The organism is Nocardiopsis sp. NPDC006139, from assembly GCF_040614155.1.
Taxonomy (GTDB): domain Bacteria; phylum Actinomycetota; class Actinomycetes; order Streptosporangiales; family Streptosporangiaceae; genus Nocardiopsis; species Nocardiopsis changdeensis.
The window spans coordinates 54,189-109,451 of record NZ_JBEXTT010000008.1 but is presented as its reverse complement, the minus strand read 5'-3'; the positions used below and the strand labels follow the sequence as shown (position 1 = coordinate 109,451).

Annotated in this window: 58 protein-coding genes (2 of these 58 running past the window's edge); 31 read left to right on the top strand and 27 right to left on the bottom strand. The window is 75.2% G+C overall.

Annotated elements, in window-relative coordinates; genetic code table 11:
• A protein-coding gene (locus ABZ249_RS12855; protein WP_220560993.1) for a DUF2804 domain-containing protein crosses the window boundary here: on the bottom strand, positions 1-252 show its beginning. 753 nt of this gene lie to the left of the window's left edge; the window shows 252 of its 1,005 coding nt (coding positions 1-252); it begins with the start codon at positions 250-252; its stop codon lies beyond the left edge, outside the window.
• Positions 253-427: 175 nt separating this feature from the next.
• Here ABZ249_RS12855 and ABZ249_RS12850 point away from each other — a divergent pair, with 175 nt between their 5' ends.
• Positions 428-856, top strand: coding sequence for an HIT family protein (locus ABZ249_RS12850; protein WP_355261342.1), 429 nt, complete (start codon positions 428-430; stop codon positions 854-856).
• A gap of 7 nt (positions 857-863) precedes the next feature.
• Here the strand turns inward: ABZ249_RS12850 and ABZ249_RS12845 are convergent, their stop codons facing one another.
• On the bottom strand, positions 864-1,697 hold the full coding sequence (locus ABZ249_RS12845; RefSeq protein ID WP_355261339.1) for a sugar nucleotide-binding protein: 834 nt from the start codon (positions 1,695-1,697) through the stop codon (positions 864-866).
• A gap of 129 nt (positions 1,698-1,826) precedes the next feature.
• Between ABZ249_RS12845 and ABZ249_RS12840 the strand changes: the two genes are divergently transcribed.
• Positions 1,827-2,228, top strand: coding sequence for a DUF2784 domain-containing protein (locus ABZ249_RS12840; RefSeq protein ID WP_355261336.1), 402 nt, complete (start codon positions 1,827-1,829; stop codon positions 2,226-2,228).
• A 19-nt stretch (positions 2,229-2,247) separates the two neighbouring features.
• Here the strand turns inward: ABZ249_RS12840 and ABZ249_RS12835 are convergent, their stop codons facing one another.
• Both ABZ249_RS12835 and ABZ249_RS12830 read right to left on the bottom strand, forming a co-directional pair.
• Positions 2,248-3,213, bottom strand: coding sequence for an EamA family transporter (locus ABZ249_RS12835; RefSeq protein WP_355261333.1), 966 nt, complete (start codon positions 3,211-3,213; stop codon positions 2,248-2,250).
• Positions 3,214-3,311: 98 nt separating this feature from the next.
• On the bottom strand, positions 3,312-3,836 hold the full coding sequence (locus ABZ249_RS12830) for an N-acetyltransferase family protein (RefSeq protein WP_355261330.1): 525 nt from the start codon (positions 3,834-3,836) through the stop codon (positions 3,312-3,314).
• A gap of 41 nt (positions 3,837-3,877) precedes the next feature.
• On the opposite strand from ABZ249_RS12830, the gene ABZ249_RS12825 reads away from it, so the two are divergent.
• Positions 3,878-4,441 carry an XRE family transcriptional regulator gene (locus tag ABZ249_RS12825; RefSeq protein WP_355261327.1) on the top strand — a complete coding sequence of 188 codons (564 nt, stop codon included), beginning with the start codon at positions 3,878-3,880 and terminating at the stop codon, positions 4,439-4,441.
• Between the two features lie 13 nt (positions 4,442-4,454).
• Here ABZ249_RS12825 and ABZ249_RS12820 read toward each other — a convergent pair whose 3' ends face one another.
• Positions 4,455-5,213 carry a phosphotransferase gene (locus tag ABZ249_RS12820; RefSeq protein ID WP_355261824.1) on the bottom strand — a complete coding sequence of 253 codons (759 nt, stop codon included), beginning with the start codon at positions 5,211-5,213 and terminating at the stop codon, positions 4,455-4,457.
• A gap of 130 nt (positions 5,214-5,343) precedes the next feature.
• On the opposite strand from ABZ249_RS12820, the gene ABZ249_RS12815 reads away from it, so the two are divergent.
• The gene (locus ABZ249_RS12815; protein ID WP_355261324.1) at positions 5,344-5,721 is read left to right on the top strand and encodes a hypothetical protein; all 378 of its coding nucleotides are present in this window, start codon (positions 5,344-5,346) and stop codon (positions 5,719-5,721) included.
• A gap of 129 nt (positions 5,722-5,850) precedes the next feature.
• Here the strand turns inward: ABZ249_RS12815 and ABZ249_RS12810 are convergent, their stop codons facing one another.
• Both ABZ249_RS12810 and ABZ249_RS12805 read right to left on the bottom strand, forming a co-directional pair.
• Positions 5,851-6,972 carry a Gfo/Idh/MocA family oxidoreductase gene (locus ABZ249_RS12810; RefSeq protein ID WP_355261321.1) on the bottom strand — a complete coding sequence of 374 codons (1,122 nt, stop codon included), beginning with the start codon at positions 6,970-6,972 and terminating at the stop codon, positions 5,851-5,853.
• Complete coding sequence (locus ABZ249_RS12805; RefSeq protein ID WP_355261318.1) at positions 6,969-7,688, bottom strand: GNAT family N-acetyltransferase; 720 nt, start codon at positions 7,686-7,688, stop codon at positions 6,969-6,971. Before ABZ249_RS12805 ends, ABZ249_RS12810 begins: the two co-directional genes overlap by 4 nt.
• A 232-nt stretch (positions 7,689-7,920) precedes the next feature.
• Here ABZ249_RS12805 and gdhA point away from each other — a divergent pair, with 232 nt between their 5' ends.
• The 7 genes from gdhA to ABZ249_RS12770 all read left to right on the top strand — a co-directional run bounded on the left by gdhA (position 7,921) and on the right by ABZ249_RS12770 (position 14,763).
• Positions 7,921-9,294, top strand: a complete 1,374-nt coding sequence (gene gdhA / locus ABZ249_RS12800; RefSeq protein ID WP_355261315.1) for an NADP-specific glutamate dehydrogenase — start codon at positions 7,921-7,923, stop codon at positions 9,292-9,294.
• A 189-nt stretch (positions 9,295-9,483) separates the two neighbouring features.
• The gene (locus ABZ249_RS12795; protein WP_220561004.1) at positions 9,484-9,990 is read left to right on the top strand and encodes a DinB family protein; all 507 of its coding nucleotides are present in this window, start codon (positions 9,484-9,486) and stop codon (positions 9,988-9,990) included.
• Positions 9,991-10,055: 65 nt separating this feature from the next.
• A complete protein-coding gene (locus ABZ249_RS12790) occupies positions 10,056-10,946 on the top strand; it encodes a DUF2268 domain-containing putative Zn-dependent protease (protein ID WP_355261312.1) in 891 nt (296 codons plus the stop codon).
• 17 nt (positions 10,947-10,963) lie between these two features.
• On the top strand, positions 10,964-11,719 hold the full coding sequence (locus ABZ249_RS12785) for a MerR family transcriptional regulator (protein WP_355261309.1): 756 nt from the start codon (positions 10,964-10,966) through the stop codon (positions 11,717-11,719).
• A gap of 99 nt (positions 11,720-11,818) precedes the next feature.
• Positions 11,819-13,015, top strand: a complete 1,197-nt coding sequence (locus ABZ249_RS12780; RefSeq protein WP_355261306.1) for an erythromycin esterase family protein — start codon at positions 11,819-11,821, stop codon at positions 13,013-13,015.
• Between the two features lie 100 nt (positions 13,016-13,115).
• On the top strand, positions 13,116-13,985 hold the full coding sequence (locus tag ABZ249_RS12775) for a GNAT family N-acetyltransferase (protein ID WP_355261303.1): 870 nt from the start codon (positions 13,116-13,118) through the stop codon (positions 13,983-13,985).
• A 250-nt stretch (positions 13,986-14,235) separates the two neighbouring features.
• Positions 14,236-14,763 (top strand): DUF1062 domain-containing protein, encoded by a 528-nt coding sequence (locus ABZ249_RS12770; RefSeq protein ID WP_220561009.1) that lies wholly within the window; start codon positions 14,236-14,238, stop codon positions 14,761-14,763.
• A gap of 80 nt (positions 14,764-14,843) precedes the next feature.
• On the opposite strand, the gene ABZ249_RS12765 is transcribed toward ABZ249_RS12770, so the two are convergent.
• From ABZ249_RS12765 to ABZ249_RS12735, 7 genes are all read right to left on the bottom strand, one after another.
• Complete coding sequence (locus tag ABZ249_RS12765) at positions 14,844-15,599, bottom strand: DUF899 family protein (protein WP_355261299.1); 756 nt, start codon at positions 15,597-15,599, stop codon at positions 14,844-14,846.
• A 90-nt stretch (positions 15,600-15,689) separates the two neighbouring features.
• Positions 15,690-16,517, bottom strand: coding sequence for an aminoglycoside phosphotransferase family protein (locus ABZ249_RS12760; RefSeq protein WP_355261296.1), 828 nt, complete (start codon positions 16,515-16,517; stop codon positions 15,690-15,692).
• Between the two features lie 23 nt (positions 16,518-16,540).
• A complete protein-coding gene (locus ABZ249_RS12755) occupies positions 16,541-17,287 on the bottom strand; it encodes a phosphotransferase (protein ID WP_355261293.1) in 747 nt (248 codons plus the stop codon).
• 109 nt (positions 17,288-17,396) lie between these two features.
• Complete coding sequence (locus tag ABZ249_RS12750) at positions 17,397-17,786, bottom strand: VOC family protein (protein WP_355261290.1); 390 nt, start codon at positions 17,784-17,786, stop codon at positions 17,397-17,399.
• 235 nt (positions 17,787-18,021) lie between these two features.
• Positions 18,022-18,582 (bottom strand): DUF4291 domain-containing protein, encoded by a 561-nt coding sequence (locus tag ABZ249_RS12745; protein ID WP_355261287.1) that lies wholly within the window; start codon positions 18,580-18,582, stop codon positions 18,022-18,024.
• 68 nt (positions 18,583-18,650) lie between these two features.
• Positions 18,651-19,217, bottom strand: a complete 567-nt coding sequence (locus ABZ249_RS12740; protein ID WP_355261284.1) for a YciI family protein — start codon at positions 19,215-19,217, stop codon at positions 18,651-18,653.
• A 72-nt stretch (positions 19,218-19,289) separates the two neighbouring features.
• Positions 19,290-20,183 carry an alpha/beta hydrolase gene (locus ABZ249_RS12735; RefSeq protein ID WP_355261281.1) on the bottom strand — a complete coding sequence of 298 codons (894 nt, stop codon included), beginning with the start codon at positions 20,181-20,183 and terminating at the stop codon, positions 19,290-19,292.
• A gap of 84 nt (positions 20,184-20,267) precedes the next feature.
• On the opposite strand from ABZ249_RS12735, the gene ABZ249_RS12730 reads away from it, so the two are divergent.
• From ABZ249_RS12730 to ABZ249_RS12715, 4 genes are all read left to right on the top strand, one after another.
• Positions 20,268-20,861: a CGNR zinc finger domain-containing protein gene (locus ABZ249_RS12730; protein WP_355261278.1), complete on the top strand. Its 594-nt coding sequence runs from the start codon at positions 20,268-20,270 to the stop codon at positions 20,859-20,861.
• Between the two features lie 220 nt (positions 20,862-21,081).
• Positions 21,082-21,675: a hypothetical protein gene (locus ABZ249_RS12725; RefSeq protein WP_355261275.1), complete on the top strand. Its 594-nt coding sequence runs from the start codon at positions 21,082-21,084 to the stop codon at positions 21,673-21,675.
• Positions 21,672-22,250, top strand: coding sequence for a GNAT family protein (locus ABZ249_RS12720; protein ID WP_355261272.1), 579 nt, complete (start codon positions 21,672-21,674; stop codon positions 22,248-22,250). Before ABZ249_RS12725 ends, ABZ249_RS12720 begins: the two co-directional genes overlap by 4 nt.
• Positions 22,251-22,350: 100 nt before the next feature.
• Positions 22,351-22,995 (top strand): LysE family translocator, encoded by a 645-nt coding sequence (locus tag ABZ249_RS12715; RefSeq protein ID WP_355261269.1) that lies wholly within the window; start codon positions 22,351-22,353, stop codon positions 22,993-22,995.
• A 47-nt stretch (positions 22,996-23,042) separates the two neighbouring features.
• On the opposite strand, the gene ABZ249_RS12710 is transcribed toward ABZ249_RS12715, so the two are convergent.
• The 3 genes from ABZ249_RS12710 to ABZ249_RS12700 form a co-directional block, all read right to left on the bottom strand.
• Positions 23,043-24,164, bottom strand: a complete 1,122-nt coding sequence (locus ABZ249_RS12710) for a hypothetical protein (protein WP_355261266.1) — start codon at positions 24,162-24,164, stop codon at positions 23,043-23,045.
• A gap of 172 nt (positions 24,165-24,336) precedes the next feature.
• Complete coding sequence (locus ABZ249_RS12705; RefSeq protein WP_355261263.1) at positions 24,337-24,978, bottom strand: DsbA family oxidoreductase; 642 nt, start codon at positions 24,976-24,978, stop codon at positions 24,337-24,339.
• Between the two features lie 16 nt (positions 24,979-24,994).
• Positions 24,995-25,171, bottom strand: a complete 177-nt coding sequence (locus ABZ249_RS12700) for a hypothetical protein (RefSeq protein ID WP_355261260.1) — start codon at positions 25,169-25,171, stop codon at positions 24,995-24,997.
• 85 nt (positions 25,172-25,256) lie between these two features.
• Between ABZ249_RS12700 and ABZ249_RS12695 the strand changes: the two genes are divergently transcribed.
• A complete protein-coding gene (locus ABZ249_RS12695; protein WP_220561025.1) occupies positions 25,257-25,661 on the top strand; it encodes a helix-turn-helix domain-containing protein in 405 nt (134 codons plus the stop codon).
• Positions 25,662-25,858: 197 nt separating this feature from the next.
• On the opposite strand, the gene ABZ249_RS12690 is transcribed toward ABZ249_RS12695, so the two are convergent.
• Positions 25,859-26,341, bottom strand: coding sequence for a DUF6194 family protein (locus tag ABZ249_RS12690; RefSeq protein WP_355261256.1), 483 nt, complete (start codon positions 26,339-26,341; stop codon positions 25,859-25,861).
• Between the two features lie 155 nt (positions 26,342-26,496).
• Positions 26,497-27,399 (bottom strand): ADP-ribosylglycohydrolase family protein, encoded by a 903-nt coding sequence (locus ABZ249_RS12685; RefSeq protein ID WP_355261253.1) that lies wholly within the window; start codon positions 27,397-27,399, stop codon positions 26,497-26,499.
• A gap of 215 nt (positions 27,400-27,614) precedes the next feature.
• On the opposite strand from ABZ249_RS12685, the gene nirB reads away from it, so the two are divergent.
• From nirB to ABZ249_RS12630, 11 genes are all read left to right on the top strand, one after another.
• Positions 27,615-30,119 carry a nitrite reductase large subunit NirB gene (gene nirB / locus ABZ249_RS12680; RefSeq protein WP_355261250.1) on the top strand — a complete coding sequence of 835 codons (2,505 nt, stop codon included), beginning with the start codon at positions 27,615-27,617 and terminating at the stop codon, positions 30,117-30,119.
• Positions 30,116-30,514 carry a nitrite reductase small subunit NirD gene (gene nirD, locus ABZ249_RS12675; RefSeq protein ID WP_355261247.1) on the top strand — a complete coding sequence of 133 codons (399 nt, stop codon included), beginning with the start codon at positions 30,116-30,118 and terminating at the stop codon, positions 30,512-30,514. Before nirB ends, nirD begins: the two co-directional genes overlap by 4 nt.
• Positions 30,511-31,674: a uroporphyrinogen-III synthase gene (locus tag ABZ249_RS12670; protein WP_220561031.1), complete on the top strand. Its 1,164-nt coding sequence runs from the start codon at positions 30,511-30,513 to the stop codon at positions 31,672-31,674. Before nirD ends, ABZ249_RS12670 begins: the two co-directional genes overlap by 4 nt.
• Before the next feature lie 5 nt (positions 31,675-31,679).
• Positions 31,680-32,372, top strand: coding sequence for a CbiX/SirB N-terminal domain-containing protein (locus ABZ249_RS12665; protein WP_355261243.1), 693 nt, complete (start codon positions 31,680-31,682; stop codon positions 32,370-32,372).
• A gap of 101 nt (positions 32,373-32,473) precedes the next feature.
• Positions 32,474-33,619 (top strand): protein phosphatase, encoded by a 1,146-nt coding sequence (locus ABZ249_RS12660; RefSeq protein ID WP_355261240.1) that lies wholly within the window; start codon positions 32,474-32,476, stop codon positions 33,617-33,619.
• Positions 33,620-33,907: 288 nt separating this feature from the next.
• Positions 33,908-34,639, top strand: coding sequence for a septal ring lytic transglycosylase RlpA family protein (locus ABZ249_RS12655; protein ID WP_355261237.1), 732 nt, complete (start codon positions 33,908-33,910; stop codon positions 34,637-34,639).
• A 165-nt stretch (positions 34,640-34,804) separates the two neighbouring features.
• Positions 34,805-38,401: a TM0106 family RecB-like putative nuclease gene (locus ABZ249_RS12650; protein ID WP_355261234.1), complete on the top strand. Its 3,597-nt coding sequence runs from the start codon at positions 34,805-34,807 to the stop codon at positions 38,399-38,401.
• A 154-nt stretch (positions 38,402-38,555) separates the two neighbouring features.
• Positions 38,556-38,879, top strand: a complete 324-nt coding sequence (locus tag ABZ249_RS12645; protein WP_355261231.1) for a hypothetical protein — start codon at positions 38,556-38,558, stop codon at positions 38,877-38,879.
• A gap of 10 nt (positions 38,880-38,889) precedes the next feature.
• Positions 38,890-39,384, top strand: a complete 495-nt coding sequence (locus ABZ249_RS12640; RefSeq protein ID WP_355261228.1) for a hypothetical protein — start codon at positions 38,890-38,892, stop codon at positions 39,382-39,384.
• A 17-nt stretch (positions 39,385-39,401) separates the two neighbouring features.
• Positions 39,402-40,622: an integrase gene (locus ABZ249_RS12635; protein WP_355261225.1), complete on the top strand. Its 1,221-nt coding sequence runs from the start codon at positions 39,402-39,404 to the stop codon at positions 40,620-40,622.
• A 127-nt stretch (positions 40,623-40,749) separates the two neighbouring features.
• The gene (locus ABZ249_RS12630; RefSeq protein ID WP_355261222.1) at positions 40,750-42,129 is read left to right on the top strand and encodes a hypothetical protein; all 1,380 of its coding nucleotides are present in this window, start codon (positions 40,750-40,752) and stop codon (positions 42,127-42,129) included.
• Between the two features lie 80 nt (positions 42,130-42,209).
• Here the strand turns inward: ABZ249_RS12630 and ABZ249_RS12625 are convergent, their stop codons facing one another.
• Both ABZ249_RS12625 and ABZ249_RS12620 read right to left on the bottom strand, forming a co-directional pair.
• Positions 42,210-42,728 carry a hypothetical protein gene (locus ABZ249_RS12625; protein WP_355261219.1) on the bottom strand — a complete coding sequence of 173 codons (519 nt, stop codon included), beginning with the start codon at positions 42,726-42,728 and terminating at the stop codon, positions 42,210-42,212.
• Positions 42,729-42,902: 174 nt separating this feature from the next.
• Complete coding sequence (locus tag ABZ249_RS12620) at positions 42,903-44,285, bottom strand: amino acid permease (RefSeq protein WP_355261821.1); 1,383 nt, start codon at positions 44,283-44,285, stop codon at positions 42,903-42,905.
• A 342-nt stretch (positions 44,286-44,627) separates the two neighbouring features.
• On the opposite strand from ABZ249_RS12620, the gene ABZ249_RS12615 reads away from it, so the two are divergent.
• The 3 genes from ABZ249_RS12615 to ABZ249_RS12605 all read left to right on the top strand — a co-directional run bounded on the left by ABZ249_RS12615 (position 44,628) and on the right by ABZ249_RS12605 (position 47,497).
• Positions 44,628-45,920: a histidine kinase gene (locus ABZ249_RS12615; RefSeq protein ID WP_355261216.1), complete on the top strand. Its 1,293-nt coding sequence runs from the start codon at positions 44,628-44,630 to the stop codon at positions 45,918-45,920.
• A complete protein-coding gene (locus tag ABZ249_RS12610; protein WP_355261213.1) occupies positions 45,917-46,564 on the top strand; it encodes a response regulator transcription factor in 648 nt (215 codons plus the stop codon). Before ABZ249_RS12615 ends, ABZ249_RS12610 begins: the two co-directional genes overlap by 4 nt.
• A gap of 183 nt (positions 46,565-46,747) precedes the next feature.
• Positions 46,748-47,497, top strand: a complete 750-nt coding sequence (locus ABZ249_RS12605) for a class I SAM-dependent methyltransferase (RefSeq protein ID WP_355261210.1) — start codon at positions 46,748-46,750, stop codon at positions 47,495-47,497.
• A gap of 53 nt (positions 47,498-47,550) precedes the next feature.
• Here ABZ249_RS12605 and ABZ249_RS12600 read toward each other — a convergent pair whose 3' ends face one another.
• On the bottom strand, positions 47,551-48,309 hold the full coding sequence (locus ABZ249_RS12600) for an alpha/beta fold hydrolase (RefSeq protein ID WP_355261818.1): 759 nt from the start codon (positions 48,307-48,309) through the stop codon (positions 47,551-47,553).
• Between the two features lie 178 nt (positions 48,310-48,487).
• Between ABZ249_RS12600 and ABZ249_RS12595 the strand changes: the two genes are divergently transcribed.
• A complete protein-coding gene (locus ABZ249_RS12595; RefSeq protein ID WP_355261207.1) occupies positions 48,488-50,059 on the top strand; it encodes a recombinase family protein in 1,572 nt (523 codons plus the stop codon).
• Positions 50,060-50,173: 114 nt separating this feature from the next.
• On the opposite strand, the gene ABZ249_RS12590 is transcribed toward ABZ249_RS12595, so the two are convergent.
• From ABZ249_RS12590 to ABZ249_RS12570, 5 genes are all read right to left on the bottom strand, one after another.
• Entirely contained in the window at positions 50,174-50,974 is an 801-nt protein-coding gene (locus ABZ249_RS12590) for an exodeoxyribonuclease III (protein WP_355261815.1), read from the bottom strand.
• A gap of 21 nt (positions 50,975-50,995) precedes the next feature.
• Positions 50,996-51,994: a tyrosine-type recombinase/integrase gene (locus tag ABZ249_RS12585; protein ID WP_220561043.1), complete on the bottom strand. Its 999-nt coding sequence runs from the start codon at positions 51,992-51,994 to the stop codon at positions 50,996-50,998.
• Between the two features lie 145 nt (positions 51,995-52,139).
• Positions 52,140-52,445: a hypothetical protein gene (locus ABZ249_RS12580; protein ID WP_355261203.1), complete on the bottom strand. Its 306-nt coding sequence runs from the start codon at positions 52,443-52,445 to the stop codon at positions 52,140-52,142.
• 219 nt (positions 52,446-52,664) lie between these two features.
• Positions 52,665-53,747 carry an acetate/propionate family kinase gene (locus ABZ249_RS12575; RefSeq protein ID WP_355261812.1) on the bottom strand — a complete coding sequence of 361 codons (1,083 nt, stop codon included), beginning with the start codon at positions 53,745-53,747 and terminating at the stop codon, positions 52,665-52,667.
• Positions 53,747-55,263, bottom strand: partial view of a phosphoketolase family protein gene (locus tag ABZ249_RS12570; protein WP_355261200.1) — the 3' portion only. The gene runs 832 nt beyond the window's last position; 1,517 of the gene's 2,349 nt are visible here — the last part of the coding sequence; its start codon lies beyond the right edge, outside the window — the gene reads right to left on this strand; its stop codon occupies positions 53,747-53,749. The genes ABZ249_RS12575 and ABZ249_RS12570 overlap by 1 nt, the downstream gene beginning before the upstream one ends.

Genomic DNA, 55,263 nt, shown 5'->3' with positions numbered 1-55,263 from the left:
CTCCACTCCCCCGTATTCCAGCAGGTAGACGGAGGTGAGCGACAGGTAGTCGAGGTCGGCGACGGTGAGGGCGACCAGGTGCGTGGGGGTCAGGACGCACCAGTACTCCCATTTCTTGCGGCGTCCGCGGCCGCGGGGCAGGGCGGTGGTGTGCAGTGGGGTGCGGGACCAGCCCACGGCCCGGGGGTCGAGGCGGCCCCGGGGTGTGCACAGGTCGACGGGGGCGGTGATCTCCCGCTCGTGCGTTGGCATGACCGGCAGCATAGGCGGCACCGGCCGCCGGCGGTAGGAGCCATGGGGCCCGTGGCGCCCGGGGCCGGTGCGGCGCGGTGGAGCCGAAAAGGCGTGGTGCCCGGCGGGGGGCGCGTGCGACGGTGGTGGTGCCGCGGCGCCCCCGCCGCGGGTCTTCGGCCCACGAGGAGGTCCTTTGACGGACGACGAGTGCAAGTTCTGCGGTATCGCGGCCGGCCGGCTGACGTCCAGCCCCGTCTACGAGGACGACCTGGTGGTGGCGTTCATGGACCTGTACCCGGTGACGCCGGGGCACGTGCAGGTGGTGCCGCGCGCCCACGTGGCGGAGCTGGGCGAACTGGACGACGCGGTCGGGGCGCGGTTGTGGAGCGTGGCCCGCCGGGTGGGGACGGCCCTGCGCGGCGGCGCGGTGCGGTGCGAGGGGGTGAACCTGTTCCTGGCCGACGGTGAGGCGGCCGGGCAGGAGATCTTCCATGTGCACCTGCACGTCTTCCCCCGGTTCGCGGGGGACCCCTTCTCGATCCACGCGGTGTGGGAGGAGGCCGACCGGGCGGTGCTGGACGGGCAGGCGGCCCGGCTGCGCGCCCTGGTGCCCCGGGAGTGAGGGCGGGTCAGCGCGGGGCCAGGAAGGCGCGGGCCCCGCGCAGCCGCGTGCGCAGCACGGCGCGGGTGGCGGTGCAGTCCAGGCGCACGTCCAGCGGGCCGGGCGGGCCGGAGACGGCGCGGCGGCCGCGGGGCAGCCGGTCGGGGTCCAGGCCGTCGCGGCGGGCGATGAGCACGCCCAGGGCGTGGCGGCTGAGCGCGTCGGGTCCGGCCAGGTGGTGGACGCCGGTGCGGTCGGAGGCGGCCAGTTCCAGCAGGGCGTCGGCCAGGTCGCCGACGTGGACGGGGCAGCGGACGTCGTCGGTGAACAGGGCTCCGGGGCCGCCCGCGGCCAGGTGGTGGACGCGCTGTTCGTGGGCGGAGCCGTTGCCGCCGATGATCAGCGAGGTGCGGGCGATGACCGCCTCGGGGTGCAGGGCTTTGACGGCGGTCTCGGCGGCGGCCTTGGCGGCCCCGTAGGGGTTGACGGGGTCGGGGAGGGCGGTCTCGGGGTAGGCGGGGGCGGTGCCGGAGAACACGGCGTCGCTGGAGACGTGGACCAGGCGGGCGCCGGCCGCGGCGGCGGCCAGGGCCGCGTGGGCGGCGCCGTCGGCGGTGACGGCCCAGTCGCCCTGCCGGTAGGCGGTGTTGACGACGGCTTCGGGGCGCACCCGTCGGACCAGGTCGGTGACGGCGTCGCGGTCGCGCAGGTCCAGGGCGTGCCAGGCGATGTCCGGGGCGGCGGGGGCGCCGGTGGTGGAGGTGGCGCTCACCCGGTGGCCGGCGGCCAGGGCCCGGCGGGCGACCTCGCCGCCCAGGTGGCCGCTGGCGCCCAGGACGAGGAGGGAGGGTGCGGTGGTCATGGACGCACACGCTACCGGGGGGCGGCCGGGCCGCAGGGCGGGCGCGCGGGTGCGGATGAGTACGGGTGCTCAGGCGGGGTGAGTACGCGTGCGGATGGCGGGGGGCCGACGGCTGCGTAGCTTCGGGGCATGACCTCCCTCGTCCTCGCGGCCGGGTACGCCGCCGCGGCCCTGCACTTCGTGTTCTTCGCCTGTGTCGTCCTGGGCGGTTTCGCCGCCTGGTGGCGTCCCCGCCTGTTCTGGGTCCACCTGGGGGTGGCCGCCTACGCGCTGGGGATCGTCATCGTGGACTGGCCGTGTTTTCTGACCGAGATCGAGAACTGGTCGCGGGCGACGACCGGGCGAGCGGTGATGGAGTCGGGGTTCATCGACTTCTACCTGACCGGGACCCTGTACCCGCGCGAGCACCTGATGACGTCGCGGGTGGTGATCGCGGCGGTGGTCGCCTGCTCGTGGGCGGGCGCCTGGTGGTCGGCGCGGCGCCGTGCGGCCCGGGGGCGGGAGACGTTCGCGGTGGGCGGGGGCGGCTGAGGGCTGCCGGCCCGGCCGGTCAGGCCAGGGCGGCGGGCCGGTCGGGGTCGGCGGGCTCCGCGGGGGCGGGGGGTTCGGGGGTGCCCGGGACGGCGGTCTGGGCGATGAACGCCCCGGCGACGATGACGGCCGCCCCGAGGATCTGCACGGGTGCCAGGGCCTCGCCCAGCAGGATCCAGGCGAGCACGATGGCGGTGACGACCTCCAGGTAGGCGACGCCTCCGGCGATCTGCGGGGACAGCAGGCGTACGGCGGCGATGCCGGTGAAGTAGGCGATCACGGTGGAGACCAGGCCCAGCCACAGGGCCAGGGACCAGCCGGGCAGCGGCAGCGGGCCCAGGGCGGTGGTGGTGGCGAGCAGTTCCCAGTCCATGGACCAGGGGCGGGCCAGGGGCAGCAGCAGGACGGTGGCGGTGAGGGAGCCGAAGGCGATGACGGCCAGGGGGTCGGCGTCCTGGCCGGTGCGGTCCGACAGCAGGAAGTAGGCGGCCTGGGCGGCGGCCGCGCCCAGGGCCAGGCCGACGCCCACGGCGTCCAGGCGCATGCCCGCCCATACCTCCAGCAGCAGGACCAGGCCGGTGACGGCCATGATCACGCCGACGACGGCGGCCGGGGGGACCTTGGTGCGGCGTACCAGGCGCAGCCAGACCAGGACCAGGACGGGGCCGAGGAATTCGATGAGCAGGGCGATGCCGACGGGGATGCGGGCGATCGCGGCGAAGTACAGGGCCTGGACCCCGGCCATGGGGAACACGCCGTAGGCGAGGATGAGCAGGGGGCGGCGGGTCAGCAGGCGGCGGTGGCGCACGGCGACGGGCAGCAGCAGGAGGGCGGCCCCGGCCAGGCGCAGCCAGGTGACGTGGACCGAGTCCAGGCCGGCGTCCAGGAGGGGGCGGGCGAAGACGCCCGAGCCGCCGAACGCCAGGGCCGAGGCGAGGGCGAAGGCCAGGCCGGTGGGGCGGTGGCGGGCGGGTGCTGGGGGCACGGGCTCTCCCGGGGCGGCGCGGAAAAGGTGGGATCTTTCGAGGATAGAGGGAGGGGGGAGCGGCCCGTGTCGCCGGGGCGGCCGGTGGGGCGGGCCGGTCAGGTGTTCGGGGAGGTGAGGTCGAGTTCGGCCCAGGCGACGTCGTGCCAGGCGTCGTGCTTGCGGCCGACCCGGTGCATGACGCCGACGTCGGTGAACCCCAGGGCGCGGTGCAGGCCCAGGCTGGCGTCGTTGGGCAGGGTCATGCAGGCGATGGCGCGGGTCATGCCGCGTTCGGCCAGGCGGGGCAGCAGCGCCGAGTACAGGGTGCGCCCGGCGCCGGTGCGGCGCAGGCCGCGGCGGAGGTAGACGCTGACCTCGCAGCAGCGGTCGTAGGCGGCGCGGGTGCGGAAGGTGCCGCCGTAGGCGTAGCCCAGCAGGGTGCCCTCGGCGTCCTCCAGGACGAGCCAGGCGTGGCGGTCCTGGGCGGTGGCGATGCGGGCGGCCATCTCCCGGGCGGTGGGGGGTTCCAGTTCGAAGGTGATGGCGGTGTCGGTGACGTAGGGCGCGTAGATGTCGGCGCAGGCGGCGGCGTCGGCCGGGGTGGCGTCACGGACGGTGTGGAGGGCGGGCATCGCGTTCATAGTGAGGATGCTAAACGAATATGTTCACTATAGTGAACACCATGAGCGATGACCTCTCTGTGGCCCTCGCCACCACCCTCCAGCGCCTGCGCTCGGACCGGGGCCTGACCGGCGCCGCCCTGGCCGATTTGTCCGGGGTCTCCCGGACCATGATCAGCCGGATCGAGAACGGCGACGTCCAGCCCACCGCCTCCCTGCTGGGGCGGCTGTCGGCGGCCCTGGGCATCACCCTGTCGGAGCTGATCGCCGACGCCGAGCGCGGCGAGCGCCGGCTGGTCCGGCGCGCCGACCAGCCGGTGTGGACCGACCCCGACACCGGCTACACCCGCCGGGCCGTCTCGCCCGCCTCGGGCGGGCGCCTGGAACTGGTGGAGGTGCACCTGCCGCCGGGCGCGCGGGTGGCCTTCCCCGCCGAGGCCTACGCCTTCACCCACCACCAGATCTGGGTCCTGGAGGGGACCCTGGAGTTCACCGAGGGGGAGACCGTGCACGGGTTGGGGGAGGGCGACTGCCTGCGGCTGGGCTCGGCGGCCCCCTGCGAGTTCCACAACCCCGGGCGGGGCGAGTGCCGCTACCTGGTGGCGGTCACCCGCCGCACCCCCTGACCGGGGGCCGGCCTCAGGCCAGCGCCCGGACCAGGCGGGGGCGCTGGTCGGCGAGCCGGTCGCGGCGCCGGTCCCAGCGCTCCCAGCCGCCGGAACCGGCGTGGGCGCGGACGAACGCCGCGTCGCCCGCGGCGACCCGCCCGGCCACGAACGCCCGGGCCACCGCCAGGTAGTCCTCCACCGTCCGCGGCAGCAGGGCCCGGTCGGCGCCGGACAGGCCGTAGGCGTCGGCGACCACTCGCAGGCGGCGGGCGGTGTCCAGGCCCTCCCAGACCGTCCCGGCCGCGGCCTCGGGGGGCAGGGTGGGCCCCATGTAGTACGCCAGGGCGGCCACGTCCCACAGCGGGCGGCCCGGGGCGGCCAGGTCGAAGTCGATGAGGGCGGCCGCCCTGCGCCCGCGGAACACGAGGTTCTCCACGCACGGGTCGTTGTGGCACAGCAGCGGTCCGCCGTGCGGGTCGGCCAGGTCGGCGGGCCAGGGCGCGGCGGTGTCCACGGGGACGCGGGCGGCCGCGTCGTGGTAGCGGCGCAGCAGGCGGGCGGCCGAGGCCAGGACCGCGTCGTCGGCGACCCAGGCGGGGAACGGGGGCAGCGCCACCTCGCCCTCGACGAAGCCCAGCTCCTCCCGGCCGTCGGGGCCCAGCGCCAGCGGGCGGGGCGCGCCGTCGAACCCGGCCCCGGGCAGGGCGCGCAGGTGGGGGTGCAGGGCGGCGGCGGTGGCGGGGGCGGTGCGCAGCACCCGGTCGCCGCGGCGGGTGACGGTGTTCATCATGCCGCCGGGCAGGGGGAGGGGGTCGTTCACGGGCCCAGCCTCGCACGGGCCCGGCGGCGGGAAAACCGGTGGCGCCGCGGCCGGGGCGGGGGACAGGATCGGTGGCAGATGGCGAACGAAGGGAGGGCCCATGGCCCGCCGCCGCTCTCCGCAGGAGGAGAAGCTGCTGTCCTACACCCGTGACCGCCGCAACCGGTACGGCGAGAACGACAAGGCCTCGCGCAAGGGCGTCCCCCGCGCCAAGAGCCGGGTCTCGCGCCGCAACCGGCGCGCGGAGGCCGTGGCCCTGTCCGGCGGGCGCACCACCGCCGACCTGGACGCGGGCGCCGACGTGCAGGAGCGCGTCGAGCGCAACCGGCGCGCCCGCTGGGCCAAGGCCCCCGACGTGCCGCTGGCGACCGAGGTCCTGTACAAGATGGGGCGGCGCTCGGCCAGGGGCGACGGGGCCGCGGACGAACGGGCCGAGCGGGTGCGCTCCCGGCTGCGCGGGGCGCCGCGGCGGCGGTGATCCCCCGCCCCGGCCGGGCCCGCCGCCCGCACGGGGCGGCCGCTCCTTCGTGGCGGTGCGGCGTGCACCCTGCTCCGTCCGTCCCGCCCGCGGGCGGGAGGGAGGCCGGGGGCCGTCGGCCGGGCGGGGTCAGGGCAGCGGTACGGGGACCGGCCGCGACCCCTCGGCCAGCGAGCGGGCGCCGGCCACCCCGACCAGGGAGGCGGCCACCGCCTCGCGCGCCCCGACCGGGGGCGGGGTGCCGTGTTCGACCGTGTCGCGGAACCCCCGCAGGATCAGCACCGTGCCCTCCTCCCCCCGGGCGAGAGGGGCGCCGTCCAGCAGCACCGGCGGGGCCGTGAGCTCCTCCTCGTGGGCCGCGCCGTCGTCGCGGGTCCAGCCCTCGCGGCGTACCCGCACCGACCAGGCGCGCTCCCCGGCCGCCCGGACCGATTCGGCGGCGGCCAGGGTGCCGTGCACCGACATCCGGCTCCAGTGGGCGTCGGACTCGCCCTGGAGGAAGCCGTTGCGGGTCAGGGCCAGGGCGCCGGTGGACAGGCGCACCGCCATCACGGCGGCCCGGCGCGGGTCGGCGGTGTCGACGGGGAACGCGGTGACCTCCACCGGCCACGCCCCGGTGACGGCCAGGATCGGCGACAGCGAGTGCGTGCAGTAGGCGGTGGAGGGGATGCGGCCGCGCCAGTGCGCGGGGTCGCCGGTGAGGGCGCGGACCGCCTCCGGTGACATGCCGTGCAGGTAGTCGGCCTCGATGAGGGAGATCCGGCCCAGGGCGCCCTCGGCGGCCAGCCGGCGCAGGACCCGCACGTGCGGGTGCAGGACGTAGTTCTCGGCGAAGGAGTAGGTGGCCTGGGACCTGTCGGCGGCCTCGACCAGGGCGCGCCCCTGCTCGGCGTCGGTGCAGGCGGCGGTCTCCGACAGGACGTGGACGCCGCGTTCGAGGAAGGCCAGGGCGGGTGCGGCGTGGGTGTCGAAGTCGTCGGCCAGGAGCACCCCGTCCAGGTCGGCGTCGAGCAGGTCGCGCCAGTGCCCGCCCAGCGGGACGCCGGGCAGGTGGGCGCGGGCCCGTTCGCGGGCGGCGGGGTCGGTGTCGCACCCGGCCGCCACGTCGATGCCGACCCTGCGGGCCCAGCGGGCCAGGTGGAGCCCCTGCCCGAGGCCGACCACCCCCATCCGCACGGGTCGCGCGGACGGTTCCCGCGCGGGCGAGGGCGCGGAGGGGACGGCTGTTCCGGGGCGGAGAGGGTCTGTCATGGCGCCCATGATGGGGCAGGGCCGGGGCCGGGCGCGCGGGGTTTTCCGGGCGGCGTGCGGGCGATGAGGACGGTGGCACGGGGCGTCCAGCCCAGGGAGGTGTACAGGTGGCGCCCCTGCGGGGAGGCGACCAGCAGGCCGTGGACGGCGCCCGCGCGGCGGGCGTGCCCGGCCAGGGCCGACATCACGGCCGCGCCCAGGCCGCGGCGGCGGTGGTCGGGTTCGGTGGTGATGGAGTCGGCGACGGCGTCGTCGGCCGAGATGCCCATGACCCCGGTGGCGGCCTCCTCGCCCTGGGCGGTGGAGACCCGCACCCGGATCACCGCGCGGGCCCTGCCGACGGTGACGCGGTAGGGGCGGGGCGGGTCCAGGGACGGGTGCTCGTCCAGGTCCGCGGTCATGAGGGTCTCGGTGCCCGGGTCGACCGCCAGGCCGGCCTCCTCCAGCAGCAGCGCGGTCTTGTCGGGCGCGGCGGTGGGCACGGTCAGCCAGTCGGTGTGCTCCGAGGCCAGGACGCGCTCGGCGGCGGCGGCGATGGTGTCGGGGGCGCCGTCGGCGTCGAGCAGGATGTACTCGTCGTGGCGGTGCGCGAACCCGAAGCGCACGCGCAGCGCCCCGTCGGCCTCGGCCGGCTCGGGCAGGGAGCGCGCCGTCCCCCAGCCCCGTTGCCAGCGGCGGACGAGGTCGGGCAGGGGTGCGGCGGGCGGGTTCGGCATCGGTTTCCTCGCGCGGGGCGGGGCCGGTGGGGCCCCTGGGGCTGGTGTCTGCCATTCGACCACACCGGGGGGACCGTCCCGGCCGGTCGGCCGTGGGGTACCCCGGGGGCGGGGGTGCCGGTGGGAGCGTGTGTAACGTCGATGGCACGCCACCGAAACAGCCACGACCCCGTCATGTCGCGGTCGCCCCGCCCGGCGTCGGGGCGCCGCCATCGAGAGGACCGCGTTGCGCATGTCCGACGTCCACGTCACCGGCCTGGCCGACCACCACCCCGCCGTGCGGGCCGCCTACGAGCGGGTGGTGCGCCGCGACCCCGACCAGCCGGAGTTCCGCCAGGCCGTGCTGGAGGTCCTGGAGACCCTCTCCCCGGTGCTGGTCCAGCACCCCGAGTACGTCGAGGCCGGGATCCTGGAGCGCCTGTGCGAGCCCGAGCGCCAGATCGTGTTCCGTGTCCCCTGGCGCGACGACCGCGGCCGTGTGCACGTCAACCGGGGCTTCCGGGTGGAGTTCAACGGCGCGCTGGGCCCCTACAAGGGCGGCCTGCGCTTCCACCCGAGCGTGGACCTGGGCGTGGTGAAGTTCCTGGGCTTCGAGCAGATCTTCAAGAACGCGCTGACGGGGATGAGCATCGGCGGCGGCAAGGGCGGCTCCGACTTCGACCCCAAGGGGCGCTCGGACGCCGAGGTCGAGCGGTTCTGCCAGTCGTTCATGACCGAGCTCTTCCGCCACCTGGGCGAGCACACCGACGTGCCCGCCGGGGACATCGGGGTGGGCGGCCGCGAGATCGGCTACCTGTTCGGCCAGTACCGGCGCCTGGCCAACCGCTGGGAGGCGGGGGTGCTCACCGGCAAGGGCCTGGAGTGGGGCGGCTCGCGGGTGCGCACCGAGGCCACCGGGTACGGGGCGGTGCTGTTCGCCCAGCGGATGCTGGAGCGCCGGGGCCGGTCCCTGGAGGGCGCCCGCGTGGTGGTGTCGGGGTCGGGCAACGTCGCCCTGTACGCGGCGGAGAAGGCGCAGCAGCTGGGGGCCGTGGTGGTGGCCTGCTCCGACTCGGGCGGCTACGTCCTGGACGAGAAGGGCCTGGACCTGGACCTGCTCAAGCAGATCAAGGAGGTGGAGCGGGGCCGGGTCGCCGACTACCCCGCCCGGCGCGGCGGCGCCGCCCGGTACGTGGCGGGCGGCAGCGTGTGGGAGGTGCCGTGCGCGGTGGCGCTCCCGTGCGCCACCCAGAACGAGCTGGACGCCGAGGACGCCCGCGCCCTGGTGCGCAACGAGGTGGCGGCGGTCGCGGAGGGCGCCAACATGCCCACCACCCCCGAGGCGGTGCGGGTGCTGCGCGAGGCCGGGGTGCTGTTCGCCCCGGGCAAGGCGGCCAACGCGGGCGGGGTGGCCACCAGTGTGCTGGAGATGCGCCAGAACGCCCGCCGCGAGTCGTGGTCGTTCGAGTACACCGAGGCGGAGCTGGCCCGCATCATGGCCAACGTCCACGACCGCTGCGAGGAGGCGGCCGAGCGCCACGGCGCCCCGGGCGACTACGTGCTGGGGGCCAACGCGGCCGGGTTCGAGCGGGTGGCCGACGCCATGCTCGCCCAGGGGCTCGTCTAGCCGGTCTCGGTTCGTGCCCGGCGGCACGGGAGGACGTTCGGGGAACGGGCTCCGACCGGCCGGGGCCGGTGCGGTGGCGGCGTCCTGCCGCCCCACCGCCCGCCCCGGCCGACGGCCATCCGGCCGGGTGCGGGGGCGGGCGGTATTTTCCGTTGACCGCCGTTGCGGGGCGCCCCTAGGGTCGCGGCCATGAGCGATCCCCGTGTGTTCCCGCGGTTCGTGGCCGACGAGCGCACCATGTTGACCCAGTGGCTGGACTGGCACCGCGAGACCCTGGCCCTCAAGTGCGCCGACCTGGACGAGGCGGGGCTGCGCGAGCGCTCCGTGCCGCCCTCGCAGATGTCCCTGCTGGGGCTGGTGCGGCACCTGGCGCACGTGGAGTTCACGTGGTTCCAGCGCCACCTGATGGGAGAGGACACGCCCAACCCGGTCAAGTCCCCGCAGGACCCCGACGGCGACTTCCTCGGCGCGGACACCGCGCCGGTGCGGGAGGCGTTCGCGCTGTGGCGGGCCGGAGTGGAGCGCTCCCGCGAGGTGTCGGCGTCGCTGCCGCTGGACGCCCTGGCCCGGAGGGAGTGGCGGGGGAACACCGTCTCCCACCGCTGGATCCTGATGCACATGGTCTCGGAGTACTCCCGCCACAACGGCCACGCCGACCTGCTGCGCGAGCGGGTGGACGGCGCGACCGGCTTCTGACCGGAGCGGGGGCGGCGGTCCGCCGGTTTGCGGTTGACGCAGCGTCAACCCCTAGCGTCGGGGCCATGGAGATCACTGTCGTGGACACCCGTACCGGCATGGAGCGCGTGCTGCGCGCCCCGGCCGAAGACCGCCCCGGACTGCTGGCGGAGATGCTCGAACCCGTGCGGGGCATGTACCGCTTCGCGCCCGTGGAGGTCGACCTGGTGGACGTGCACCTGCGGGGCATGGGCTTCCCGCTGGACCGCGACGAGGAGCGGTGCCTGGCGGCACTGGAGGACCTGGCGCGGGCCGACGCGTGGAACCGGATCGGGGCCGCCATGGAACGCGGCGCGGCCCGGCTGGCCGAGGCCGTGCCGGGGCTGGAGCCGCACGACGTCACGGTGCTGCTCACCCTGGGCGACCCGGGCGACGCCCATTTCACGGACACCGTGCTGGGCGTGGCCGGGTTCGGCGGCATCTGGGGGTACATCACCATCACGCTGTGGCCGTTCCGGGAGAACCTGGAGCGGTTGGAGACCACCGCCGTGCACGAGCTGCACCACAACCTGCGCTACGCCCCGGGCGGGGTGGTGTGGGACCCGGCGACCGTCACGGTCGGCGAGCACGTGGTGGGCGAGGGGCTGGCCGACGCCTTCGCCCGGGAGCTGTACGGCGACGACCTGGGCCGCACCCGCATCGCCGTGCCGCACCTGCGCGACGAGGCGGTGTTCGACAAGGTGGTGTCGGGGCTGGGGGTGACCGGCATGGAGAACTTCACGGCCTGGGTGCACGGCGACGAGAGCGCCAGGCGCTTCGGCACCGCCCCGGTGGGGCTGCCCGCCGGGGCGGGGTACGCGGTCGGGAACCGGCTGGTCGACGCCTACCTGGCGGCGACCGGGCGCACCGCGGCCCAGGCGCTGCGCGACGACCACGCGGAGGTCATCGACACCGCACTGGCCCGGCTGGGCCGGTGACGGGAAGGGGGACGGCGGTGGAGTGGACGATCGGGGAGCTGGCGGCGCGGGCGGACGTCAGCAGCCGCACCCTGCGCCACTACGACGAGGTCGGGCTGCTGTCCCCCTCCCGGACGGGGCCGGGGGGCCTGCGCCACTACGGTCCCGAGCAGGTCGCCCGCCTGCAGCGGATCCTGCTGCTGCGCCGCACGGGGATGGGCCTGGCCGACATCGGCCGGGTGCTGGCCGAGGAGGTCGACGAGGCGGAGGGGCTGCGGGCGCACATCGCCGCCCTGGAGCAGGAGCGCGAACGGATCGACCGGTACATCCGGGAGGTGCGGCACACCCTCCGGGCGCGGGAGGAGGGGGTGGACCCCTGCCCGGACGTGATGTTCGAGGGGTTCAACGACCGCTACCAGGACGGGGTCGTGGAGCGCTGGGGCGAGGAGGCGTTCCGGGCGGGCAACGAGTGGTGGCACAACAAGAGCGTGCGCGAGCAGCGGGAGTGGAAGCGCGCGACGGAGGCGCTGGTCGCCGACTGGGCGGCCGCCTCGCGGGAGGGCGCCGCCCCGGACTCCGACCGGGCCCAGGAGCTGGCGGCCCGGCACGTGGAGTGGCTGGCGATCCCGGGCACCCCGGTCCACGCGGGCGACAGGGAGCGGTCGATCGCGATGGTGACGTGCCTGGCCGACACCTACGTGGAGGACCCGGCGTTCGCCCGGACCTACGGGGACCGGGAGGGCGCGGAGTTCGTGCGCGAGGCGCTGCGGCTGTACGCCCGCACCCGCATGTAGGACACCTCGGGGTACCAGCGGCTTTGAGGGTTCTTGCCGCAGGTCCCGGGGTTCTCCGCGGAAAGTCTCACCCGGGTTTTCAAAGATAGCGTTGAAGGCATGGCTATCGACATCGCACCGGCCGCACGCCCCGTCGAGGCGGCCGCCGTCCTGGACCTGCTCCCCGCCCGGCCCCGGCTGCTCGCCCTGGGCGAGCCCGCCCACGGGCAGGACGCCCTGCTCCGGCTGCGCAACGACCTCTTCCGCATCCTCGTCGAGCAGGCGGGGTACCGGACGATCGCGCTGGAGAGCGACTGCCTGAAGGGACGGATCGTGGACGGGTACGTCACCTCCGGCACGGGCACCCTCGACCGGGCCATGGAGGAGGGGTTCGGCCACGGGTGGGGAGCCTTCCCGGGCAACCGCGACCTGGTGCGCTGGATGCGCGCCCACAACGAGGGGCGGCCCGCGTCCGAACAGGTCCGCTTCGCCGGGTTCGACGGCCCGCTGGAGATCACCGCCGCCGACAGCCCCCGGCGGGCCCTCACCGGGCTCCACGGCCACCTCGCCGCCCGGGTCGGCGCCGACCTGCTCCCGTGCACCGCCGACACGCTCGACCGCCTGCTCGGCGACGACGGCCGGTGGACCGAGCCCGAGGCCATGATGGACCCGGCCCGGTCGGTGGGGCGCTCCGCCGAGGCCGCCCGGCTGCGGCTGATCGCCGACGACCTGGTGGCGCTGCTCGACGAACAGGCGCCGCACCTGATCGCGTCCTCCTCCCCGGAGGAGTGGGAGCGGGCGCGCCAGGACGGGCGCACCGCCCTGGGCCTGCTGCGCTACCACCACTGGATGGCCGACACCTCGCCGGGGCGGATGGACCGGCTGCTGGGCGTGCGGGACGCCATGATGGCCGCCGAGCTGCTCGCCCTCGCCGAACGCGGACCCGTCCTGGCGAGCGGGCACAACAGCCACTTCCAGCGGCAGGAGAGCACCATGACCATGTGGCAGGGACCGGTGCGCTGGTGGAGCGCGGGTGCGCTGGCGGGCACCCGGCTGGGGGAGGAGTACGCGTTCTGGGCCACCGCCGTGGGCGCCATCGGCGACCGGGGGGTGGGCGCCCCGCCCCCCGACACCGTGGAGGGCATGCTGTACGCGCTCCCGGGCGAGCGCTGCGTCGTCGACCCCGCCGGGCTGGCCGCCGCCCTCGCCGGCGCGGAGCCCGCCGCCCGGGTGTCCCCGTGGTTCGGCTACGCGCCGCTGGACCCGGCCCACCTGCCCGGCCTGGACGGCCTCGCCTTCGCCCGGGGGACCGCCTAGCGTCTGCTCCCGGAGGCCCTCCTGCGACACCGGGCACGGACCGCGGGTTCACGAGAACACCGTCTGGCGCCGGGGGCGGCCCTCCGGGAGGATGGCGCGCATGCATCCGGACGGCTGGCACCTCACCGACGACATCGACGCCTTCCTCGACCGGGCCGGGGGCTTCCTGCGCTCGCGCCCGGCCCTGCACACCACACCGCTGACGGCGCTGGAGAAGGCGCGCGCCGGCGGAGCGGGCCCGCCGGGCGCCGACCCGGCCGAGCTCGGGTGGTGGCAGGACGGGGACGGGGTCGGTGCCTTCTTCTACCGCCTCGGGGGCCGCCGCCTGTATCTCACCGCCGTGTCCCCCGGGCAGGCCGACGCCCTCGCCGCCCGCCTTTCCGGCCTGGGCAGCTCCCTGCCCGGCGTCCTCGCGGACCGGGACACCGCCGCCGCCTTCGCCCGGGCGTGGCAGCGGCGCACGGGCGCGGCGGCCACCCCTGGGGAGTGGCGCGTGCGCCTCCACCGGCTGGGCGGCCTGACGGCGCCGGGGCCGGTCCCGGCGGGGCGGGCGCGCGTCGCGGGCCCGGGGGACCGCGAGCGGGTCGTGCGCTGGTGCCGGGACTTCTGCGTCGACGTCGGCGAGCAGGAGTCCATCGACGCCATCGACGCCGGGAACTGGGCGCAGACGCGCTTCGGGGACAAGGGCTTCACCTTCTGGGAGACCCCGGACGGTACGCCCGCCTCCATGGCGGGCACGACCCCGATGGTCGCGGGCATGGTCCGCGTGGACCCCGTCTCCACCCCGGCGCACCTGCGCGGGCGCGGTTACGCGGGCGCCGTCACGGTGGAGGTGAGCCGGGCCGCGCTGGCGGCGGGCGCGACGGACGTGGTGCTGTTCGCCGACCCGGGCAACCCCACCAGCACGGCCCTGTACCGGCGGATCGGGTACGTCCCGCTGGCCGACTTCACCGTGTACGCGTTCTCCTGAGGGGTCCGCGCGCCGGGGCCTCCCGCCGGCCGGCGGCGTCCGGATAAATGTGTTGCCCCGGCGGGCGGCGGGGCCCTAGCGTGTTCCCGCCCCGTTCACCTACGTGAGGACAACGCGCGCATGACGCCCCCTGCTCTCTGACCCTGACGCTTTTTCGCGCATCGGACGCCGACGGACACCGTCGGCTCTCTTTCCCGTGCACTCCGTCAGGTCTTGAGAGAGATCAGGTTTGTCCTCACATACTTTTTCCGTGCTGCCCTGGGCCGTGCGGCGCACCCGCCTGCCCCTGCCCGTCCTCACCTGCGTGGACTGCTCCTGTGAGCGCGCCACCACCAAGGACGGCCGGTTCCGCGTCAACGCCAACGGCAAACTGCTCCATGTCTGGCTGCTGGTCAACTGCGTCGGCTGCGACCGGACCGGCAAGCTCATCGTCCATGAGCGCGTCCCGGTCCGCTCGCTGCCCGCGGACCTGCTCGCCGGGTACACCGCCAACTCGGCGGACCTCGTCGCCCGGGTCCTGCTCGACCCGTCGACCGCCCGGCGCAACCGGTTCGCGCTCGACTGGGAGGGCTGCTGGGAGCTCGACGCGCCCCCGGCCCCCGAGGACCCGTGGCCCGTCCGGGTCGAGGTGTCCTTCGAGGACCCCGTGCCGGTCCGCCCCGAACGGCTCATCGCCCAGGCCCTGGGCATCAGCCGCGGCGAGGTCGCCCGCCGTGTCAAGGCGGACTTCCCGCTGAAGCGCAGGACGGCGCAGGACTTCTCGTTCCTGCTGCTGTAGCCCGTGCGGTCGGGGCGGGGCGCGGCGGCGTGCCCCGCCCCGACCGGCCCCCGTCGGGCGGTCCGGTGCGGCCGCGGGGCCTACAGCCGGGTCGCCCCGGGGCGGGTCCACTGCGGGGTGGGGCGGCCGGTCGGCCCCCAGGTGGGGTTGCCGTCGGCGTCGGTGAACCAGGTCCAGCAGGAGTCCCCGCCCTCGGGCCAGCCCTCGGGCTTGTCCTCCCACGCCTCGCCGCGGCCGTAGGGCGTCATGTCGAGCAGGCCCATGGAGGCGTTGACCCGCTCGCAGCCGCGGCCGGTGGTGGAGTAGGTGAGGAACGTGCGCTCGCCCTCGCGCAGGTAGCAGACGAGGTAGCCCATCTCGCCGCCGACGGGCTCGGGCAGGCCGCGCACCGAGTACCAGGGCTGGGTGTAGCCCATGAACCCGACGAAGGGCTCCACCTCCTCCCAGCGGCCCTCGGTCACGAACGCCAGGGAGACGCCGCGGGCGTTGAGGTAGGAGGCGTCCCGCAGGTGCCAGGCCGCGGTGGTGCAGCCGTAGCACTGGCCCTGGTGGGGCTCTCCGTCGTTCCACATGTGCCTGTAGACCACGAGTTCGTCGCGTCCCTGGAACAGGTCCGTGAACGGGACGGGGCCGTCGGCGCCCACGACCTCGACGGTCCCGTCGAACTCCACCATGGGCAGGCGGCGGCGGGCGGCGGCGATGGCGTCGCCCTCGCGGGTGTGGGCCTTCTCTCGGAGGAGGAGCTCGTCGCGGGCGGCCTGCCAGGTGGCCTGGTCGACGACGGGCGGGCGGCCGGGGAGCGCGGTGGTGCCCGGGCCGCCGTGGGTGGTCGTCATGGTGTCCTCCGGGTGTCTCGTGCCGGGTCGGTCACTATGACAGACCCCTACCCGGGCCGGAACTCATCGCGAGGGGGCGCGCGGTGTTCCTCAGGCGAGGGCGGCCCGGATCCGGGCGAGCCATTCGGTGCCCATCCGGTGTCCGTCGGGGAACCGGTCGTCGCGGTCCCAGCGCCACGTGGCGACCATCGCCAGCACGAGGATCCGGCAGTCGCGCAGCAGGTCGTGGTCGACTCCCGGGTAGTGCGCGCCGACCTCCTCGGGGGCGTGGGCGAGGTCGAACTCGACGGGTCCGGTGCAGCACGTCTCCAGGTCGACGAACAGCGGGCCCTCGCGTGTGGTGAGCAGGTTGCCGGGGTGGGGCTCGCCGTGCAGGAGCTGTTCGGCGCCGCCGCGTTCGCCGACGGTCCTCTTGAGGGTGGCCAGGGTGTCGCCGAGCAGTTCGCGGTCGGGGTCGGTGAGCGCCGGGGTGCGGTCGCGGTCCGCCACGAGCCGCTGGGCGTCCCGGACCCGGTCGGTGAACCGCGGCGCGGGGAGGTCGATGCCGCGCATGCCGGTGTGCAGGCGTTCCAGGGCGTCGGCGTAGTCGGCCGGCGGGACCGGGTGGGAGGTCACGGGTTCGTGGTAGGTCCACAGGGTGACCGTGAAGCCGTCGCGTTCGTGCACGCGCGGCTCCACCCGGGGGTCGAGGGCGGCGACGGGGCAGCCGGCCCCGACGAGCCTTCGTGCGAGGTCGACCTCGAACCGCGCGACCTGCTCGGCCGTCGGCGCCACCCGGGCCAGGACGTCGCAGGGCAGCAGCCGGAGGGTGAGCTTGTTCGAGTCGTGGAGGACGACGGCGTCCCGGGCGGCCAGGCCGAGCGAGGAGGCGATCGCGGTGGCCGCGGCCACCGCCCGTGGGAACTGTGCTGCCCGCATGCGGGTCGGTCCTTTCTCGGTGTTCACATCCGGGCCTTGAGCACGTCGATCTCGCAGCCCGGCGCCGCCGGGTCGAAGCCGTGCCCGACCAGCCAGCGGATCGCCAGCAGGCAGCGCAGGGACCACCACGCGCGGATCAGGTCGGGGTCGACGTCGGCGCCGTAGCCGGCGATGACGTCGCCGAGGTGCTCCTCGTGGCCCAGGGTCAGGACGGCGAGGTCGAACAGGGCGTCGCCCGGTCCCGCCTCGGTCCAGTCGATGACGCCGGTGACCTCGTCGCCGTCGACGAACACGTGGGCGGGTTGCAGGTCGCCGTGGACGAACACCGGTGTCCACGGCCGCAGCGCGGCCTGCGCGAGCCGGCGGTTGTGCGCGACCAGGTCGGCGGGGAGGAGGCCGTCGTCGAGGAGGCGGGCGCACTCGGCGTCCAGGTCGGCCGCGAGCCGGTCGGGGTCCCTGCCTGGCCAGGGGGGCGGCGGCGCGTCGTGGAGTGCCCGCACGGCGGCCCCGGCCGCGGCCCACGCCGCCGGTGACGCGGTGGACGGTTCGCCGAGGCGGCCCAGGGGTCGGCCCGGGAGGGCGGCGAGGGCGAGCGCGGGGGGTCTGCGCCACAGGACCTCGGGGGTGGGGACCGGCGCCAGGGCCATCGCCTCGACCTCGGTGTCGGTGCGGCTCTGGTCGGCGTCGACCTTCAGGAACACGTCGCCGACGCGCAGTGTCGCGCAGTCCCGGTGGGCGACGACCACCTCGACCTCTTCCACGTGGAGCATTGTCACAGGGCGCACTCCGGCGGGGCCAGGGGTTTTCCCGCGCCCCGGCCCCGCCGCGCGGCCACGGGTCGGCCCGGGGGCGCGACCCGGAACGATCCGCCGAACAGCCCTAGGGGCGGCGTGTGGCCAGGACGCAGAACTCGTTGCCCTCCGGATCGGCCAGCACCACCCAGGTGTCCCCCTCGCCCTGGCCCACGTCCACGCGCCGGGCGCCCAGCCCCAGCAGCCGATCGACCTCTTCGGCCTGGTCCCGGTCGGTCGGGTTCACGTCGATGTGCAGCCGGTTCTTGACGACCTTGCCCTCCGGTACCCGTGCGAAGGTCAGCACCGGGGGGACCGGTCCGGGCCGCCGGGCGCCCTCGGGGACCCCGGGTGAGCCGATGGAAACGAAGCCGTCCTCCCGCCCCTGCACCTCATAGCCCAGGACCTCGCACCAGAACCGGGCGAGGGCCTCCGGATCCGCGCAGTCGAACGCGAGCTCGGTGAACTTGCTGGCCATGTCGGCATCCCTTTCTCCGGCACCGGTGTTCCCGCCTCCACCCTGCCGAAGAACCGTGCGCCGGCGCCATCCATTTGCCGCGCCCCGACCGGTGCGTTCCTCACCGCGACCTCGACGGGGCTCTCACCGCCATGTCCGGCGCCGCGCGCCCGCACCGGCGGGCCACGGCTCGCCCGACCATCCGGCCGGCTCCGCCCCCGTCCACCGCCACGCCCGTCGGCCGGCGGGCCGCCTCCTAGGCCGGGGTGAGGTGCTCCTCCAGGTCCGGGCCCACCGGGTAGACGCGCTCGGGGGGCAGGAGCCGCCGGGCCTGGTCGGCGCGCCCGCCGCGGACGAGCGCCGCCGCCTTGTGGACCTGCGGGGTGAGGTCGGTGAGGCCGACCACCCAGTCCTCGGCGAACGTGCGGATCAGGTGGCGGCCGATGCCGACCTGGATGCTGTAGTGGTTCAGGGCCGCTCCGCGCAGCGAGCGCTCGGGGTCCCACTGCAGGTGCACGGCGGCCCGGGACAGCTTCTCTGGGGCGGCGGTGGTCGGTACGGCCTGGGACAGGGCCCGCTCCCAGCCCTGCCGGGTCATCCGCACCGCCAGGACGCGTTCCTGCCCCGGTTTGCGGGCCCAGTTGCTGCGGTGCATCAGCCACAGGAACGAGGGCTTGATCCAGGTCATCCGCTGGAACGAGAAGGGGGCGACGAAGCGCCCCGCCCGCAGTGCGGCGTCGGCGATCGCGGGCGGGTACGCCTGGTAGACCACGATGGTGCGGGCGTCGTAGTCGGCGCGGATCCGGTACTGCGTCATGGGCCGCATCCTGTCATCGGCCGTTCCGGCGCGGCCAGCGGTTTACCGCCGTGCGGGCCCGCCCCGGTTCAGCGGCGCCCGCCGAACTCCCACGGGTGGACCTCGACCTCGGCGTACCGCTCCCCGTCCAGCACGGTCCGCGCGGCCCCGGCGTCGGCGGCCCGTACCAGCGTCGCCGTCCCCACCCGGACCGTTCCGTCGTCGGACAGCAGCGGCCCGTAGGCGACCAGTGCGTCCCGGTCGTCGGGCACCGCGGTGTCCGGTGCGCCCCCGGTGTGCTCGGGGCCCAGCCCGAGCAACAGGAACAGGTGGCCGTCATCGCCTCCGCCCTCGGCCCGCGGGAAGTCCCACATGGTGCGTCCCAGCAGGTTGCGCCACCGGCGCAGCAGCACGTCCCGGTACGCCCCCGCCTGGTAGTTCGGCTCCGCGAAGGCGAACTCCCGGGCGGCCGCCGCGTCCGGCAGGTCCACGATGTGCACGCTGCCGGTCGGCGTCTCCCCGTCCTCGGCGAACGTCGGCCCGCGCGCGATCATCCCCTCGGCGAACCGGTCCATGTAGGACCAGTGCGCTTCCAGCAATTCTTCGCGCAGGGCCAGGGATCCCCGCCGGTCGCGGTGGTAACAGAAGAACTCCATGGCCTCATTCTTCACGGGAGGCCCCCTCCGGGAGCGGCCGGGGTCGCGTCGGGGACACCGGGGAGCGGGCCCTCACCGCGGGAGCCGGTCCAGGAAGTCGGCGACCAGCGGCGCGATGGCCCCCAGGTGGTCCTCCAGTGCGAAGTGTCCGGTGTCGAACAGGTGCAGTTCGGCGTCGGGCACGTCCCGCAGGTACGCCCGCGCGCCCGGCTCCGGGAAGAAGGGGTCCCGGGCGCCCCACGTGATCAGCGTCGGCGGCCGGTGCCCGCGCAGCCACGCCTGCCAGGCCGGGTAGGCGGCCACGTTGTTCTTGTAGTCGAAGGCCAGCGCCAGCTGGGCCCGCTCGCGTCCGGGGCGGTCGAAGAACGCGGCGTCCAGCAGCGGGCCGTCCGGGTCGATCAGCTCCGGTGCGGCAGCCCCGGTCTCGTACTGGCCGCGGATGCCCTGCGGGGTGAGCAGTCCCAGGACGGCATCCCGTGCGCCGGGGGCGTCCGGCGTCAGGGCGATGAAGTCCCGCGCCCCCTCCGACAGGCCCTCCTCGTAGGCGTTGCCGTTCTGCACCACCAGGCCGGTGATCCGCTCGGGGTGCCGCAGGGCGTGGCGGAATCCCACCGGTGCCCCGAAGTCGAACATGTAGAGCGCGTACCGCTCCAGTCCCAGCGCGTCGGTGAACGCGTCCACGACGTCGGCCAGGCGGTCGAAGGTGTGGGCGAACCCCTCCGGTTCCCGGGTGCGCCCGAAGCCCGGGTAGTCCGGGGCGATCAGCCGGTACCGCCGCCCCAGGGCGTCGATGAGGCGGCGGAACTGGTGTGAGCCGGACGGGAAGCCGTGCAGGAGCAGCAGGGTCGGGGCGTCCTCGGCCTCGGGGAGGGACTCGCGGTAGAAGACGTCCGCCCCGGCGACGGTGACGCGGCGGTGGGCGGTCCGGGCGGGGAGTGCGAGCGGCGGGGCGGTGCGAACGGACATGTCACATGCCTTCCTGTGGAGAAGATGCATTAGTTCTACTCCGGTTTCGGCTAATGGGTCAATGCCGCCATGTAGCATTAGTCCATGGATGAGCGCGGACCCCTCACCGGAGAACCCCTGGCCCTGGACCTGGTCAACACCCGGCCCGCGGGCCCGGACGGACGCCGTACGGACCTGATCGCCACCCCCGGGCTGCTGGCCGCCTGGCTGTCCCTGGAGGCGGACCGCCTGCCCGCCGAGGCCCGGGGTCCCGCCACCGCCGCGGACCTGGCCGCCCTGCACGCGGTGCGCGCCGACACCGGGGCGGTGGTGGACGCCCTGCTGGAGGGGGTGGCCCCGCCCCGGGCGGCCCTGGCCGGGCTCAACGCCGCCCAGCGCGCCGCGCCGCCCGTGCGCGAACTGCACCGGGACGGCACCGGGGTGAGGGCTGTGACCTGCCGTTCCGGACCGGCGGGGGCGGTGCTGGCGGCGGTGTTCGCCGAGGCCGCGGCGGATCTCGTCACCGGGCCGGGGGCCGCCGGGATCAAGCGGTGCGAGGCGCAGGGTTGCGTGATGCTGTTCCTGCCCGCCCACCCCCGGCGCCGCTGGTGCTCGCCCTCCCGCTGCGGCAACCGCGCCCGCGTCGCCCGCTACTACCGGCGCCACAGGGCGGCGCCGGCCGGTTCCGAGCCGTCCTGATCCGAGCGGGCCGCCTGCGCGGGCCGGCGCCGGCCGACTGGTGTGTCCGGACCCCGGGCGCGGAGGGCGGACCCGATGCGAAGGCTCACCGTCGGTGGGGCGGGCACCGGCACCGCGAGCGCGGTCCGGTGTGTCGGGGCGGGGCCCGGTCCGCTCCCGCCGTCCGTGGGGGCGCGACCGTCCGGGGCGCGGTGTCGGCGGGGGCCGGTAGCGTTCCCGCATGAGTTACGCGCTGACGGCCTACGTGGTCGACCTCGATGTCCTGCACGCCTCCGTGGGTTCGGGGGACGACAAGCTGCGGCGGATGATCGGCGGCCGGTTCAAGCAGCACCTGGAGCACTTCGACGCCCAGTTCTCCGGCCTGGACCTCCTCCCCGTCCGCGACGCGATCCGCGCGGTCATCGAGGGCGGACCCTTCGAGCCGGACCAGGGCACCATGTACAACTACGCCTACAAGTGGATCTGCGAGTTCCACGGCCGGTACCTGGACAACAACGACTTCTCCCCGATGCGGGCCGGGTGGCCCGAGACCGTCGACGAGGGGCTCGGGGCGGTGGGGGTGACCGCGGTGAGCGTCGCGGAGTTCGGCTACGGCCGCGCGCCCGACCCGGTCCCCGCGCCCTCGGACTTCGTCCCCGGCTACGGCGAGTGGAGCACCGAGCGGTGCCGCAAGGCCCTGGAGCAGTGGGGCGCCGCCGACGACGGGGCCAAGGCCGCGCTCGACCCCGATGTCCTCCAGGCCGCCGAGTCCTGCATGGGGTGGTGTCGGGCCGCCGACGCGGCCGGCCGGGGCGTGGCGGGCTTCTTCAGTTGACCGGAGCGCGGCCCGGCGGCGCGCCCCTCCTGCCGCCACCGCCCCCGCCGGGGCCCTCGCCCTTCCTGCTGCGACTGTGGGAGGAGGCCGACCTGCCCCTGGTCGTGGCGGCGGCCGCCGACCCCTACACCGTCAGCGTCACCACGCTCCCCGACCCCTGTGACGAGGCCGCCGCCCGCCGGTACATCGAGAGCCGGGCGCTGGTGCTCTCCCGCGGGATCGGCGTCCCGCTGGTGATCGCCGACACCCGCACCGGGCGCGGGGTCGGCGGGATCACCCTGTCGCTGCGCGACGCGTCCGAGGGCCGCGCCTCCCTCGGCTACTGGGTGGCCCCGGGCCACCGGGGGTGCGGTGCCGCCGCCCACGCCCTGCGCCTGGCCTCCGCCTGGGCGCACGACGCCCTGGGGGTGCCCCGGCTGGAGCTGGCGATCGAGCCGTGGAACACCGGGTCGCTGCGGGTGGCCGGGGCCGCCGGGTTCCGCCGGGAGGGCCTGATGCGCCGGTGGCAGGAGATCGGCGGCGAGCGCCGCGACCTGTACCTGTACGCCCGCCTGGCCGGGGACCCCCGCCCCTGACCGGCCGTCCCCCGCGCGGCCTTCGCCGGACGGGACCCGCGGAAGGGCCGCCGGGGAAACCGGATTGTGCCGCGGGCGGGGGAGGGGTGTCATAGGGGGCATGGACCTGACGACCTCCCTGCCCGCGTTCCTCGTCGCCGTGGTGCTCATCTCCGCCTCCCCCGGACCCGCGATGGTGCTGATCATGCGCCGTGCCGCGCAGCGCGGCCTGCCCGGGGCCGTGCCCACGGTCCTGGGCCTGGAGGCGGGCCTGTACGTGTGGGCGCTGTGCGTCGGCGCCGGCCTGGCCGCCCTGGTGGCGGCCTCCGAGGCCGCCTACCTCGTCCTGCGCGTGGCCGGTGCGGCCTTCCTGCTGTACCTGGGGGTGAAGGCGCTGCTGTCCGCCCGGCGCGGCCCCGCCGGGGCCGGCCCCGTCGACGCGCCCCCGCCGCGGGAGGCGGCCCGGGCCTGGTGGCGGGCCTTCGGGGAGGGGTTCCTGGTGATGCTGGCCAACCCCAAGGCCGCCGCGTTCATGGTCGCGTTCTATCCGCAGTTCGTCCCGGCGGACCGGCCGCTGTTCGCCACGACCGCCCTGCTGGCGCTGCTCCAGGTGGCCGTGGAGATCGCCCTGTACCTGGGGCTGGCCGCCGTGGTCGGCCGCGCGGGGGAGTGGTTCCGGCGCCCGGCGGTCCGCCGCTGGTCGGATGCCGTCAGCGGGACGGTGCTGGTCGGCCTGGGCGTCCGGATGGCCGTCCACGGCCGCTGACGCGGGCGGCCCCGGCCCCCGTGCGGGGACCGGGGCCGCGGGGCCTCTCAGGCGGCGGTGCGCAGGTCGCGCGGCTCGGCCTCGGGCAGGCCGCGCTCGCAGGTCCCGCACTCGGCGCGGCGGCGCACCGCGTAGGCCGCCACCGCCGCGGCCAGGGCCACGCCCCACACCGCCATCGACATGAAGATCGCGGTGTGCAGCGCCGACGAGCTCGTCATGCCCACCTGGTCCAGGGCGAACTGCACGATGACGCTGCGCCCCATGGCGATCAGCGCGACCGCGACCGCGGTCGCCGGGACCACCGCCAGCGCCACCGGCACCCGGCGGCCCGCCAGGCCGACCATCCAGAACGGGAACCGCACGCCCCAGCGCTGCACCAGCCCCAGCATCAGCACGGCGCCGACCACTCCCGCCGAGCCCAGGCCGACCCCGATGAACAGGGTGCCCGGGTCGGCCCGCAGCTCCTCGGCGAAGCCCTCGCCCATGCCCGGGGTGATGCCGAACAGCCAGGGGAACCGGATCGACGGGTACAGCAGGGCGCTCAGGCAGGCGACCAGGACCGCGATCCGGCCCGCCCGCAGCGCCCGCACCCGGGTGGCGTGCTCGGCGTGCGGGGTCCAGTCGTGGGCGCGTCCGCAGTCCGGGCAGGCGCCGCGCGCGGCCCGCAGGGCCGAGAGCCCGGCCACCGCCCACAGCGCCGCGCCGGCGGCGAAGAAGAACAGGCCCAGGTTCTCCGGCAGCATCATCTGGGTGATCCACATCCCGGCCAGGCCGGGCACGAACCAGCCCGCCACCGGCATGATCATCGTGTACCCCAGGAACGCCAGCAGGCTCCCGGTCACGAACAGCGCCACCACGGCCGCCGACATGCCCCAGGCGGCGTAGGCCACCGCCCGGCCGCCGCGGCCCGGGCGCATCATCAGCAGGGCGGTCGCGGTGCCCGCGGCCCCCAGGGCCAGGGTGGTCCAGGCGGCCGCGCCGGCGCCCCAGCGCCCGTACAGGGAGCCGAACCCGTCGCCGTCGGGGACCCCCGGCGGCAGCAGGCCGGCGGCCCAGCCCAGGCCCAGGGCGAGGGCGACCGCGGACCAGGCCAGGACGGCCCAGGTGATCGGTGCGGTCCGGGCGGCGGATGCGGTCCCGGGTACGGCGGGGGGTGCCGAGGTGTTCACGGCGTGCTCCTCACAGGCGTGCGGTGTCTTCTCCACCAAGCCTGTCGGCGCGGGGCCGGGCGGTCCTCACCTGCGCGGGGGAGCCGCCTCCCCCGTCCGGGGGAGGGCGCCGCGCCGACGGCCCCGCGCCCGGGGGACCGGGGGCGGGGCCGTCGGCGCGGTGGGGCCGGGGTCAGCCGCGGGAGGCCTGGTGGGCCTTCTCCAGGGCGGAGGCGAACACCTCCACCGGCTGGGCGCCGGACACCCCGAAGGCGCGGTCGATCACGAAGAACGGCACCCCGGTCGCGCCCAGCCGCCGGGCGGCGTCGATGTCGGCGTTCACCTCGGCGGTGTAGGCGTCCCCGGCCAGCACCTCGCGGGCCTCGTCCTCCTCCAGGCCGATCTCCACGGCGATCTTCACCAGGGTCTCGGGGTCGGAGAGGTCCTCGGCCCGCACCAGCTGGGCGTTCATGAACGCCTCGTGGGCGGCGTCGCCCAGGCCCCTGCCCTGGGCCAGGTGGACCAGGCGGTGGGCGTCGAAGGTGTTGACCATGACGCCGGAGGCGAAGTCGTACTCCAGCCCCTCCTCGGCGGCGACCCGGGTGACCTGCTCGGTCATGGCGCGCACCTGCTCGCGCGGGGCGCCCATCTTCTTGGACAGCGCGTCGTAGACGGGGATGCTCTCGCCCTTGGCGAAGCCGGGGTCGAGCTGGAAGCTGCGCCAGGTGACCTCGACCTCGTCGGCGTGCGCGAAGGACTCCAGCGCCCTCTCGAAGCGGCGCTTGCCGATGTAGCACCACGGGCAGACGATGTCGGACCAGATCTCTACCTGCACGGAACGAACTCCCCACTCACCAGCACACGCCGTCCGAGCACGCGGGCGCGTCCTCGGTCCCCACCGTCACCAGGCCCGTGACCATGGCCAGGGGCGGTGTCGCGGGCGGTGCCGGGTCCGCGGGGGCGGCCTCGCGCCCGTCGGTGGTGCCGGTGGCCTGCTGCGGCGCGGTCCGCTCGGTGTCCTCGTCCACGACGCCCCCTCACTTACATATTGTGCGTAACCACATTATCAGTGAGTATGGGGGAGTCGCAGGTCAGGGACAAGGAGGCACTTCAATGTCCGCAACGAACACCCGTGTTCCCCCGGGGGAGGGTGTCGGCCCCGCCGTGAACCCCGACGACTGCCCGGTCCGGGAGGTCCTGGACCGCATCGGCGACAAGTGGAGCGTGCTCGTCATCGTGCTGCTGGGTCGGCGCACCCACCGCTACAGCGAGCTGCACCGCACCATCGACGGCATCAGCCAGCGCATGCTCACCCTCACCCTGCGCGCCCTGGTCCGCGACGGCCTGGTGGAGCGCACCGCCCACGCCAGCGTCCCCCCGCGGGTGGAGTACTCCCTCACCGGCCTGGGCCGCACCCTGCTCGAACCCCTGACCGCGCTGGACCGGTGGGCCGTCGAGCACCGGGAGGACGTCCGGGCCGCCCGCGAACGCCACGATCGCGAGCGGCCCGGGGCTTAGGACGGGTCCGGCGGATCATCCCGCCGGGCCGCCTCTCGCCGCTGCGCCCGTGCCCGGGCGCCCGACCCCGACGAACGCCCCCGGCACTCGGGGCGGGCGCCGAACCAGACGAGGGCGTCCAACGAACACGCCCTGCGCCCCTTCCCGGACGCCCCGCCCCGAAGGCCCGCGGCCGCCGGGTCGCGGTGCGGCGGTTCTCAGGCGCCGCCGGTGCGGCGGGCGCTGCGCGCCGCGTCCGCCTCGCGCGCCGCCCGCACCAGTGCGCGCACCCGCTCCGAGGTCGCCTCGCCGGGGCACACGACCGCCACCCACCCCTGGGCCGCGTACAGCGGGTGGGCGATGATCCGGTCCGCCTGCGAGGGGTCCGTCCCGTCGGCGTGCTCGGCGTGCGCGGCCGGCGGGTACCCCACCAGCTCCTCGAACAGCTCCCGCCCCACCGCGATGTTCACCCGGAACACCCCGGGCCGGTCCAGCCGGGAGGCGGTGTCGAACCCGGGGTAGTCCGAGGCCACCACCGTCGCGAACGGCATGTTCCGCCGCCGTTCGGGGTCGCCGCCGGGCTCGTGGAAGAAGAACACGTCCCCCCACGCCGCCTCCGGCGCCCCGTTCTCGGGGCCGGCCCGCACGGTGCCCACCTCCGGCAGTCCTTCGATGAACGCGATGATCTCGTCCTGGGTCATGGCAGGCCCCTTCCGGTCGGTCCACGGGCCCCGGTCGGCGGCCCGTACCTTCCATCGTGGCCTTGAACTCCTTTCGGAACCCTGGAGCCGCATTCACCTCGTGGAACCGGGGGTGGGGTCCCCGAAACCCTCCAAACGCGGACCAGGGCGGCCGGTCAGTCCAGCGCCCAGGCGGGCAGCGCCTCCACCCGGTCGGCCCACCGCGGGGCCGCCGCCGGGTCCGCGCCCAGCACCCCGCCCACGATCGCGGCCACGGTGTCCATGTCGCCGCCCGGCGCGACCGCGGCCCACAGCGCCGGCTCCAGCGGCGCGCGCAGGTGCTTGGCCGCCACCCACAGCGCGAACGGCACCGTGTCCAGGGCCCGCACCCGCGAGCCGTTGCCCAGCCGGTGGGCCGCGCCCACGGGCTCGGGCACGATGAGCAGCGCTCGCGCGGCCCGCACCCCCTCCCGCAGCGCGCCCCGGGGCAGCAGGTCGGCCACCCGGCCCAGGAACGTCCCCGGAGCCCCCGCCTCGCCCCGTGCCACCAGGGCGGCGGCCACCGCCACCGCGACCGCCCCGTCCACCGCCTCGGGGTGGGTGTGGGTGACGCGCGCGCTCACCGCCGCCCACCCGGCCGCGGCCCCGGGGTCGTCGGCGAAGAACGCGCCCAGCGGCGCCACCCGCATCGCCGCGCCGTTGCCCCACGACCCGGCCCCGTCGAACAGGCCCGCCGCCAGGTCCCGGTGGTCGGCGCCCTCGCGCACCAGCCGCAGCAGGCGGCCGGTGGCGGGCCCGTACCCGCGGTCGAAGTCGTGGTGGGCGGCGAAGGACCCCGCCAGCCGGTCGGCGTCCACCTCCCCGTGCCGGACGACCTCCCGGTACACCGACGCGGCCATCTCGGTGTCGTCGGTCCACGACCACACCCCCTCGGGCAGCTCCCGGGCGCGGTGCCGGAACCGGTTGCCGGGCACGAAGAACTGGGATCCGAAGGCGTCGCCCACGGCCAGGGCGGACAGGCTGGACAGTGCGCGGCGGGCGCGCTCGGCGGCGTCGAAGGAGAGCGGAGAGGTGGTCATCGCCCGCCATCCTCCCCCACCCGCGCCCTCCCGAACAGGGTGTGACCGAGGTCCCACCGGGGCCCGCGACCCCGCCCACGCTCGCACTATGCCCCCATCACTCGGCTCCCACCTGCGGTGACAGCACAACGAAACATGCCCGACACCATCGCCCAACGCCCGGGTAACACCTCGGAGGTTGCCTGAAACGCAACCGCACCGGGAGGAACACCCCCATGGAAGAACTCGTCGTCATCGGCAACGGCATGGTCGGCCACCGACTCGTCGAGGCCCTGCGCGACCGCGACGCGGCGGGCCACTGGCACATCACCGTCGTGGGCGAGGAGCCCCGCACCGCCTACGACCGCGTCGCCCTGTCCTCCTACTTCGACGGCGCCACCGCCGAGGACCTGTCCCTGGGCGACCTGTCCGGCCCCGCCGTGGACGTGCACGTCGACGAGCGGGCCACCGCCGTCGACCGCGCCGCCCGCACCGTCACCACGGCCTCGGGGCGCACCCTGGCCTACGACCGGCTCGTCCTGGCCACCGGCTCCAGCCCCTTCGTGCCCCCCGTGCCCGGACACGACCTGCCCGGCTGCCACGTCTACCGCACCATCGAGGACCTGGAGGCCATCACCGCGGCCGCCCGCGCCGGGGCCCGCACCGGCGTCGTCATCGGCGGCGGCCTGCTGGGCCTGGAGGCCGCCAACGCCCTGCGCCTGCTGGGCATGGACGCCCACGTGGTGGAACTCGCGCCCCACCTGATGCCCGCCCAGATCGACGAGGGCGCCGGATCGCTGCTCGCCGGGCTCGTCTCCGACCTGGGCGTGCACGTCCACACCGGCGCCGCCTCCACCGCCGTGGAGGCCGGCCCCGACGGCCGCGCCGCCCGCCTGCTCCTGGCCGACGGCACCCGCCTGGACACCGACCTGGTCGTCTTCTCCGTGGGCATCCGCCCCCGCGACGAGCTCGCCCGCGCGGCCGGACTGGACGTGGGCGAACGCGGCGGCATCACCGTCGACGACACCTGCACCACCTCCGACGCCCGCATCCACGCCATCGGCGAGGCCGCCTGCCACCGCGGCACCGTCTACGGGCTCATCGCCCCCGGCAACGCCATGGCCGAGGTCCTGGCCGACCGCCTCGTCGGCGGGCGGGCCACCTTCACCGGCGCCGACACCTCCACCAAGCTCAAGCTGCTGGGCGTGGACGTGGCCAGCTTCGGCGACGCCCACGGCCGCACCGCCGACTGCCTGGACGTGGTGGTCAACGACGCCGCCACCGGCCGCTACGCCAAGCTCGTCCTGTCCGACGACGCCACCACCCTGCTGGGCGGCGTCCTGGTGGGCGACGCCACCGCCTACGCCACCCTGCGCCCCCTGGTGGGCTCGCCCCTGCCCGGCGACCCGCTGGCCCTGATCACCCCCCAGGGCGAGGCCCTGGGCGCCGACGCCCTGCCCGACTCGGCGCAGATCTGCTCCTGCAACGCCGTCACCAAGGGCGCCATCGCCCAGGCCATCTGCGACGGCAACCACGACGTCCCCGCCCTGAAGGCGTGCACCCGCGCCGGCACCAGCTGCGGCTCGTGCGTGCCCATGCTCAAGAACCTCCTGGACAAGGCCGGGATCGCCCAGTCCAAGGCCCTGTGCGAGCACTTCGCCCACTCCCGGGCCGAGCTGCTGGAGATCGTGCGCGCCACCGGCATCACCACGTTCTCGGCCCTCATCGAGGCCCACGGCACCGGCGCCGGCTGCGACATCTGCAAGCCCGCCGTCGCCTCCATCCTGGCCTCCCTGGGCAACGGCCACATCCTGGAGGGGGAGCAGGCCTCCCTCCAGGACACCAACGACCGCCACCTGGCCAACATGCAGCGCAACGGCACCTACTCCGTCGTGCCGCGCATCCCGGGCGGGGAGATCACCCCCGACAAGCTCATCGTCATCGGCGAGGTCGCCCGCGACTTCGGCCTCTACACCAAGATCACCGGCGGCCAGCGCATCGACCTGTTCGGCGCCCGACTGGAGCAGCTGCCCGCGATCTGGACCCGCCTGGTCGAGGCCGGGTTCGAGTCCGGGCACGCCTACGGCAAGTCGCTGCGCACCGTGAAGTCCTGCGTGGGCACCACCTGGTGCCGCTACGGCGTCCAGGACTCCGTGGGGCTGGCCATCCGCCTGGAGGAGCGCTACCGGGGCCTGCGCTCGCCCCACAAGCTCAAGTCCGCCGTCTCCGGGTGCGCCCGCGAGTGCGCCGAGGCCCGCGGCAAGGACTTCGGGATCATCGCCACCGAGCACGGCTGGAACCTGTACGTCGGCGGCAACGGCGGCTTCACCCCCCGCCACGCCGACCTGCTGGCCTCGGACCTGGACGAGCCCACCCTCATCCGCTACATCGACCGGTTCCTGATGTTCTACATCCGCACCGCCGACCGCCTCCAGCGCACCGCCGCCTGGATCGAGGCCCTGGACGGCGGCCTGGACCACCTGCGCGAGGTCGTCGTGGAGGACTCCCTGGGCATCGCCGCCGACCTGGAGGCCGCCATGGACCGCCACGTCGCCTCCTACACCGACGAGTGGGCCGCCGTCCTGGCCGACCCCGACAAGCTGGCCCGCTTCCAGTCCTTCGCCAACGCCCCCGACACCCCCGACCCCACCATCGCCTTCACCACCACCCGCGACCAGCCCGTCCCCGCCGCGCCCGTCGGGCTCGGCATCCCCACCCTGCGCACCCGGGAGAACGCATGACCGCCTACGCCACCGAGGCCGCCCGCCCGGCCGCCGAGGACACCGGCTCCGCCTGGACCGCCGCCTGCCCCAGCGCCCGGCTGCGCCCCGACGACGGCGTCGCCGTCCTGCTGCCCGGCGGCCGCCAGGCCGCCCTGTTCCGCACCCGCACCGGGGAGCTGTACGCCGTCGACAACATCGACCCCTTCACCGGGGCCGCCGTCCTGTCCCGCGGCATCGTCGGCGACCGCGCCGGCGAGCCCACCATCGCCTCGCCCCTGCTCAAGAACGTCTTCTCGCTGCGTACCGGCCGCAGCCTGGACGACCCGGACGTGGCCCTGGACACCTGGGCCGTCCACGACGACGGCACCACCGTGCGCATCGGCGCCCGGGCCCGTACGGAGGGCACCACATGACCACCGCCCCGCCGCTCACCCCCGGCCCGCGCACCCCGAGCCCGCCCACCACCGCGCCCCTGGCCGGGTTCACCGTCGCCGTCACCGCGGCCCGCCGCGCCGACGAGCTCTCCGCCCTGCTGCGCCGCAAGGGCGCCCAGGTGATCGCCGCCCCGGCGCTGCGCATCGTCCCCTTGAGCGACGACCAGCGCCTGGCCGCGGTCTCCGACGACCTGGTCCGCCGCCCCGCCGACGTCGTCGTCGCCACCACCGGCATCGGCTTCCGCGGCTGGGTGGAGGCCTGCGAGACCTGGGGCACCGTCGACGGCCTGCTGGACTCCCTGCGCGCCTCCCGCCTGCTCGCCCGCGGCCCCAAGGCCAAGGGCGCCATCCGCGCCGCCGGGCTCACCGAGGAGTGGTCCCCGCCCTCGGAGTCCTCCGCCGAGGTCCTGGACTACCTCCTGCAACGCGGCGTCCAGGGGCTGCGCGTGGCCATCCAGCTGCACGGCGAGCCCCTGCCCGACTTCACCGCCGCCCTGCGCCTGGCCGGGGCCGACGTCGTGGAGATCCCCGTCTACCGGTGGACCCAGCCCGAGCAGACCGGCCCCCTGGACCGGCTCATCGAGGCGATCACCTGCGGGGGAGTGGACGCCGTCACCTTCACCAGCGCCCCGGCCGCCGCCGGGCTGCTCGCCCGCGCCCGCGCCACCGGTCACGGCGACGCCCTCGTCCAGGCCCTGCGCCGCGACGTGCTGGCCATGTGCGTGGGTCCGGTCACCGCCCGCCCGCTCATGGCCCAGGACATCCCCACCACCTGGCCCGAGCGCGCCCGGATCGGCGCCCAGGTGCGGTCCCTGGCCGAGGAGCTGCCCGCGCGCTTCCCGACCCTGGCCGTGGCCGGGCACCGGCTGCGCCTGCGCGGCCACGCGGTCCTGGTCGACGGCACCGTCCACACCCTCTCGCCCACCCTCATGCGGCTCATGCGCGCCCTGGCCCACCGCCCCGGCCAGGTCCAGGACCGCACCCGCCTGCTCACCTGCCTGGGGGAGGACGCCGACGCCCACGCCGTGGAGACCGCCGTGGCGCGGCTGCGCACCGCGCTGGGCGACCCCAAGATCATCCAGACGGTCGTCAAGCGCGGCTACCGGCTGGCCCTGGACGACACCCCCGGATGCGAGTGAGGACCGTGCACCGACACCCCGCCCTGCTGCTGGCCCTGCACGGCACCCGCGACCCGCGCGGCACCGCCGTCGCCCACTCCCTGGCGCTGCGGGTGGCCGAGCTGACGCGCGTGCCCACCCGTCTGGCCTTCGCCGACGTCCTGGAGCCCACCGTCGGCCGGGTCGCCGCCGACTCCCCGGGCCCCCTGGTGGTGGTGCCGGCGTTCCTGGCGGCGGGCTACCACGTGCGTACCGACATCCCCGACCAGCTCGCCCGCGCCGGGCGCGCCGACGCCGTCGTCACCCCCGCCCTGGGCGACCACCCGGCCGTGCGCGACACCGCGGTGCGGCGGCTGGTCCGCGCCGGGTACCGGCCCGGCGACGCCGTGGTCCTGGGCTGCGCGGGGACCTCCGACCCCCGCGCCATGGCCGACCTGCGCCGCGCCGCCGACGCCCTGTCGGGCCGCCTGGAGGCCCCGGTCCACCTCGCGTTCGCCGCCACCGCCGCGCCCACCGTCGCCGAGCGCGTCGCCGAGCTGCGCGCCCGCGGGCACCGGCGCGTCGCGGTGGCCTCCTGGCTGCTGGCCCCCGGGCTGTTCCAGCGGCGGCTGGAACGGTCCGGGGCCGACGTGGTGGCCGGCCCCCTGTGCCCGGACGCGGCCGTCGCCCACGCCGTCGCCGCCCGCTACGCCGGGGCCGCCATCCCCCAACCCGTCTGAACGCCCGGGCGGGTGGCCGATTGCGGCAACCGGGTGCGCATCCGCCGCCGACGGGGAAGACATCCCGGTGGACCCGCCACCGCCCCCCGAGAGGCAGCGCCATGCCCACGCCCCTTGTGTCCGACGACGTCCGCGAACCCGCCTGGGACCGCGCCATGGGCGTCCTGACCGGGGCCGCCGCCGCAACGGCCCTGGTCGGCGCCGACCCCGGGCTGCTCGCCCGGTTCCTGGACCCGGCCCCCTCGCCGCCCGCCCGCCTGGCCTCCCTGGCCCGTACCGCGCTGGACCACCGCTCCCCGCCGCCCGCCGACCCCCTGGACCGGGCCTGGACCGACGCCCTGCGCACCCTGGTGCGCACCGGCGCCGCCCCCGACCGCTCGCCCGAGCTGGAGCACGCCCCCGTCGACGACCCCCGCGGCGCCTCCTGGCGGGCCCTGGTCCGCACCCCCGTCCCCGAGCACGCGCCCCACCGCGGCTCCTTCGCCTGCACCCACCTGGTGGACGCCGTCTGGACCGCCTACACCGCCTCCGGCGACCCGGCCGCCATGTACACCGGGGCCCTGGCCGGGGCGCGCTGGGGCCTGTCCGCCGTCCCCCTGCAGGCGCTGCGGGTCCTGGCCGGGACGGTGGACCCCCACACCCTGGTCGCCGACACCTTCGCCCTGGTCCGCGGCCCCCGCGCCGACCTGTGGCCCCACTGCAGCGTCCTGGCGGCCGAGCCGCGCCGCCTGCCGCCCTTCGCCGTCCCCCACCCCCTGGACCCCGAGGTCCTGCTGGGCAACATCGACCACCTGCGCGCCCGCCCCGAGACCGTCGACGCCGTGGTGTCGCTGTGCCGTACCCACCCCACCGACGCGCCCCACCTGGCCCCGGCCGACTGGGTCCGGGTGTGGCTGCACGACAATCCGCGCACCAACGCCAACCTGCACTTCGCCCTGGACGAGGCCGCCGCCGCGGTCGCCGCCCTGCGCGCCGAGGGCAAACGCGTCCTGCTGCACTGCTGGGCCGGGGCCTCGCGCACCCCGGCGGTGGCCGCCCGCTACGCCGCCGCGGGGCTGGGCGCCCCCGTGCTGCCCTCCCTGGCCCTGCTCATCCGCACCGTCGGGGGGCACCTGGACAACCCCGCCCTGGCCCGCGCCGTCGCCCACCTCAGCGGCCACGACCTGGCCGACCCGGCCGCCGCCCTGTTCCCCGACGGGATCCCGCCGCGCCGCGCCGACCTGCCCGAGCCGCGCATCACCGGATGACCGACCCGTGACCGGATAGGGACCGTCCGCAACGGTGTCGTGAGAAGTTCCACAAACCGTCGCTTTCCGGTACCGTGACCTCAGCGTTACCCCTTAGGCTCTGCGCTCAGACCCCGCGTGACGCCACCCGGCGGTCCCTCTCCGGCCCCGCGCCCGGGCCCCGGTACGGCCCGGCACCGGCGGGCGCCGTGCACCCGGCGCACCCCCCGCCCCCTTCACCCGGGCGGCGCCGTGCACGGGCCACCCGAGCGGCCCGCCCTGCCCTGTTCCCGTTCAAAGGACTCCGACGTGGGCGAAAACCAGCCCCAGACCACACCGGTCGACGAGGACACCGCGCTCCTCGACGCCGCCCACGGACCCGCGCCCGTGGGCCCCCGGGTCGCCGCCAAGCGCGCCCGCCGCAAACGCACCCTCATCCTCGCCGGCGCCGCCGGCCTGGCCCTGCTCGTGGGCGGCACCGCGACCGCGGCCGTCGTGGCCACCGGCGCGGGCCCCGAGGGCGCCACCAACGCCACCGTGGTCCCCGAGGCCGACCCCGACCCCCTCGTCCCCGCCCAGGAGCAGGGCGAGCCGGACGCCGGGGCCGCCCAGGGGGCCGAGGATGCCGTCGCCGGGGCCACCCAGACCACCAGCGCCGAGGCCTCCGACATCAAGGAAGAGCCCGAGCCGGAGCCGGAGGAGGACACCTCCACCGACAACGGCGGCGGGGGCGGCGGCGAGCCCACCGGGGAGGGCGGCACCTGCGAGGCCTCCTTTTACGGGGCCGACTTCGCGGGCCGCACCACCGCCAACGGCGAGACCTTCGACCCCAACGCGATGACCGCCGCGCACAAGACCCTGCCCTTCGGAACCATGGTGCAGGTCACCAATCCCAACAACGGGCAGTCGGTGACCGTGCGCATCAACGACCGAGGGCCCTTCGTCGCCGGCCGCTGCCTGGACCTGTCCACGGCCGCGTTCGACCAGATCATCGGCACCGGGGCCGGTGTCGGCCAGGTGCAGTGGCAGGTCGTCTCCTAGCCCCCGACCCGCCCCTCGGGCGCCCCGCACCCTCCCCGAGGGCGCGGGGCGCCCTGCGTTGCAGGCGGTGCAGGATCCGCGTGTGATCCCCCGCACGTCCCCACCGCGTGGCACAATCCCCGTCATTCGCAAGATCATCCACCGACATGCGAGGGAGCAGGGGCGTTGTTCCGCACCACCACCGGCTGGGTCGTCTCACCCACAGACCTCGTCGACACCCTCGAATGCGACCACCGCAGCGCCCTCAAGGCCGCGCTGGCCGCCCGGGTGGAGGGCGCACCCGCCCCCGAGCCCGTCGACCCCCTGGTCGCCCACCACGGCCTCCTGCACGAACAGGCCGAGCTCGAACGCCTCACCGCCCTGTTCGGCCACGTCGTGCACATCCCCGACCCCCACCCCGACGACACCTCCCTGGCCGAGGCCGCGGCCGCCACCGCCCACGCCATGGCCCAGGGCGCCCCCGTCATCTACCAGGGCTGCTTCCACCACCCCCTGCCCTCCCGCGGACCCGTCCCCGTCGCCTTCCACGGCCGCGCCGACTTCCTCATCCGCGCCGACCTGGACCCCGCCACCGGCGCGCCCCGCCCCGACGCCGACCCCGACGAGCCCTTCACCTACGAGCCCTGGGACACCAAGCTCGCCCGCCGCCCCGGGCCCGGCGCCGTCGTCCAGCTCGCCGCCTACGCCCACGCCGTCACCGTGGCCACCGGCCGCACCCCCCGCCGCATGCACCTGCTCACCGGCGACGGCCACACCCACAGCCTGGACACCGTCGACTTCACCCCCATCCTGGGCACCGTCACCGACCGGCTGCTGGACTCCCTGGCCGCCGACCCCGCCCTGCCCTCGCCCACCTGGGGCGCCCCCCGCCCCTCCTGCGACGGCTGCGGCTACTCCACCTGGTGCTCCTCCGGGCGCACCGCCGCCCGCCACCTGTCCCTGGTCGCGGGGCTGCGCACCGACCAGGCCGCCAAGCTCATCGACGCCGGCATCTGCACCATCGACGACCTGGCCCGCGCCGACGACGAGCAGCGCCCCGCCGCCCTGCCCCGCCGCTCCTTCGAGCAGCTGCGCGCCCAGGCCCGCCTCCAGGTCCGCCAGGACACCACCCGCACCCCCGACAACCCGCAGGGCACCGTCACCGCCGAGGTGTTCGCCCCCGACGGCCTGGCCGGCCTGCCCGCCCCCAGCCCCGGCGACGTCTTCTTCGACATGGAGGGCTACCCCTACCACTCCCGCGAGGGCGGGCGCGGCCTGGAGTACCTCTTCGGCGCCACCACCGAGGACGAGCACGGAGCCGAGACCTTCCACACCTTCTGGGCCCACGACCGCGTCCAGGAGAAGAAGGCGCTGGAGGACTTCGTGGACTTCGCCTGCGCCCGCATCGAGGCCGACCCCGGCGCGCACATCTACCACTACGCCTCCTACGAGGTCGACCGCCTCAAGCACCTCAGCTCCGAGTTCGCCACCCGCGAGGAGGAGGTCAACCGGCTCCTGCGCGAGCACCGCCTGGTGGACCTGTACACCGTGGTCCGCAAGAGCCTGCGCGTCTCCCAGCGCTCCTACTCCATCAAGTACCTCGAACCCCTCTACCTGCCCGACGCCCGCTCCGGCGGCGTCACCACCGCCACCTCCAGCATCGACGCCTACGCCGCCCACCTGTCCGCCCTGGAAGCGGGCGAGCACGACCGCGCCGCCCAGATCCTGGCCGACATCGCCGCCTACAACCGCGACGACTGCCACTCCACCGCCCGCCTGCGCGACTGGCTGGAGGAGCACCGCACCCTCCAGGGCATCACCGACCGGCCCGCCGTCCAGCTCGAACTCACCGAGGACGAGGCCGAGCGCGCCCGCAAGCGCGCCGAGCGCCTGGCCCGCCAGGCCGCCCTCACCGGGCCCCTCCTGGACCAGGTGCCCCAGGACCCGGCCGAGCGCACCGAGGAGGAGGCCGCCCGCGCCTCCCTCGCCGCCCTGGTCGGCTACTACCAGCGCGAGAACCTCCCGCCCTGGCGCGAGCACTACCGCCGCACCAACGCCCCCCTCACCGACCTGGAGACCGACACCGACTGCGCCGTCCCCTGGCAGGTCCGGGCGGGGGAGTGGATCGAACCCACCGGCCGCCGGCGCAAGGCCCGCCGCGAGATCCTCATGCGCCTGGACACCTCCCACCCCCACCCCTTCACCGCCGGACAGGACGTCCACCTGCTCTACCCCGGCGCCCCCGGCCAGCCCGCGCTGGCCGCCACCGCCTCGGTCGCCGAGGCCCGCCCCGACAGCCTCACCGTCGTCGAGACCTGCGACGCCGACGCCCTGCACTTCCGCAACCCCGTCGCGGTCCTGCCCGGCTCGCCGGTCAACCCCGCCCCCAAGGACGGCGCCCTGGAGCTGGTCGCCGGCCGGGCCCTGGAGGACCTGCCCGACTGGCCCCGCCACGCCGGGCTGGACCTCCTGCGCCGCATCCCCCCGCGGCTGGCCCCCGCCGGCCCCCTGCCCGACCCGGCCGCGCACGGCGGCGACCTCATCGAGGCCACCATCGCCGCCGTCGACCGCCTGGACCACTCCTACCTCGCCGTCCAGGGCCCGCCCGGGGCGGGCAAGACCTACCTGGCCGGGCGCCTGATCACCCACCTGGCCCGCCAGGGCAAGAGCGTGGGCGTGTGCTCCACCAGCCACAAGGCCGTGGAGAACGTCATGTCCGCCGCCCTGCGCGCCGCCCGGGAGGCGGGGGTGGAGCTGCCCGCGGCCAAACGCGCCAAGTCCAAGAAGGACGCCGATCCCGACCTGCCCTGGGACCAGCCCACCAGCCCCCAGGCCCTGGCGGGGTGGCGCACCAAGCACACCGCCGAGGGCCGCCCCGTCCTCATCGGCGGCACCGCCTGGGCCATGGCCAACGCCTCCATGGTCGCCGACCCCCTGGACGTGCTCATCATCGACGAGGCCGGCCAGTTCGCCCTGGCCGACACCCTGGCCGTCTCCGCCGCCGCCCGCGACCTGGTCCTGCTGGGCGACCCCCAGCAGCTGCCCCAGGTCGTCCAGGGCACCCACGGCGAGGGCGCCGACGCCTCCGCCCTGCAGCACCTCATGGGCGGCCGCCAGATCATCGACCCCGCCCGCGGCTACTTCCTGGACCAGACCCGCCGCATGCACCCGGCCGTGTGCGCCCCCGTTTCGGACCTGTCCTACCAGGGCCGGCTGCACGCCCACCCCGCCACCGCCCAGCGCACCCTGTCCGTCCACGAGCCCGGCCTGTACGCGCACGTGGTGGACCACCGGGGGCGCACCACCCACAGTCCCGAGGAGGTCGACGCCGTGGTGGCCGCGGCCGCCGCCCTGGTCGCCGACAAGGTCACCCTGGATCCCGAGGCCGGGCCCCGGCGGCTGACCGGCCACGACATCCTCGTGGTGGCCCCCTACAACCTCCAGGTGCGGGCCCTGCGCCGGGCCCTGGCACGCGCCGCCGGGGCCGACCCCGCCCTGGAGGGGGTCCGGGTCGGCACCGTCGACCGGTTCCAGGGCCAGGAGGCCCCGGCCGTCATCTGCTCCATGACCACCTCCGACGCCGCCGAGACCAGCCGCGGCACCGCGTTCGTCCTGGACCGCAACCGCCTCAACGTGGCCCTGTCCCGGGCCCAGCTGATCGCCGTGCTCGTCCACTCCCCGCACCTGGCCACCACCGCCCCGCGCAGCATCGAGGAGCTGCGCCTGCTGGCGTCCTTCACCCGCCTGAGCGGCGCCGCCCGCCCCTGGCCCGACCACCGGTGACGGCGGCCCGCCACCGGTTTCGGACACCCTCCGGGTGGAGTACGTTTTACAGAGCACGCCCCCTGCCACGGCCGGTCCGCGCGATCGCGAGGCCGTGCGCCGCGCGTGCGCGACGGCCCTCCCCGACCCGTTCCCGAAAGGCACCCCGGCCCCCGTGTCCGACAGTCCCTCCGCCTCCGGTGGCGGCCGCAACACCCGCCACCCCACCGGAATCCGCGTCGTCGTCCTCATCCTGGCCCTGATGGCCCTCGCCCTGGGACCCGCCGGGTACCTCATGGGCGTCAACGCCCAGTCCCACGCCGGGTCGGCCGCGGAGTGGTTCACCCTCTCCTTCGGCGCCTTCGTCGGCATCCCCCTGCTCGCCGCCGCCGTGGCCACCGTCGCCGGGGACCGCAGGGCCGCCCTGTGGTCGCTGGTGCTGCTGGCCTGGCCGCTGGTGTTCGTGTCCCTGATCCACTTCACCCCCCTGGGCGGGTAGGCTCCCGGGCGTGTCACCCAAGAAACGCAGACAGCGCAAACCCCGGCGGGACCACGACCGCGGCGCCGCACCGGAGCGCGCCGGCGCGGAGGCCGCGCAGGAGCCCGGGGCCCGGGGCCGGGTGTCGCGCACCCCGGTGGTCCTGGACGACCCGCCCGACCGGCGCATCACCGCCCTGTGGGTGGTCCTGGCCCTGGTGTGGGGCCTGGGGTCGCCGCTGGCGTTGGCGATGCTGCTGTTCACCACCATGGACGCCGCCGCCGTCGACCCCGCCGACCCGGCCGCCGCGGCGGGGGCCGTGGACTCCATCGGCACCGCCCTGATCTGGCTGCTGGTGCTGGCCCTGGTCGTGCCCGCGGTGTCGGCGGTCGCCGCGGTGGTGCTGCGGCGCAGGATCGCCGCGATCGGGTTCACCGTCGCCCTGGCCGTCTCGGCCGGCCTGATCTTCTGGGCGATGCCCCCGGCCGAGCTGTGGGACGCCCTGCGCTCCCACCTGTCCGGCTGACCCGCGGGGAGAGCCCGGTGGACACCCCCGAGCACGCCGTGGCCCTGCCGGACGCCGTGCGCACCCGCCTGGCCGCGGGCACCCAGAGCGTCCTGGTGGACGCCCGCGCCCTGGAGCGGGTGCGCGAGCGCTTCGACGACGACCAGGCGCGGGCGCTGGGCCGGTTCCTGGCCAACGCCCAGTCGCCCAACACCCTGCGCGCCTACCGCACCGACTGGACCGCGTTCACCGCCTGGTGCCTGGCCGAGGGGCGCACCGCGCTGCCCGCCGAGGCGGTCGACGTGGCGGTGTACCTGGCCGCCTGCGCCCAGGCCCGCACCCCCGACGGGCGCCCGGCGCTGGCCCCGGCCAGCATCGAGCGCCGGGCCGCGGCCATCGCCGCGGTGCACGGCGCCCACGGGCTGGCCTCGCCCACCCGCGCCGAGGTGGTGCGCCTGACCCTGCGCGGCATCCGCCGCACCCGGCGGGCCCGCCCGCGCCGCAAGGACCCGGTGGTGCTGGCGACCCTGGAGGCGCTGCTGGCCCACCGGCCCGGGCCCGGGCACCCGGGCGGCGTCGCCCGGCTCCGCGACACGGTGCTGCTGCTGACGGGGTTCGCGGGGGCGCTGCGCCGCTCGGAGCTGGCGGGCATCACCTTCGACGACATCACGGTGCGCACCGACCCGGCGGGCGGGGCGACGACGCTGCTGGTGGCGCTGGGCGCCACCAAGACCGACCAGGAGGGGCGGCGCGGTCACGTCGTGGCGCTGCCCCGGGGCCGCCACCGGCACACCTGCCCGGTGTGCGCGCTGGCCGACTGGGCGGAGCTGCGCACCGCCCACCTGGAGGGCGGCACCGACGCGGTGCGCGCCCTGCTGGCCCGGGCCGCGGCCGAACCGCCCGCCGCCGCGCACCGGTGCGCCCGCCTGGACGCCGCCGCGCTGGCGCCGCTGGCCGACGGCTCGCAGCGCCCGCTGCTGGTGTCGGTCTCGCGCCACGGCGCCCTGGGCGCCCGGGCCATGACCGGCCAGTCGGTGGGGGACACGGTCAAGAAGTACGCGGCCCGCGCGGGGCTGGACCCCGACGCGTTCGGCGGGCACTCCCTGCGCGCCGGATTCGCCACCCAGGCCGCGCTGGGAGGCGCCGCCGACCGTGAGATCATGCGTCAGGGGCGCTGGACCAACCCGCGCACGGTGCACGACTACATCCGCAGCGCGGACCCGTTGGACGACAACGCGGTGACCCGCCTGGGACTGTGACGGGGCCGGGCGGGGCCTCGTCTCGAATCGTCAACGAACCCGCCTGTGAGGACGGAAAACCGCACTTATCGTGCGATCCTTCACTCACGACACATTAGGTTGGTTGCGTGAGAAAGGGGACGGGCCCATGGTCGACGAATTCCGCGCCGCATTCCAACAACTGATCGACGCCTCGGTGACCGCCGACCCCGGCCAGTTCCCCGCCGCGGTCCACCGCGTCCTCGTCCTGGCCTCCCGGATCCCCGTCTCCGAGCGCGAACTCGCCCTGGAGGCCCTGGCCCCCCTCCTCACCGGCGACCACGCCGCCCCCGGCATCACCGCCGACCTGTGCGTCGTCGCCGGGGCGCTCGTCGAGACGGGCACCGACCCCGGCCCCGCCGGCCCCGAGGTCCTGCGCCGCCTGCGCGCCATCGGCCGCGGCGCCATCGTCTTCGCCCGCGCCTGGCAGCGCACCGGCGGCGGCGAGCCGCCCGACCCCGACTCGGTCACCGCCGCCGACGAGAACCGCGTCGCCACCGACCTGGGCGCCGACGCCCCCGGCGCCACCATGTGCTGGTGGACCGTCGCCCGCCACGCCCTGGCCGCCAAGACCATGCTCGCCCGCTCCACCGTGCGCTCCCACGTACGCCGCGACCCCACCCTGCACGCCGAACTCGTCGCCGTCGCCAACCAGCTCGGCGACCACCTGCCCGACCTGCAGGAGGTCCGCGCCCTGCTGCGCATGGCCGAGGCGGGATCGGCCCTGGTCCTGGACCGGGAGTCCGGCCGCGCCTTCCGCGTCCTGTTCGACGGCATCGGCGACAACTTCCAGCTCCACACCCTGCTCGCCGACGCCCTGGTCGGCCCCCAGGGCATGGGCCTGGCCGGGGACCCGCCGGACCCGCGCTGGGTGCGCGCCTTCCGCGACGGCGACCCCGACCCGGCCGCCCGCACCGTGCGCGGCTGGTGGAACCTGGTCGCCCACGACGGCACCTGGGTGTGGAACGAGGGCGTCCCCGCCGAGATCCCCACCCTGGACGGCGAGCACGTCCTGGTCCTGGACGAGCAGCCCTACCCGCGCTCCTGGAGCGCCCACCGCCGCCACCCCCTGGTCACCGGCTGGCTGGAGGTGGAGGGCGAGCTCCCGGCCGAGGAGGCCGCCCTGTGGTGGAAGCGGGTCGCCCCGGCCGAACCGGCCATCCCCGACCCCACCGACGACTCCACCCCCATCCCCGAGCCGGTCCTGGCCGAGGAGGCCGCCGGCGCCGAGCGCGTCCGCGGCTTCCTGCCCCCCGAGCCCGAGCCGCTTCCCCGGCGGCCCGAGGCCGCCCCCGCGCCCGAGCCGGCGCCCGCGGCGCCCGCAGAACCCCCGGTGCCCCCGGCACCCGCGGCCCGACCCGAACCCGCGCGCCCGGCCGCGCCCGCCGCCGAGCCGCCCGCGCCGCCCCGCACGGGCGGCGGCACCGGCCTGCCGCCGCTGCCGCCCGGGGTCTCCAACAGCTCCGCCTGGGGCCCCACCTGGCGCTGACCCCGCCCGTGACACGGCCGCGGGCCCGCACCCCCTCTTCCCGGGGATGCGGGCCCGCGGCCGTGCGGGGGTGGGGGCGCTCAGGCCCGGTGCCGGGGCACGTGCTGGGCCTCGGGCTCTGCGCGCTTGTCCGCGGGCCGCTCCTCGCCCTCCTCGTACAGGCCCTCGAAGTACTCCTCCTCGGTGACCTCGTGCTCCTCGGTGCGCCGCCAGCGCCCGCCGACGAACACCGTGGCCGCCAGCACCAGCGCCACCGGCACGAACACGCCCAGCGGCAGCAGGTCCAGCGCGCCCTCCAGGCCGGGCACCGGGGGCAGGCGCTCCAGCAGGTGGCCGCGCACCAGCGCCACACCCGTCGCGGAGCCCAGCACCAGCGCCACCGACAGCGGCAGCATCGGGGTCAGCCGCGGGGGGACGGCCAGCAGCGCCACGATGACCCCCACGCCCACCAGGCCCGCCAGGACCAGGGGGCCGCTGCCCTCCAGGACACCGCGCTCGGCGGCGTGCAGGGAGCGCAGGTGGGAGAAGGCCCAACCGCAGGCCAGCAGCAGGACGGGGGCGAGGATGAGACCGGACAGGAAGCCGACGATATGTCGCACGGGGGTGCTCCTCTCAGGGGTTGCGCGACACCTTAGCGACAAAACAGGTGACCAGCACCCGAACCCCCACCGAACGGGACCACCCGGCCCCCGGCCCGCCGACCGTGCCCCGGACGCGCGGCGGGCGCCGCACCCCGGTGGGGGAGCGGCGCCCGCGTCCGGACGTCCGACGGGTCAGGGGGCCCCGGGGTCCCGGCGCAGCCCGTCCGCTCCGGCCCGCCCGTCCATGGGCAGGACGCGGTCCGAGGGCGGGCTGCCGAAGCGCCGCCGCACCTCGAAGGCGGCCAGGGCCACCGCGACCGCGCCCAGGGACGCCAGCAGCGCCGGGCGCTGGTCCGGGATGACCAGCATCGCCACCCCGATCACGACCAGGCCGACGAGCGTGGCCCAGGTCAGGTACGGGAACGCCCAGATGGCGAACCCCAGCCGCTCCGGCTCGCGCTCGCGGACCCGGCGCCCCACCACCAGCTGGGAGGCGCAGATCGTCAGGAACAGCACCAGCAGGATCGCGCCGATGGAGGCCACCAGGAACGGGAACACGTGCCCGGGGAACAGGTACTCGGCCACCGCGGCCACGTACCCGACCACCGTGCCCAGCAGGATCGCCCGCACCGGCACGCCGCGCCGGCTGGTCCCGCGCAGCACGCGCGGGGCGTCCCCCTGGCGGGTGAGGGTGAACAGCATCCGCGAGGAGGTGTACATCGCGGCGTTGAGCACGCTCAGCACGGCGATGAACACCACGATCTCCATGATCAGGGCCGCGCCGGGGATCCCGACGTGCTCCATGACCGCCACGAAGGGGCTGGCCCCCGGATCCACCGTGCCCCACGGCAGCACCGCCACGATGACCAGGATCGAGGCCACGTAGAACAGGCCGATGCGCCACAGCACGTTGGTGACCGCCGTGGCCACCCCGCGCTCGGGCTCGGCGCTCTCCCCGGCGGCGACGGTGATGATCTCCACGCCGCCGAAGGCGAACAGCACCACCACGGTCGCGGCCAGCACGGCCGTCCACCCCTGGGGCGCGAACCCGCCGTGCTCCCACAGGTTGGCGACCGAGGAGCCGTCGGCGCCCTGCCACAGGCCCAGTGCCCAGGCGCCGCCGATGAACAGGAACGCCACGATGGTGGCGACCTTGACCAGGGAGAAGAACGACTCGGTCTCGGCGAAGACGCGCACGGAGATGAGGTTGGCGGCCGTCATCGACAGCAGGACCGCCAGGGCCAGGATCCAGGCCGGGACGCCGGGGATCCACCCGGCCAGGATGGTGGCGCCGGCGACGGACTCGGCGGCCACCAGGACCGCGTACATCCACCAGTAGACCCAGCCGATGGTGAAGCCCGCGCGGGGGCCGAAGGCCAGGCGCGCGTAGTCGGAGAAGGAGCCTGCGGCCGGGACCGACACGACCATCTCGCCCAGGGCGCGCAGGGTCAGGAAGACCAGGGCGCCGGCGATGAGGTAGGAGACCACGGACGCGGGGCCGGCCGCCTGGATGACCGCGCCGGAGCCGATGAACAGGCCCGCCCCGACCGAACCGCCGATGGCGATGAGCGCCATGTGGCGGCGCCGCAGGGTGTGGGCCAGCCCGGTGGTGGTGGACTGATCTGGGGTGTTCGCCGCGGGGTTGGGCGGCGTTGTACTGCTCGTCACATCCCCAACACTAGGAGCACACCGTCACCCCGGTGAGCACCGACCCCACAGAAAACACCCCATCAACCCACCAATATGGGGCAAATCACAGTGAAATCCGGTCAACCGGCACGCACATGACCGGGGACACCCACAGTGGCGACCGCCACCACGCGGTGTGAGCGCCGCCACGCCACCGGTCCGTACCGGTCCGGACCCTCCCCACCACGGGGGAGGCGCACCACCGCCCCGGCGTGCGACGATCACCCTGTGCGCCACCTCCACCGACCGCTCACCACGGCCGCCCGACCCTTCACCAGCGCCCACACCTACCGCCGCTGGGCCTACCTCATCATCGGCGGCGCGCTCCTGACCCCCTACGCCATGGCCGGCCTCGTCCTGGCCACCCTCATCACCCAGGGCGGCACCGCCCAGGAGAGCCCCGGCCCCGCCGGCTGGGCCCTGGGCCTGCTCATCACCCTGGCCGCGCTGGCCGCCACCGCCCGCGTCCCCGCCGTCGCCGGCGCACAGCACCAGCTCGCCCGCGCCCTGCTGCGCGGCCCCCTGAACCTGCTGCCCGACACGCCCCCCGCACCCGGTGTGCGCACCTTCGTGTGGCTGTGCCTGTTCACCTTCACCGGCATGGCGGTCTGCCTGGCCACCATGGTCGGCCTCACCGAGTCCGCCCTGCTCGCCGTCGCACCCCTGACCGGCGACCCCCTCGCCCCCGCAGGGCCCCTCACCGTCCTGGGCCCCTCCCCGGACCCGGTCCCCAGCCCGCTGGGCCCCCTCGCGGGCCTGACCCTGCTCCTGGCCGTCATCTCCGCCGTCGCCCTGACCGGCCACCTCATGGCCCGGCTCGCCCCGCGCCTGCTGGGCCCCTCGCCCGCCCGCCTGCTCGCCGACGCCCAGGCCCGCGCCCGCACCCTGGCCGAACGCAACCGCCTGGCCCGCGAACTCCACGACTCCCTGGGCCACGCCCTGTCCGTCATCACCCTCCAGTCCGCCACCGCCGCCCGCCTCATCGACACCGACCCCGACTTCGCCCGCCAGGCCCTCACCCACATCGCCGACCAGGCCCGCACCGCCACCGCCGACCTCGACCACGCCCTGGGCATCCTGCGCGAGGACACCACCGCCCCCACCGCGCCGCCCCCCGACCTCACCCACCTCACCCACCTGGCCGAGACCGCCTCCCACACCGGCACACCCCTGCACCTGGCCCTGAACGGCGACCCCCGCACCGTCCCCGCCCTGCTCTCCCGCGAGACCTACCGCATCGCCCAACAGGCCCTCACCAACGCCCTCACCCACGCACCCGGCCGCCCCCTCGACCTCACCCTGGACATCGCCCCCCGACACCTGCACCTCACCGCCACCAACCCCCTCCCGCCCCGCCGCCCCCTGGGACGGCGCCGCACCGGCGGCCGCGGCATCACCGGCATGCAGGAACGCGCCCACCTGCTCGGCGGCACCCTCACCGCGGGCCCCCACCCCGCCGCCGACCCCACCCACTGGACCCTCGACCTCACCCTGAACTGGAAAGACACCGACACCCCATGATCCGGATCGCCCTGGTCGACGACGAAGCCCTCATCCGCGCCGGGCTCGCCGCCCTCATCAACGCCGAACCCGACATGGAGGCCGTCGGCCAGACCGACGACGGCGCCGGCGTCCCCGACCTGGTCGCCCGCACCCGCCCCGACCTGGTCCTCATGGACGTGCGCATGCCCCGCCTGGACGGCATCCAGGCCACCCGCACCCTCACCGCCCGCCCCGACGCCCCCCGCGTCCTGGTCCTGACCACCTTCGACAACGACGCCTACGTCTGGGACGCCCTGCGCGCCGGCGCCACCGGGTTCCTCCTCAAACGCACCCCGCCCGAGGACATCCTGGCCGCCATCCGCATCACCCACCGCGGCGAGAACCTGCTCTTCCCCACGGCCCTGCGCGACCTGGCCGCCACCAGCCCCTCCCGGCCGACCCCCGCCGCCCGCGCCGTGGCCACCCTCACCCCCCGCGAATCGCAGACTCTCACCCTCATCGCCCAGGGGCTCACCAACACCGAGATCGCCCACCGCCTGCACCTGGGCACCGAGACGGTCAAGACCCACGTCTCCAACATCCTCACCAAGCTCGGCGCCCGCGACCGCACCCAGGCCGTCATCGCCGCCTACGACTCCGGCCTCGTCCAGGCCCGCCGCTGACCGCGACCGCGCCGCGACGGGGGAGGGGAGGACCGGGCCACGGCGGGGGAGAAGGGGCGAACCCCGACGAACCCGCCCCGCCCCGGGCCCGCGGCGACGACACGCCCACCACAACCCCGGCACCCGGTCACCGGACTGCTACGTTCGGCAATCACACTCCGTCGCACCACCGGGAGCAGCACCGTGCCGACCATCGACCTGGACCACATCAGCACCCTCTACCGCACCCACCGCGACGGCCTCGCCCACGCCCGCGACCACATCCGCGCCCTGCCCGCCACCCCCGCACCCGCCCCCGCACCCCACGACATCGAAGCCGAGATCACCTACCTCCTCGTCCGCCACCACGCCCCCGACCACGTCGTCCGCATCGGCACCGCCCACAGCACCGCCACCGCCTGGACCCTCGCCGCCCTGCACCACAACGGCACCGGCCGCCTCCACACCTTCGACACCCACGACCCCCACCCCCACCACCTCCCGCCCGGCATGGACCCCGACCGCTGGACCCACACCAAGGGCGACGTCCGCGCCAAACTCACCCACCTGCCCGAACACACCGGACTGCTCGCCCTCGACAGCACCCACGGCGGCTGGTTCGCCCGCTGGTACCTCCACCACCTCCTGCCCACCCTGGACCCCCACACCCCCATCGCCGTCCACGGCGTCTTCCAGCACCCCCACACCCCGCCCTTCACCGAAGGCGCCCTCGTCCTGTCCTGGCTCGCCAACAACACCACCGGCTACTTCACCGCCTCCGCCGCCCGCGCGCCCCACGCCCACCGCGCCCTCACCGACCTCAAGGCCGCCCTCGGCCTGGACGCCCCCCTGCACCCGACCCGCACCGACCCCGCGATCTTCTTCCACCTGCCCACCCGCCCCCACCCCGCCTCACCGGCCACCACCCGGCCCCGCGCCCACGCCACCCACTGACCCGGCGCACGAAAAAAGGGGGGCGGCCCCAGGCCACCCCCCACCGCACGCGCTCACACGCCGTCGGACTCCAGCGAACGCCCCTCACGCGCGGCCGCGCTCTCACGCACCCACACCACATCGGCCGCGTCCGACACGATCCGCGTGAAGTCCACCGGCTGGTCCAGGCTCACCATGTGCCCGGCCCGCGGCACGTTCAGCAGACGCCCCTCCGCGCACGCCTCGAAGAACTGCCGCTCGTGGATCCGGAAGTGGTCCCGGGCCCCGTTCACCAGCCACACCGGCCCCGGGTACCGCTCCAGCGCCGCCAGCGCGTCCATCTCCGCCACCGCGTCGATCACCGCCGTGGCCGCCTCCACCGCCAGACCGCCGTCCAGCACCGCCTCGGCCGCCGTGTCGCGCAACGTCAACCGGTGGAAGCGCTCGTTCAGCGTCGCCCCCTTGTCCGGCAGCCGGTCCATCAGCACCGCCGGGATCCGGTACACCTGCGCCAGCGCCTGCGCGGGCTTGGCCGTGCAACTGGCCGCCACCAGCCCCGCCACCTTCCCCGGCGCCGCCGCGGCCGTCGCGATCGACACGAACCCGCCCAGGCTCAGCCCCACCACCAGGGCCCGGCCGCCCACGCCGTCGATCGCCTCCACCACCGCGTCCACCGCACGGCCCAGCGAGAAGTCCTCACCCCGCCGCGACCCGTGGCCGGGCAGGTCGGGCGCGACCACCCGCCGGCCCTGCTCCGTCAACAGGTCCACCTGCGGCCGCCACATGCTCCCCGACACCCGCAGACCGTGCACCAGCACGATCGGCACACCCACCGGAACGCCCACGCACCCCACCCCTCACACCTGGCAGCGCACCGTCACCGGCGCATGATCGGACCAACGCCCCGCACGATACCGGGATACCCGCTTCGTGCGACGAGCCCAACTCCGATGCGTCTATCTGATAATCGATTCGCCTGCCAATCAAATCAGACGACTGTACGCTGCCCGAGTGAACCGACAACTTCGCGCCCTGAGCGCCATCCGCCTGTCCGTATCGACCGACGAGACCACATCGCCCAGCCGTCAACGTGCCGCGAACGGTAAGGAGGCCGCCCGCCGAGGCGCTTTCATCATCGGTGAAGCCGAAGACCTCGACGTCTCCGCGACCAAGACGAATCCCTTCAACCGCCCCGAACTCGGCGCTTGGCTCGAACGTCCTGACACGTTCGACATGATCATCTGGTGGCGTATGGACCGCGCCGTACGGTCGATGTCGGACATGGCCGAACTCGGCCGATGGGCGAAGCAGCACGGCAAGCTGCTCGTGTTCGCAGAAGGACCGGGTGGCGCACCACTGGAACTCGACATGCGGACCGTGTCGCCGGTGTCCGAGCTGATCATGATGATGCTGGCCTTCTCCGCACAGATGGAAGCGTTGGCCATCCAAGAGCGGGTCACCAGCGCACAGGCCGCACTGCGTGCGCAGGGACGGTACGCCGGCGGACTGGTCCCCTACGGCTACGGAAAAGTCCCGAACCCGGATGGCCACGGGTGGAAGCTCGCTCCGGACCCTGAAGCGGTCAAGGTGCTCGCCCAGATCATCCGCGACGTTCTCGACGGACAATCACTGACCGCCGTGGCGATGGCACTGAACAATGCCGGCACGCCGGTCCCGCGCGACTACCAAGCGATCAAGGCAGGGCGCGAGCCGGGCGGAATGCGCGGCGGACGTCGGCATGAACGCTTCAAGTGGACTGCCGGGACACTGTCCAAGGTGCTCCGCTCCCCGGCGCTCATGGGCTACCGCGTCCACCGGGGAAAGCCCGTCCGCGACCGCGACGGCGAACCGGTGCTGATCGGCCAGCCGGTGTTGACCCACGACGAGTTCGCCACCCTGCAAGCCCACCTGGCGACGCTCACACCACAGAAGAACCGCACCCGCAAGGCCACGAAGGCCTTACTCCTCGGTGTCGCCAAGTGCGCCGGATGCGGCGGCAACATGTACCTGGTGAAGCGCGTCGGCGGTCAGGACTACGTCTGCCGGGCGACCGCACGCGGCGAGAAATGCCCGGCCCCCGCGGGTATCCGAGGTGACTGGCTGGATACGTACACCACGGACAGGTTCTTGAAGGCCCTCGGCCACGTACCGATGACCAAGATCGTCACGCACAAGGGCTACGACCCGACACCCGAACTCCGCGAGATCGAGAACGAACTGCGCGCGCTGTACGTCGACAAGGACGCCCGCCGCTCGCACACCGGCCGAAAGATCTGGCAGGAGGAGATCCACGCGCTGGAACGCCGTGCCGAAACCCTCGAAGCAACGCCCCGCACCGAAACCCGCACCGAGGTCATGGGAACCGGCGAGACGCACGCGATGTTCTGGGAGCGCCACGACGTGACCGATCGCCGTCAGTTGCTCCGTGACGCCGGGGCGCAAGTGGTCGTGACCAAGGGGCGCCCCGGCGGAGGGGCAGAGCGGCTCAAAGGCCCGGACGAGAAACGGTTGACGTTCACCGTGGGTGCGTGCACCGTCCCGGAGGCGACGGAGCCGAAGGGGACCGGCCCGGACGAGCTGTGAACACATGGCTCGCCCCGGACATCGACAAACCGGGCCCACCGCCCCTGCGCAAACGCCCCCACGCCCTGTACGGACGCGGGGGCACCGGTGCACAAGGGATCGAGCCAGGGCGCTCTACACGCCGAAAACGACCGTTACGGGCGCGTGATCGGACCACCGCTCCGCGTGCGACGCCGCGCGTTCGACATACGCTTTGACCGCGCGGTTCGCGATACCCGGTGTTGCACATACCAGGTCGATGCGCCATCCCGTGTCGTTGTCGAAGGCACGCCCACGATACGACCACCACGAGTACGGGCCCTCCTGGTCCGGGAACAGCGCCCGCACCACGTCCACGTACCCGGCCTCACCGAACACCCGGTCCATCCACGCCCGCTCCTCGGGCAGGAACCCCGAGTTCTTCGTGTTCGCGCGCCAGTTCTTCAGGTCGGCCTCCCGGTGCGCGATGTTCCAGTCCCCGCACACCACCAGGTCCCGGCCCTGCTTCCGGAGCTCCTCGCGCCGCCTGACCAGGTAGGGCAGGAACGCCTTCATGAAGCGCTCCTTCTCGTCCTGGCGCTCGGTCCCCACCTCGCCCGACGGCAGGTACAGGCTCGCCACCGACACCCGGCCGAAGTCCGCCTCCAGGTACCGGCCCGACGCCTCGAACTCGGCCTCGCCGAACCCCACCCGCACCGCGTCGGGCTCCACCCGCGAGTACACCGCGACGCCGGCGCGCCCCTTGGCCTCGGCCGGGGCCAACGCCACGTGCCACCCCGGGGGAGAGGCCACCTCCGGAGGCAGCTGGGCCGCCTCCGCGCGCACCTCCTGCAGGCACACCACATCGGCCGTCGAGGCCGACAACCAGTCCACGAACCCCGGCGACTTCTTCGCCGCGGCCCGCAGCCCGTTCACGTTCACCGTCGAGATCACCATCGTCTGCTGCACGCACACAGCCTAACCAGCGCCGCCCACGACCTCGCCGCGATCGCCCCCCGCCAACCGCCGCACCACCCCGTACGTCCGGTTCGACGACGCCGCGTCCCGCGTCGCCCGCGCCGTCACCTCGATGTACGCCTGCGAGGACGCCACCGAGGCGTGCCCCAGCAGGTGCATGATCTCGGTGACCGACGCCCCGTCCTCCGCCAGCCGCGTGGCGAACGTGTGCCGCAGCGCGTGCACCAGCGTCCCCCGCGCCACCCGGTCGTTCACCCCCGCGTGCCGGTAGCACTGCCGCACCAGGTACTGCAGCCCGCCCCGCCGCAGCCCCTCGCCCCGGTTGTCCACCAGCAGCGGGTCCGCCCCCGCCACCGCCCCGAACCGCTCCCGCCGCGACGCCAGGTACGCCTCCAGCAGCACCTCCAGCGGCCGCTCGATCGGCAGCACCCGCTCGCCGCCCCCCTTGCCGACCACGCGCACCCGCATCTCGCCCGACCGCCCCGACACCGAGTCCACCCGCAACGCCAGCATCTCCGCCGACCGCATCCCCGTCAGCAGCGCCAGCGCCAGCACCGCCAGGTCCCGCTCCGGCCACGGGTCGCGCGCCTTGCGCGCCCCCCGCGCCAGCGCCTCCAGCAGCCGCTCCGGCGTGTCCTCGCCCCGCAGCGGCTTGGGGCCCGAGGGCCGCACCCGCGGCCGCGGCACCGCCGGCATCGGGTTGCCCGACAGCACCCGCTCCGACACCCAGAACCCGAAGAACCCGTTCCACGTCGACCACGCCCGCAGCACGCTCGACGCCGCCCTGGACGCCGCGAACTCCGCGAAGGCCCCCCGCAGCGTCGCCACGTCCAGGTCCGCCCACCGCAGCTCCTCCGGCCGCGCCCCCCGGATCCCGGCCGCGCACCCCAGCACCCCCAGCAGGTCCCGCCGGTAGGCCGCCACCGTGTGCTCCGACGGCTTGGCCGCCCGACGCGCCACCAGATACTCCTCCACCGCATCCACCAGACGCTCGCTCATGCCCACAGCATTCCCGATCCCGGCCCCCACCGCCCACACGGCACGGACCCGCCGACCGGAACACCCCTTCCCCGCACACGACGAAGGGGCCCCCGCAGCACCCGCCGCGAAAGCCCCCACCGGACCCGCCCCTACGGGCGGACCCTCACTCCGTCTCCAGACCGGCCAGGTAACGGCGCACCAGACGCCGGCCCGCATAACGCTCCCTGCGGTTGGCCGCCCTCACCATCGCCTGCCACTCCGCCCTGCACGCCCGGTCGTTGCACCCCGAACAGCAGGTGCGACCCCACAGCAGCACACCGGGGTCCTCCCACCGGCACCGCGTCCCCTCGTCCCGGGGACCGGGACGCTCGGGCAGATCACACGGGCCGAAGCGGTGATCGTGCACCGCCCCGGGACCATGCTCGGCATGGCGCACCCACAGGGGCTTGGTGGCGTCCGTACGGGACATCTCGTTCCTTCCGGAACCCGCCGCCCGCACCCCGGACCCTCCGGACGGGCGGCCAGGTCCTGAACCTCACGCCCATCACCTCCCGCCGTACACGCATGGACCCCGGACGATACCCCCCACCCCCGCCACCGGCAAGGGAGAACCACGGGGGAGCAGACCCCGCACACCACGACGGGCGCGGACCCCGCGGCCCGCGCCCGTCCCACCGGGGGAGGGGGCTCACACCCCCGCCACCTCCCGCGCCCCCCGCGCGATCTGCACGTCCTCACGCGTGGGGACCACCAGCGTCCGCACCGACGCCCCCGCACCCGAGATGTCCGCCTCCCCGGACACCCCCTCGTTCGCCGCCCGGTCCACCACCACCCCCAGAAAACCCAGCCCCTGCGCCACCGCCCACCGCACCGGCGCCGACCGCTCGCCCACACCCGCCGTGAACACCAGCACGTCCAGACCGCCCAACGACGCCGCCATCGCCGCCACCGACGCCCGCAACCGGTGCACGTACACCCCGAACGCCAGCACCGACCGCTCCTCGCCCCGGCCGACCCCCGCCAGCACCTCCCGCATGTCCGCCGTCCCCGCCAACCCCACCAGACCCCCGCCCCGCTCCAGCCCCTCCGCCACCTCGTCCGCGCCCAACCCGCCCTCACGCTGCAACCACAGCACCATCCCCGGGTCCACGTCCCCCGAACGCGTCGCCATCACCAGCCCCTCCAGCGGCGTGAACCCCATCGTCGTGTCCACACACCGCCCCTCCGCCACCGCCGCCAACGACGCACCCGCACCCAGGTGCGCCGTCACGATCCGGCGCCCGCCCGTCCGCCGCGCCGCCACCCCCGACACGTACGCGTGCGACAACCCGTGGAACCCGTACCTGCGCACCCCGAACCGCTCCCGCCACTCCGACGGCACCGCGTACGTGAACGCCTCCGGCCCCAACGACGCGTGGAACGCCGTATCGAAACACGCCACCTGCGGCACCCCCGGCACCGCCTCCGTGATCGCCTCCACCCCCGCCAGCGCCTTGGGCTGGTGCAGCGGCGCCAACGGCGTCAGCGCCGCCAACCGCTCCACCACCCCCGCGTCCAACCGCACCGGCTCCGTGAACTCCCGACCCCCGTGCACCACCCGGTGCCCCACCGCCTCGGGGGAGGGCAGCCCCTCCAGGAAATCCCGCACCGCCGACGGATCCCACCCGCCGTCCACCAGCTCGACCGTCCGCGACCCCAGCACCGCGTCGTCGGAGTCCAGCAGGCTCAACTTCAGCGTCGAGGACCCCGCGTTCACCACCAGCACCCGCATCAGTACGGCCACACCCAATCCCTGATATCCGCCGGGTCCTCACCGTGCTCCCGCGTGTAGAGCCGGTGCCGCAACCGCTCGTCCACCATCCGCTGCCGGATGTGCGCCGCCCGCTCGCCCAGCCCCGGCACCCGGTCGATCACATCGATCACCAGGTGGAACCGGTCCAGGTCGTTGAGCATCACCATGTCGAACGGCGTCGTGGTCGTCCCCTCCTCCTTGTAGCCCCGCACGTGCAGGTGCCGGTGGTTCCGGCGCCGGTACGCCAACCGGTGCACCAGCCACGGATACCCGTGGAACGCGAAGATCACCGGCCGGTCCGACGTGAACAGCGCCTCGTACTCCGCGTCCGGCATCCCGTGCGGGTGCTCGCTCGCCGGCTGCAACCGCATCAGGTCCACCACGTTCACCACCCGCACCCGCAGCTCCGGGAACAGCCTCCGCAGCAGGTCCGCCGCCGCCAGCGTCTCCAGCGTCGGCACATCACCCGCGCACGCCAGCACCACGTCCGGGTCCCCGCCCCCGTCCGTGCTCGCCCACTCCCAGATCCCGATCCCGCGCGTGCAGTGCAGCACCGCCTCCTCCACCGACAGGTAGTCCAGCGCGGGCTGCTTGCCCGCCACCACCACGTTGATGTAGTCCCTGGACCGCAGGCAGTGGTCCGCCACCGACAGCAGCGTGTTCGCGTCCGGCGGCAGGTACACCCGCACCACCGACGACGGCTTGTTCAGCACCACGTCCAGGAACCCCGGGTCCTGGTGCGTGAACCCGTTGTGGTCCTGCCGCCACACGTGCGAGGTCAGCAGGTAGTTCAACGACGCGATCGGCCGCCGCCACGCCAGCCCCTGCGTCACCTTCAACCACTTCGCGTGCTGGTTGAACATCGCGTCCACGATGTGCACGAACGCCTCGTAGCAGCTGAACAGCCCGTGCCGCCCCGTCAGCAGGTAGCCCTCCAGCCACCCCTGGCACAGGTGCTCGCTCAGCACCTCCATCACCCGGCCCCGCCGGGCCAGGTGCTCGTCCACCGGGAGGATCTGCGCCCCCCACACCTTGTCCGTCGCCTCGTACACCGCCGACAGCCGGTTCGACGCCGTCTCGTCCGGCCCCACCAGACGGAAGTTGTCCGGGTTGTCGCGGATGACGTCGCGCAGGAAGTGCCCCAGCACCCGCGTCGCCTCACTGGTGTGGGTGCCGTGCCCCTCGAACACCGACCCGTAGCGCCGGAAGTCCGGCAGCCGCAGGTCCTTCAGCAGCAGGCCCCCGTTGGCGTGCGGGTTGGCGCTCATCCGCCGCCCGCCCTGCGGCGGCAGCCCGCGCAGCTCCTCCACCGGGGCGCCCGCCTCGTCGAACAGCTCCTCCGGCCGGTATGACAGCATCCACTCCCGGAGCATCCGCCGGTGCTCCTCGTTGGAGCGCACCTGCGCCAGCGGCACCTGGTGCGACCGCCAGGTGTTCTCCACCGGGGCCCCGTCCACCTCCCGCGGGCCCGTCCACCCCTTGGGGGAGCGAAGGA

What these genes read in the sequence shown, in the direction of transcription:
- ABZ249_RS12845 (WP_355261339.1), bottom strand. Translation starts at nt 1,697, where the DNA reads ATGACCACCGCACCCTCCCTCCTCGTCCTGGGCGCCAGCGGCCACCTG.
- ABZ249_RS12840 (WP_355261336.1), top strand. Translation starts at nt 1,827, where the DNA reads ATGACCTCCCTCGTCCTCGCGGCCGGGTACGCCGCCGCGGCCCTGCAC.
- ABZ249_RS12830 (WP_355261330.1), bottom strand. Translation starts at nt 3,836, where the DNA reads ATGAACGCGATGCCCGCCCTCCACACCGTCCGTGACGCCACCCCGGCC.
- ABZ249_RS12825 (WP_355261327.1), top strand. Translation starts at nt 3,878, where the DNA reads ATGAGCGATGACCTCTCTGTGGCCCTCGCCACCACCCTCCAGCGCCTG.
- ABZ249_RS12820 (WP_355261824.1), bottom strand. Translation starts at nt 5,213, where the DNA reads ATGATGAACACCGTCACCCGCCGCGGCGACCGGGTGCTGCGCACCGCC.
- ABZ249_RS12815 (WP_355261324.1), top strand. Translation starts at nt 5,344, where the DNA reads ATGGCCCGCCGCCGCTCTCCGCAGGAGGAGAAGCTGCTGTCCTACACC.
- ABZ249_RS12810 (WP_355261321.1), bottom strand. Translation starts at nt 6,972, where the DNA reads ATGACAGACCCTCTCCGCCCCGGAACAGCCGTCCCCTCCGCGCCCTCG.
- ABZ249_RS12805 (WP_355261318.1), bottom strand. Translation starts at nt 7,688, where the DNA reads ATGCCGAACCCGCCCGCCGCACCCCTGCCCGACCTCGTCCGCCGCTGG.
- gdhA (WP_355261315.1), top strand. Translation starts at nt 7,921, where the DNA reads ATGTCCGACGTCCACGTCACCGGCCTGGCCGACCACCACCCCGCCGTG.
- ABZ249_RS12795 (WP_220561004.1), top strand. Translation starts at nt 9,484, where the DNA reads ATGAGCGATCCCCGTGTGTTCCCGCGGTTCGTGGCCGACGAGCGCACC.
- ABZ249_RS12790 (WP_355261312.1), top strand. Translation starts at nt 10,056, where the DNA reads ATGGAGATCACTGTCGTGGACACCCGTACCGGCATGGAGCGCGTGCTG.
- ABZ249_RS12780 (WP_355261306.1), top strand. Translation starts at nt 11,819, where the DNA reads ATGGCTATCGACATCGCACCGGCCGCACGCCCCGTCGAGGCGGCCGCC.
- ABZ249_RS12775 (WP_355261303.1), top strand. Translation starts at nt 13,116, where the DNA reads ATGCATCCGGACGGCTGGCACCTCACCGACGACATCGACGCCTTCCTC.
- ABZ249_RS12765 (WP_355261299.1), bottom strand. Translation starts at nt 15,599, where the DNA reads ATGACGACCACCCACGGCGGCCCGGGCACCACCGCGCTCCCCGGCCGC.
- ABZ249_RS12760 (WP_355261296.1), bottom strand. Translation starts at nt 16,517, where the DNA reads ATGCGGGCAGCACAGTTCCCACGGGCGGTGGCCGCGGCCACCGCGATC.
- ABZ249_RS12755 (WP_355261293.1), bottom strand. Translation starts at nt 17,287, where the DNA reads ATGCTCCACGTGGAAGAGGTCGAGGTGGTCGTCGCCCACCGGGACTGC.
- ABZ249_RS12750 (WP_355261290.1), bottom strand. Translation starts at nt 17,786, where the DNA reads ATGGCCAGCAAGTTCACCGAGCTCGCGTTCGACTGCGCGGATCCGGAG.
- ABZ249_RS12745 (WP_355261287.1), bottom strand. Translation starts at nt 18,582, where the DNA reads ATGACGCAGTACCGGATCCGCGCCGACTACGACGCCCGCACCATCGTG.
- ABZ249_RS12740 (WP_355261284.1), bottom strand. Translation starts at nt 19,217, where the DNA reads ATGGAGTTCTTCTGTTACCACCGCGACCGGCGGGGATCCCTGGCCCTG.
- ABZ249_RS12735 (WP_355261281.1), bottom strand. Translation starts at nt 20,183, where the DNA reads ATGTCCGTTCGCACCGCCCCGCCGCTCGCACTCCCCGCCCGGACCGCC.
- ABZ249_RS12730 (WP_355261278.1), top strand. Translation starts at nt 20,268, where the DNA reads ATGGATGAGCGCGGACCCCTCACCGGAGAACCCCTGGCCCTGGACCTG.
- ABZ249_RS12725 (WP_355261275.1), top strand. Translation starts at nt 21,082, where the DNA reads ATGAGTTACGCGCTGACGGCCTACGTGGTCGACCTCGATGTCCTGCAC.
- ABZ249_RS12715 (WP_355261269.1), top strand. Translation starts at nt 22,351, where the DNA reads ATGGACCTGACGACCTCCCTGCCCGCGTTCCTCGTCGCCGTGGTGCTC.
- ABZ249_RS12695 (WP_220561025.1), top strand. Translation starts at nt 25,257, where the DNA reads ATGTCCGCAACGAACACCCGTGTTCCCCCGGGGGAGGGTGTCGGCCCC.
- ABZ249_RS12690 (WP_355261256.1), bottom strand. Translation starts at nt 26,341, where the DNA reads ATGACCCAGGACGAGATCATCGCGTTCATCGAAGGACTGCCGGAGGTG.
- ABZ249_RS12685 (WP_355261253.1), bottom strand. Translation starts at nt 27,399, where the DNA reads ATGACCACCTCTCCGCTCTCCTTCGACGCCGCCGAGCGCGCCCGCCGC.
- nirB (WP_355261250.1), top strand. Translation starts at nt 27,615, where the DNA reads ATGGAAGAACTCGTCGTCATCGGCAACGGCATGGTCGGCCACCGACTC.
- nirD (WP_355261247.1), top strand. Translation starts at nt 30,116, where the DNA reads ATGACCGCCTACGCCACCGAGGCCGCCCGCCCGGCCGCCGAGGACACC.
- ABZ249_RS12670 (WP_220561031.1), top strand. Translation starts at nt 30,511, where the DNA reads ATGACCACCGCCCCGCCGCTCACCCCCGGCCCGCGCACCCCGAGCCCG.
- ABZ249_RS12660 (WP_355261240.1), top strand. Translation starts at nt 32,474, where the DNA reads ATGCCCACGCCCCTTGTGTCCGACGACGTCCGCGAACCCGCCTGGGAC.
- ABZ249_RS12630 (WP_355261222.1), top strand. Translation starts at nt 40,750, where the DNA reads ATGGTCGACGAATTCCGCGCCGCATTCCAACAACTGATCGACGCCTCG.
- ABZ249_RS12620 (WP_355261821.1), bottom strand. Translation starts at nt 44,285, where the DNA reads ATGGCGCTCATCGCCATCGGCGGTTCGGTCGGGGCGGGCCTGTTCATC.
- ABZ249_RS12610 (WP_355261213.1), top strand. Translation starts at nt 45,917, where the DNA reads ATGATCCGGATCGCCCTGGTCGACGACGAAGCCCTCATCCGCGCCGGG.
- ABZ249_RS12590 (WP_355261815.1), bottom strand. Translation starts at nt 50,974, where the DNA reads ATGGTGATCTCGACGGTGAACGTGAACGGGCTGCGGGCCGCGGCGAAG.
- ABZ249_RS12585 (WP_220561043.1), bottom strand. Translation starts at nt 51,994, where the DNA reads ATGAGCGAGCGTCTGGTGGATGCGGTGGAGGAGTATCTGGTGGCGCGT.
- ABZ249_RS12580 (WP_355261203.1), bottom strand. Translation starts at nt 52,445, where the DNA reads ATGTCCCGTACGGACGCCACCAAGCCCCTGTGGGTGCGCCATGCCGAG.
- ABZ249_RS12575 (WP_355261812.1), bottom strand. Translation starts at nt 53,747, where the DNA reads ATGCGGGTGCTGGTGGTGAACGCGGGGTCCTCGACGCTGAAGTTGAGC.